Annotated in this window: 56 protein-coding genes (2 of these 56 only partly in view); 24 read left to right on the top strand and 32 right to left on the bottom strand. The window is 57.5% G+C overall.

All coding sequences use genetic code 11. From position 1 onward, the window contains the following. Positions 1 to 85, top strand: partial view of a hypothetical protein gene (locus AC2FD9_RS15340; protein WP_496837672.1) — the 3' portion only. Its footprint begins 455 nt before the window's first position; the window shows 85 of its 540 coding nt (coding positions 456-540); the start codon falls outside the window, past its left edge; its stop codon occupies positions 83 to 85. Positions 86 to 98: 13 nt separating this feature from the next. Here the strand turns inward: AC2FD9_RS15340 and AC2FD9_RS15335 are convergent, their stop codons facing one another. After that, complete coding sequence (locus tag AC2FD9_RS15335) at positions 99 to 1154, bottom strand: glycosyltransferase family 4 protein (RefSeq protein WP_496837670.1); 1056 nt, start codon at positions 1152 to 1154, stop codon at positions 99 to 101. 163 nt (positions 1155 to 1317) lie between these two features. Here AC2FD9_RS15335 and AC2FD9_RS15330 point away from each other — a divergent pair, with 163 nt between their 5' ends. Together AC2FD9_RS15330 and AC2FD9_RS15325 are read left to right on the top strand one after the other, a co-directional pair. Next, positions 1318 to 2097: a succinate dehydrogenase iron-sulfur subunit gene (locus AC2FD9_RS15330; RefSeq protein WP_058273522.1), complete on the top strand. Its 780-nt coding sequence runs from the start codon at positions 1318 to 1320 to the stop codon at positions 2095 to 2097. Between the two features lie 88 nt (positions 2098 to 2185). Continuing rightward, positions 2186 to 2434, top strand: coding sequence for a hypothetical protein (locus AC2FD9_RS15325; RefSeq protein ID WP_058278778.1), 249 nt, complete (start codon positions 2186 to 2188; stop codon positions 2432 to 2434). Between the two features lie 567 nt (positions 2435 to 3001). On the opposite strand, the gene deoD is transcribed toward AC2FD9_RS15325, so the two are convergent. The 3 genes from deoD to AC2FD9_RS15310 all read right to left on the bottom strand — a co-directional run bounded on the left by deoD (position 3002) and on the right by AC2FD9_RS15310 (position 6143). After that, the gene (gene deoD / locus AC2FD9_RS15320; protein ID WP_496837667.1) at positions 3002 to 3712 is read right to left on the bottom strand and encodes a purine-nucleoside phosphorylase; all 711 of its coding nucleotides are present in this window, start codon (positions 3710 to 3712) and stop codon (positions 3002 to 3004) included. 24 nt (positions 3713 to 3736) lie between these two features. Beyond that, on the bottom strand, positions 3737 to 4051 hold the full coding sequence (locus AC2FD9_RS15315) for an H-NS histone family protein (protein ID WP_058273520.1): 315 nt from the start codon (positions 4049 to 4051) through the stop codon (positions 3737 to 3739). A 124-nt stretch (positions 4052 to 4175) separates the two neighbouring features. Further along, complete coding sequence (locus AC2FD9_RS15310; RefSeq protein ID WP_496837665.1) at positions 4176 to 6143, bottom strand: methylmalonyl-CoA mutase family protein; 1968 nt, start codon at positions 6141 to 6143, stop codon at positions 4176 to 4178. A gap of 144 nt (positions 6144 to 6287) precedes the next feature. Between AC2FD9_RS15310 and AC2FD9_RS15305 the strand changes: the two genes are divergently transcribed. From AC2FD9_RS15305 to AC2FD9_RS15275, 7 genes are all read left to right on the top strand, one after another. Then, a complete protein-coding gene (locus AC2FD9_RS15305) occupies positions 6288 to 7676 on the top strand; it encodes a 1-acyl-sn-glycerol-3-phosphate acyltransferase (protein WP_496698784.1) in 1389 nt (462 codons plus the stop codon). A 113-nt stretch (positions 7677 to 7789) separates the two neighbouring features. Beyond that, positions 7790 to 9076, top strand: a complete 1287-nt coding sequence (gene ccrA, locus AC2FD9_RS15300) for a crotonyl-CoA carboxylase/reductase (protein WP_058273680.1) — start codon at positions 7790 to 7792, stop codon at positions 9074 to 9076. 208 nt (positions 9077 to 9284) lie between these two features. Beyond that, positions 9285 to 9503, top strand: coding sequence for a hypothetical protein (locus AC2FD9_RS15295; RefSeq protein WP_058278773.1), 219 nt, complete (start codon positions 9285 to 9287; stop codon positions 9501 to 9503). Beyond that, positions 9442 to 10161, top strand: coding sequence for a helix-turn-helix transcriptional regulator (locus AC2FD9_RS15290; RefSeq protein ID WP_282169795.1), 720 nt, complete (start codon positions 9442 to 9444; stop codon positions 10159 to 10161). The genes AC2FD9_RS15295 and AC2FD9_RS15290 overlap by 62 nt, the downstream gene beginning before the upstream one ends. An 84-nt stretch (positions 10162 to 10245) precedes the next feature. After that, a complete protein-coding gene (locus AC2FD9_RS15285; RefSeq protein ID WP_496722975.1) occupies positions 10246 to 10884 on the top strand; it encodes an acyl-homoserine-lactone synthase in 639 nt (212 codons plus the stop codon). Between the two features lie 60 nt (positions 10885 to 10944). Further along, positions 10945 to 12477, top strand: coding sequence for an ATP-dependent DNA helicase (locus AC2FD9_RS15280; RefSeq protein ID WP_058278772.1), 1533 nt, complete (start codon positions 10945 to 10947; stop codon positions 12475 to 12477). After that, positions 12474 to 13202: an SDR family oxidoreductase gene (locus AC2FD9_RS15275; RefSeq protein WP_496837661.1), complete on the top strand. Its 729-nt coding sequence runs from the start codon at positions 12474 to 12476 to the stop codon at positions 13200 to 13202. Before AC2FD9_RS15280 ends, AC2FD9_RS15275 begins: the two co-directional genes overlap by 4 nt. Positions 13203 to 13209: 7 nt before the next feature. On the opposite strand, the gene AC2FD9_RS15270 is transcribed toward AC2FD9_RS15275, so the two are convergent. The 13 genes from AC2FD9_RS15270 to trpS all read right to left on the bottom strand — a co-directional run bounded on the left by AC2FD9_RS15270 (position 13210) and on the right by trpS (position 24780). Then, on the bottom strand, positions 13210 to 13974 hold the full coding sequence (locus tag AC2FD9_RS15270) for a TIGR02186 family protein (RefSeq protein WP_282120127.1): 765 nt from the start codon (positions 13972 to 13974) through the stop codon (positions 13210 to 13212). Between the two features lie 2 nt (positions 13975 to 13976). Beyond that, complete coding sequence (locus tag AC2FD9_RS15265; protein WP_058273512.1) at positions 13977 to 14897, bottom strand: sulfite exporter TauE/SafE family protein; 921 nt, start codon at positions 14895 to 14897, stop codon at positions 13977 to 13979. A gap of 346 nt (positions 14898 to 15243) precedes the next feature. Further along, entirely contained in the window at positions 15244 to 16212 is a 969-nt protein-coding gene (locus tag AC2FD9_RS15260; protein WP_472722859.1) for an ABC transporter permease, read from the bottom strand. After that, positions 16212 to 17306 carry an ABC transporter permease gene (locus AC2FD9_RS15255; RefSeq protein ID WP_496837658.1) on the bottom strand — a complete coding sequence of 365 codons (1095 nt, stop codon included), beginning with the start codon at positions 17304 to 17306 and terminating at the stop codon, positions 16212 to 16214. Before AC2FD9_RS15255 ends, AC2FD9_RS15260 begins: the two co-directional genes overlap by 1 nt. Position 17307: 1 nt before the next feature. Next, positions 17308 to 18837 carry an ABC transporter ATP-binding protein gene (locus tag AC2FD9_RS15250; protein ID WP_496837656.1) on the bottom strand — a complete coding sequence of 510 codons (1530 nt, stop codon included), beginning with the start codon at positions 18835 to 18837 and terminating at the stop codon, positions 17308 to 17310. A gap of 89 nt (positions 18838 to 18926) precedes the next feature. Then, on the bottom strand, positions 18927 to 19925 hold the full coding sequence (locus tag AC2FD9_RS15245) for a BMP family lipoprotein (RefSeq protein ID WP_282120130.1): 999 nt from the start codon (positions 19923 to 19925) through the stop codon (positions 18927 to 18929). Between the two features lie 159 nt (positions 19926 to 20084). Further along, on the bottom strand, positions 20085 to 20498 hold the full coding sequence (locus tag AC2FD9_RS15240; RefSeq protein WP_282169790.1) for a GNAT family N-acetyltransferase: 414 nt from the start codon (positions 20496 to 20498) through the stop codon (positions 20085 to 20087). Beyond that, a complete protein-coding gene (gene tsaB / locus AC2FD9_RS15235) occupies positions 20498 to 21082 on the bottom strand; it encodes a tRNA (adenosine(37)-N6)-threonylcarbamoyltransferase complex dimerization subunit type 1 TsaB (protein ID WP_282169789.1) in 585 nt (194 codons plus the stop codon). Before tsaB ends, AC2FD9_RS15240 begins: the two co-directional genes overlap by 1 nt. Further along, entirely contained in the window at positions 21072 to 21635 is a 564-nt protein-coding gene (locus tag AC2FD9_RS15230) for a NifU family protein (protein ID WP_058273506.1), read from the bottom strand. The genes tsaB and AC2FD9_RS15230 overlap by 11 nt, the downstream gene beginning before the upstream one ends. Before the next feature lie 69 nt (positions 21636 to 21704). Beyond that, entirely contained in the window at positions 21705 to 22298 is a 594-nt protein-coding gene (locus tag AC2FD9_RS15225; protein WP_496837653.1) for a 2-hydroxychromene-2-carboxylate isomerase, read from the bottom strand. 9 nt (positions 22299 to 22307) lie between these two features. Further along, positions 22308 to 22763 (bottom strand): universal stress protein, encoded by a 456-nt coding sequence (locus AC2FD9_RS15220; RefSeq protein ID WP_058273504.1) that lies wholly within the window; start codon positions 22761 to 22763, stop codon positions 22308 to 22310. Positions 22764 to 22828: 65 nt separating this feature from the next. Further along, complete coding sequence (locus AC2FD9_RS15215; RefSeq protein WP_496837651.1) at positions 22829 to 23692, bottom strand: branched-chain amino acid aminotransferase; 864 nt, start codon at positions 23690 to 23692, stop codon at positions 22829 to 22831. A 59-nt stretch (positions 23693 to 23751) separates the two neighbouring features. Then, the gene (trpS, locus tag AC2FD9_RS15210) at positions 23752 to 24780 is read right to left on the bottom strand and encodes a tryptophan--tRNA ligase (RefSeq protein WP_496756390.1); all 1029 of its coding nucleotides are present in this window, start codon (positions 24778 to 24780) and stop codon (positions 23752 to 23754) included. 86 nt (positions 24781 to 24866) lie between these two features. Here trpS and AC2FD9_RS15205 point away from each other — a divergent pair, with 86 nt between their 5' ends. Then, positions 24867 to 25553, top strand: coding sequence for a rhomboid family intramembrane serine protease (locus tag AC2FD9_RS15205; RefSeq protein ID WP_282120136.1), 687 nt, complete (start codon positions 24867 to 24869; stop codon positions 25551 to 25553). On the opposite strand, the gene murJ is transcribed toward AC2FD9_RS15205, so the two are convergent. The 3 genes from murJ to AC2FD9_RS15190 are packed head-to-tail and all read right to left on the bottom strand — an operon-like array spanning position 25554 to position 31043. Then, complete coding sequence (murJ, locus tag AC2FD9_RS15200; protein WP_496837648.1) at positions 25554 to 27095, bottom strand: murein biosynthesis integral membrane protein MurJ; 1542 nt, start codon at positions 27093 to 27095, stop codon at positions 25554 to 25556. Next, positions 27092 to 29863: a [protein-PII] uridylyltransferase gene (locus AC2FD9_RS15195; protein ID WP_496837647.1), complete on the bottom strand. Its 2772-nt coding sequence runs from the start codon at positions 29861 to 29863 to the stop codon at positions 27092 to 27094. The genes murJ and AC2FD9_RS15195 overlap by 4 nt, the downstream gene beginning before the upstream one ends. Positions 29864 to 29870: 7 nt before the next feature. Beyond that, the gene (locus tag AC2FD9_RS15190; RefSeq protein ID WP_282120139.1) at positions 29871 to 31043 is read right to left on the bottom strand and encodes a penicillin-binding protein activator; all 1173 of its coding nucleotides are present in this window, start codon (positions 31041 to 31043) and stop codon (positions 29871 to 29873) included. Between the two features lie 88 nt (positions 31044 to 31131). Between AC2FD9_RS15190 and rsmI the strand changes: the two genes are divergently transcribed. The 3 genes from rsmI (at position 31132) to gshB (ending at position 33356) form a co-directional block, all read left to right on the top strand. Further along, on the top strand, positions 31132 to 31989 hold the full coding sequence (gene rsmI, locus AC2FD9_RS15185; RefSeq protein ID WP_058278756.1) for a 16S rRNA (cytidine(1402)-2'-O)-methyltransferase: 858 nt from the start codon (positions 31132 to 31134) through the stop codon (positions 31987 to 31989). 1 nt (position 31990) lies between these two features. Beyond that, a complete protein-coding gene (locus AC2FD9_RS15180; protein ID WP_058273496.1) occupies positions 31991 to 32362 on the top strand; it encodes a YraN family protein in 372 nt (123 codons plus the stop codon). Between the two features lie 61 nt (positions 32363 to 32423). Further along, entirely contained in the window at positions 32424 to 33356 is a 933-nt protein-coding gene (gene gshB, locus AC2FD9_RS15175) for a glutathione synthase (RefSeq protein WP_496837644.1), read from the top strand. On the opposite strand, the gene AC2FD9_RS15170 is transcribed toward gshB, so the two are convergent. Genes AC2FD9_RS15170 through cobU form a run of 4 tightly spaced genes read right to left on the bottom strand, consistent with a single transcriptional unit; the run spans position 33353 to position 37004 of the window. Then, positions 33353 to 34867: a YifB family Mg chelatase-like AAA ATPase gene (locus AC2FD9_RS15170; protein ID WP_496837642.1), complete on the bottom strand. Its 1515-nt coding sequence runs from the start codon at positions 34865 to 34867 to the stop codon at positions 33353 to 33355. The two genes, gshB and AC2FD9_RS15170, sit on opposite strands and share 4 nt — an antisense overlap. Positions 34868 to 34913: 46 nt before the next feature. Then, a complete protein-coding gene (locus AC2FD9_RS15165) occupies positions 34914 to 35798 on the bottom strand; it encodes a glutathione S-transferase (protein WP_496837640.1) in 885 nt (294 codons plus the stop codon). 58 nt (positions 35799 to 35856) lie between these two features. Beyond that, complete coding sequence (locus tag AC2FD9_RS15160; RefSeq protein WP_496756376.1) at positions 35857 to 36435, bottom strand: histidine phosphatase family protein; 579 nt, start codon at positions 36433 to 36435, stop codon at positions 35857 to 35859. After that, positions 36432 to 37004, bottom strand: coding sequence for a bifunctional adenosylcobinamide kinase/adenosylcobinamide-phosphate guanylyltransferase (gene cobU / locus AC2FD9_RS15155; protein ID WP_496698815.1), 573 nt, complete (start codon positions 37002 to 37004; stop codon positions 36432 to 36434). The genes AC2FD9_RS15160 and cobU overlap by 4 nt, the downstream gene beginning before the upstream one ends. Positions 37005 to 37053: 49 nt before the next feature. On the opposite strand from cobU, the gene AC2FD9_RS15150 reads away from it, so the two are divergent. The 6 genes from AC2FD9_RS15150 to AC2FD9_RS15125 all read left to right on the top strand — a co-directional run bounded on the left by AC2FD9_RS15150 (position 37054) and on the right by AC2FD9_RS15125 (position 43644). Further along, positions 37054 to 37932, top strand: a complete 879-nt coding sequence (locus AC2FD9_RS15150; protein WP_058273490.1) for an RNA polymerase factor sigma-32 — start codon at positions 37054 to 37056, stop codon at positions 37930 to 37932. Next, positions 37929 to 38744: a ChaN family lipoprotein gene (locus AC2FD9_RS15145; RefSeq protein WP_496837638.1), complete on the top strand. Its 816-nt coding sequence runs from the start codon at positions 37929 to 37931 to the stop codon at positions 38742 to 38744. The genes AC2FD9_RS15150 and AC2FD9_RS15145 overlap by 4 nt, the downstream gene beginning before the upstream one ends. A 62-nt stretch (positions 38745 to 38806) precedes the next feature. Then, positions 38807 to 40003 (top strand): bifunctional phosphopantothenoylcysteine decarboxylase/phosphopantothenate--cysteine ligase CoaBC, encoded by a 1197-nt coding sequence (gene coaBC, locus AC2FD9_RS15140; protein ID WP_496837637.1) that lies wholly within the window; start codon positions 38807 to 38809, stop codon positions 40001 to 40003. Positions 40004 to 40018: 15 nt separating this feature from the next. Beyond that, the gene (dut, locus tag AC2FD9_RS15135) at positions 40019 to 40474 is read left to right on the top strand and encodes a dUTP diphosphatase (RefSeq protein ID WP_496837636.1); all 456 of its coding nucleotides are present in this window, start codon (positions 40019 to 40021) and stop codon (positions 40472 to 40474) included. Further along, positions 40474 to 41523 carry a HesA/MoeB/ThiF family protein gene (locus tag AC2FD9_RS15130; RefSeq protein WP_496837635.1) on the top strand — a complete coding sequence of 350 codons (1050 nt, stop codon included), beginning with the start codon at positions 40474 to 40476 and terminating at the stop codon, positions 41521 to 41523. The genes dut and AC2FD9_RS15130 overlap by 1 nt, the downstream gene beginning before the upstream one ends. A 105-nt stretch (positions 41524 to 41628) precedes the next feature. Further along, the gene (locus tag AC2FD9_RS15125; RefSeq protein ID WP_496837633.1) at positions 41629 to 43644 is read left to right on the top strand and encodes a M3 family metallopeptidase; all 2016 of its coding nucleotides are present in this window, start codon (positions 41629 to 41631) and stop codon (positions 43642 to 43644) included. 5 nt (positions 43645 to 43649) lie between these two features. Here AC2FD9_RS15125 and AC2FD9_RS15120 read toward each other — a convergent pair whose 3' ends face one another. Genes AC2FD9_RS15120 through AC2FD9_RS15095 form a run of 6 tightly spaced genes read right to left on the bottom strand, consistent with a single transcriptional unit; the run spans position 43650 to position 50217 of the window. After that, positions 43650 to 44582, bottom strand: coding sequence for a 2-hydroxyacid dehydrogenase (locus AC2FD9_RS15120; protein WP_496837631.1), 933 nt, complete (start codon positions 44580 to 44582; stop codon positions 43650 to 43652). Positions 44583 to 44597: 15 nt separating this feature from the next. Then, positions 44598 to 45737 carry a rod shape-determining protein RodA gene (gene rodA / locus AC2FD9_RS15115; protein WP_058273483.1) on the bottom strand — a complete coding sequence of 380 codons (1140 nt, stop codon included), beginning with the start codon at positions 45735 to 45737 and terminating at the stop codon, positions 44598 to 44600. After that, the gene (gene mrdA, locus AC2FD9_RS15110; protein WP_496837629.1) at positions 45734 to 47683 is read right to left on the bottom strand and encodes a penicillin-binding protein 2; all 1950 of its coding nucleotides are present in this window, start codon (positions 47681 to 47683) and stop codon (positions 45734 to 45736) included. The genes rodA and mrdA overlap by 4 nt, the downstream gene beginning before the upstream one ends. Then, positions 47680 to 48216, bottom strand: coding sequence for a rod shape-determining protein MreD (locus tag AC2FD9_RS15105; RefSeq protein ID WP_282120150.1), 537 nt, complete (start codon positions 48214 to 48216; stop codon positions 47680 to 47682). The genes mrdA and AC2FD9_RS15105 overlap by 4 nt, the downstream gene beginning before the upstream one ends. Then, the gene (gene mreC, locus AC2FD9_RS15100) at positions 48209 to 49111 is read right to left on the bottom strand and encodes a rod shape-determining protein MreC (protein WP_108860807.1); all 903 of its coding nucleotides are present in this window, start codon (positions 49109 to 49111) and stop codon (positions 48209 to 48211) included. Before mreC ends, AC2FD9_RS15105 begins: the two co-directional genes overlap by 8 nt. 59 nt (positions 49112 to 49170) lie before the next feature. Continuing rightward, positions 49171 to 50217 carry a rod shape-determining protein gene (locus tag AC2FD9_RS15095; RefSeq protein WP_039523195.1) on the bottom strand — a complete coding sequence of 349 codons (1047 nt, stop codon included), beginning with the start codon at positions 50215 to 50217 and terminating at the stop codon, positions 49171 to 49173. Positions 50218 to 50372: 155 nt separating this feature from the next. Here AC2FD9_RS15095 and AC2FD9_RS15090 point away from each other — a divergent pair, with 155 nt between their 5' ends. The 3 genes from AC2FD9_RS15090 to AC2FD9_RS15080 all read left to right on the top strand — a co-directional run bounded on the left by AC2FD9_RS15090 (position 50373) and on the right by AC2FD9_RS15080 (position 52758). Further along, positions 50373 to 51161, top strand: a complete 789-nt coding sequence (locus tag AC2FD9_RS15090; RefSeq protein WP_496837627.1) for a 23S rRNA (adenine(2030)-N(6))-methyltransferase RlmJ — start codon at positions 50373 to 50375, stop codon at positions 51159 to 51161. Positions 51162 to 51342: 181 nt separating this feature from the next. Continuing rightward, positions 51343 to 52242: a sterol desaturase family protein gene (locus tag AC2FD9_RS15085; protein WP_496837625.1), complete on the top strand. Its 900-nt coding sequence runs from the start codon at positions 51343 to 51345 to the stop codon at positions 52240 to 52242. Positions 52243 to 52260: 18 nt separating this feature from the next. Further along, the gene (locus AC2FD9_RS15080) at positions 52261 to 52758 is read left to right on the top strand and encodes a DUF2141 domain-containing protein (protein ID WP_496837623.1); all 498 of its coding nucleotides are present in this window, start codon (positions 52261 to 52263) and stop codon (positions 52756 to 52758) included. 55 nt (positions 52759 to 52813) lie between these two features. Here AC2FD9_RS15080 and AC2FD9_RS15075 read toward each other — a convergent pair whose 3' ends face one another. Beyond that, positions 52814 to 54388: a 2-isopropylmalate synthase gene (locus AC2FD9_RS15075; protein ID WP_496837622.1), complete on the bottom strand. Its 1575-nt coding sequence runs from the start codon at positions 54386 to 54388 to the stop codon at positions 52814 to 52816. A 288-nt stretch (positions 54389 to 54676) separates the two neighbouring features. On the opposite strand from AC2FD9_RS15075, the gene AC2FD9_RS15070 reads away from it, so the two are divergent. After that, complete coding sequence (locus tag AC2FD9_RS15070; RefSeq protein WP_496837620.1) at positions 54677 to 55342, top strand: SDR family NAD(P)-dependent oxidoreductase; 666 nt, start codon at positions 54677 to 54679, stop codon at positions 55340 to 55342. Positions 55343 to 55347: 5 nt separating this feature from the next. Here the strand turns inward: AC2FD9_RS15070 and AC2FD9_RS15065 are convergent, their stop codons facing one another. Continuing rightward, positions 55348 to 55970, bottom strand: the end of a protein-coding gene (locus AC2FD9_RS15065; RefSeq protein WP_496698840.1) for an MORN repeat-containing protein. 835 nt of this gene lie beyond the right edge of the window; the window shows 623 of its 1458 coding nt (coding positions 836-1458); its start codon lies off the right edge, out of view; its stop codon occupies positions 55348 to 55350.

Raw genomic sequence — 55970 nt, 5'->3', positions numbered from 1 at the left:
CTTCAAGACCTTTACCAGAAAGACGCCCCAAGCGGTATTGGATGAAATTGCGGTTTTTGCCGCGCGTGTGCAGGTGACGCGTTAACGGACGACCGCATCTAGGCCAGTTCAGACAACGCGCGTTTCAGGTCGCCGGATATTCGGTGCGGTCTGCGTTCAACCGCAAAGTCGAGACAGGCCTGACGTTTTTCGGCCAGTTCCTCATCGGACATGCTGAGCACACGCATCATCATGCGGATTAAGCCTCTTGGGTTCTGCGCGGGATAGAGCAGATCATGACAGGCCTCTGGTGTGGTATGCTTGTGCGCATCAATGTCGGGGCCGATAATTGGCAAGCCAAAGGTCTGCGCCAGCATTGCCGTTCCCGAGGTAAAAGTGGTCGTCGACGGCAGCATGTATGCATGCACATTTGAGAACACTTGGGCTATTTCGGAATCAGGAATTCGATCAGGAATAACCGTAGTATTTCGGTTTGATCGCATGCGGCGCATCAGGCGGCGGCCGGACGGATACACCCGCCCGACGACTGATACCTGAAAGTCGTGCCCGCGATTGGTCATTTTTTTTGCGGCATCTTCCAACCGTTCCAATTCACGGCTGCCCCGCATTGTTCCAAAGCTTAAGAAATGGGTGCGCTCGCGCAGGGGAAGAGGGCGTTTCAACGTTTGCTCTGACGGCTCGTAAACACCAAGATAACTCGGATGCGGAATGAGGCGCAGTTTTTCCGGGTCAGTGCCATATTCATCAATCATATGCTGCCGGGCATGGGGCGTGTGAACGTGAATCAGGTCGACAATTTCCGCCAATTCCCGGCGGTTATTGCGGAAATAATCTGTCTTGCCACCTTCGGAATGCGCGAACTGATTGTGAATGGTCCAGATCACGCGCCCGCCATTGGCCTGGTATTGTCTCATGCCGTCACAGGTAGAACGAAAATCAGAAGCCTGCGCTTCCGTTTCCGGCTTGGGGAACAACCGGTCGTCCCAATGAATATGAATGATGCTTTGATCGGGTTGAAAATCAGCCCTTGCAAACGCGGACAAAGGAGCGCTTCTGGAAGCAATCAAGCAGAACTCTGGCTTACAGGCCGAATACAGCATGTTCTGGTAGGGGTTCTTATTGCCGTAAGGTATGTTGACAACATTAATCGGCATTCACTGTCCTGAACTCAACTCGTTTCTTCAGCGGCACGATCCTTGTGCGCCGCGGGGATTTTGTGGTGAACTTGCCCAATTTTCTTGGGTGTTTTCAAGGTTAAAAGGTTGGCTTTCCGGCCTGCCGAGTATATCTATACGCAGGATTTTAGCGAGGTCGGAAATGGTACAACTCACCCTGCCAAAGAACTCTCGGATTACCACAGGTAAAACTTGGCCAAAGCCTGAAGGAGCGGCCAATGTTCGTAAGTTTCAGATCTATCGCTGGAACCCGGATGACGGTCAAAATCCACGTGTAGACACCTATTTTGTCGATATGGACAGCTGCGGCCCGATGGTTCTGGACGCGCTGATCAAGATCAAGAATGAAATCGACCCGACGCTGACCTTCCGCCGGTCCTGCCGCGAAGGTATCTGCGGTTCCTGCGCGATGAATATCGACGGGATCAACACGCTGGCCTGTATCTACGGCATGGATGAAATCAAGGGTGACGTTAAGATTTATCCGCTGCCGCATATGCCGGTCGTCAAGGACTTGATCCCCGATTTGACCCATTTCTACGCGCAACATGCCAGCATCATGCCGTGGCTGGAAACCAAGACCAACCGCCCGGCGAAAGAGTGGAAGCAATCCATTGAGGATCGCAAGAAACTGGATGGGCTGTATGAATGCGTGATGTGCGCCAGCTGCTCAACCTCATGCCCCAGCTATTGGTGGAACGGGGATCGCTACCTTGGGCCCGCTGCGCTTTTGCATGCGTATCGCTGGATCATCGACAGCCGTGACGAAGCCACTGGTGAACGTTTGGATGAGTTGGAAGACCCGTTCAAGCTGTATCGCTGCCACACGATCATGAATTGCGCCAAGACCTGTCCGAAGGGTCTGAACCCGGCCAAGGCGATTGCTGAAATCAAAAAGATGATGGTTGACCGCGCAGTTTGAACACAGCCGAAAGAAATTATGAAACCCGGGATGGTAACTTCCCGGGTTTTTTCGTGTTCTGCGAGTATTGAAAATTCGGAGAACATCAATGACTCAAACACTTACTAAGGTTTTGTCTGTCGCCGCGATCACGGCTCTTTCGGCCTGTGGCGGATCGAGCAGCAATCGGGCGGATATTGTATTCAAGCAAGTGGAATGCGCCGGGCAGGCGGGGATTAGTGGTTCGTTTACGACGCAATATGAACTGCAGGGTGGCAAGCAGGCTGAAGTATTTGTTCCAGGTGATGGCGTAAGCGAGGCTCAGGCCGCTAAAGCGAATGCCTGCATGGCGGCGTAACAGGAATCAAGCCTAGGGCTGGCAGATGCAAATGCCAGCCTTAGTTGCGTTCAGGGCATACCGAAGCTGCAAAAAGATGCGGTGAATCTGTCGGCGCGTCTGTCTATTTTTCAATCAGGGAGGAGTGACCGAGTTAGAACAGGATCTCTCCGATGGAAGAAAAACAGAACACAAAATCAGAGGCTTTAAAAACGTTGGAACAAGCGTGGTCATATTACACTCCAGAACCTGTGAAACCCGTAAATGACCGCATCCCAGATTTGTTCGAATACGCTAACGCGGCCTGAACCGACAACTGTGGGCTTGCCACTAGTGGGAAAAATGGGCCATGCATTGGCATGCCCATATTGCTTCTTATTCTGGCAGGCGGAGTATTTGCCTATTTCCTGTGGCGCTCGCGCACCTCATCCTTGAGCCGGGACTGCCGCTGGCGGCAGCACCGTAAAGAAGGCGTTTGGGTGTGTGCATTCTGTGGCGCGCAGCAGCAGGGAGGCGACGCTCCAACTCAATGCCTGAAGGGTCAATAGCAGCATAAGCAGGGCGGCTTCCCACCCTGCATGTTTGCATTTACGCCGCCGGAAATGCCGCCTGTAGTGCGATTTCAACCATGTCGCCAAAACTGCTTTCGCGATCAGCTGAGGGCAAAGCTTCGCCGGTCAGCAAGTGGTCGGAAACGGTTAGAACAGCCAACGCCCGGCATTTGTGGCGCGCGGCCAGAATGTACAACTCAGCAGCTTCCATCTCGACCCCGAGAATACCGTGCCGCACCATCTGTTCGTTCAGATCTGGGCGTTCGTCATAGAAAACGTCCGACGAGTAGATGCCACCAACATGGGTTGGCGTGCCTTTGGCCGCTGCTGCCTGAGCCGCCGCCTGAAGCAGCCCCCAATCGGCGCAGGGTGCAAAGTTCAGCTCTTTCATGATGCCGCGCGACGGTGAGCTAAGCGTGGTTGAGGTCATCGCAAGGATCACATCGCGGACATTCACGCTGTCCTGCATTCCCCCGCAGGAGCCAATGCGGATCAGCGTTTTGGCCCCGTAGTCCCGGATCAATTCGTTGACGTAAATCGACAAGGACGGCATGCCCATACCGCTGCCCTGAATGGTGACAGGGTTGCCTTTCCAGCTTCCGCTAAAGCCCAGCATACCGCGAACGTCATTTACTTGCTTCACATCGTCCAAAAACGTTTCGGCCGCCCATTTTGCGCGATAAGGATCGCCAGGCAAAAGAACCGTTTCTGCGATGTCGCCTTTTTTGGCTCCAATATGAATGGTCATTTTGGGATCAGTTCCAATTAGATATTAGATTTCCAGATCCGAGATATCCGCCCCGGATTTCAATGCGTCATGAAGCCATTGCGGTTTTCGGCCGCGACCCGACCATGTTTGTTTTGGATCTGCAGGATTTCTGTATTTTGCTTTCGCAATTTTTCCGGAAGCCGGGTTGTCTTTTGCCAACTCTGACAATGAGAATCCAAATTCTGCTGCGGCTTTTTCAGCGGCTTTTAACGCTTCTTTCCGTTCGCGCTTTTCTGCGTCGATTAGTGCTTTTTCGACCTTTTCGCGCAATTCGAGTAGTTCTTTACGCGACATTTTTTCCAGATTTGTCCCCGACATTCACCCTCTCCCAGGAGTTAGTCATTACCGCTGTCCCCGATGGCACACCGTAATTCCAAAGAAATAAATTATCTATCCCCTTTTGTTCAGGGGATAGAAGAGGAATTGGCGAAATTGGCAGATATTACTCAGCAGCGAGGGTTTGCGGATCTACCAGGGTGACGATATCGCCCATGATTGCATTCAGCTCAAAATTCTTGGGCGTATAGATCTTTGCGACGCCCATCGCAGTGAGCTTTGCGGCATCGTCATCGGGGATGATGCCACCAACAATCACCGGAATATGATCCAGCCCGGCCTCGCGCAGTCGGTTCATGACGTCCTGCACAAGCGGAATGTGGCTGCCGGAAAGAATTGACAGACCGATGACATGTGCGTCGTCATCCACTGCGGCAGTTACGATTTCCTCTGGCGTCAGGCGGATACCTTCGTAACTGATTTCCATACCGCAATCACGTGCGCGGAATGCGATCTGTTCCGCACCGTTCGAATGACCGTCCAGGCCGGGTTTTCCGACCAGGAATTTCAGGCGACGGCCAAGCTTGTCGCTGACCGCATCCACTGCGGCCCGCAGATCTTCCAAGCCCTCTGTTTTGTTCGAGACCGAGCCCGAAACGCCCGTGGGCCCACGATAGGTACCGTAGACTTTGCGCATTTCTTCGGCCCACTCACCGGTGGTTACACCAGCCTTGGCAGCTGCGATTGAGGGCTCCATGACGTTGGTGCCGTTTTGCGCCGCTTCGCGTAGCGCGGCCAGAGCCGCCGCGACAGCTGTGTCATCGCGATCTTGCCGCCATTCATTCAGGCGCGCGATTTGTTCTTGTTCGACTGCGGGATCAACGACCATGATGCCGCCATCTTTGGTCTGCAGGGGCGAGGGTTCGCCTTCGATCCACTTGTTCACACCGACAACGACAGTTTCGTTCCGTTCAATGCGGTTCAGGCGTTCAGCGTTTGAATCAACAAGCCGTGACTTCATGTATTCGATCGACGCAACCGCACCGCCCATCGAGTCCAGATTGGCCAGTTCGGCGCGTGCGCCCTCTTTCAATTCTTCAACCTTCGCGTCCACGGCGGGGTTGCCATCGAACAGGTCACCATATTCCAGAAGGTCGGTCTCATAGGCCAGAATCTGTTGCATCCGCATGGACCACTGCTGATCCCAGGGGCGGGGCAAGCCCAGTGCCTCGTTCCATGCAGGCAGCTGAACTGCGCGGGCGCGGGCCTTTTTCGAAAGAGTCACGGCCAGCATCTCGATCAGGATGCGGTAGACGTTGTTTTCAGGCTGCTGCTCGGTCAAACCGAGCGAGTTGACCTGAACGCCATACCGGAATCGGCGGAATTTCGGGTTCTCTACGCCGTAGCGGTCGCGCAGGATTTCGTCCCAAAGATCGACGAAAGCGCGCATTTTGCACATTTCAGTGACAAAGCGGATACCTGCGTTAACAAAGAACGAAATCCGTCCGCAAAGTGCCGGGAAATCCTCGGCGGGGACACGAGGGCGCAGTTCGTCCAGAACGGCGATGGCGGTGGCCAGCGCATAAGACAGCTCTTGCTCCGGTGTCGCGCCGGCTTCTTGCAGGTGATAGGAACACACGTTCATCGGGTTCCATTTCGGCACGTTGGTATAACAGTACTCGGCCACGTCAGCGATCATCTTGAGCGACGGTTTGGGCGGGCAGACATAGGTGCCGCGGCTCAGGTATTCCTTGATCAGGTCGTTTTGTACCGTGCCCTGCAGTTTGGAGATATCTGCGCCTTGTTCCTCGGCCACAGCGATGTAAAGCGCAAGCAGCCAAGGCGCTGTCGCGTTGATCGTCATCGAAGTGTTCATCTGTTCCAACGGAATCTGGTCGAACAGAACCCGCATATCGCCTAGGTGGCCGACGGGTACGCCAACCTTGCCCACTTCGCCGCGCGCGAGCGTATGATCGCTGTCATAACCGGTCTGCGTGGGCAGATCGAAGGCCACCGACAGGCCCGTCTGGCCTTTTGCCAGGTTCCCGCGATACAAGGCGTTCGACGCTTTGGCGGTGGAATGACCGGCATAGGTTCGGATGAGCCAGGGGCGATCTTTCTGCGTCTGCGTCATAGCTGGACCTCACGTATCGGTTGGGCAAGAAAATTACGTTCCTGGCCTCTAAAGCGCAATTTTCGGGACATGTCAATTCGCTGCGTCGCGGCATATTAGGTTCTTCAGATTGTAGGACGCAGCGTTTGGTGGCAGGGTGCACGCATGACTCAGACCGTGGAACTTCCGCTTTGGCTTTTTTTGCTGATCCTGGTGTTTGCCGTGGTCACTTTAGCATCACATTTTCTGTTCCCGTCGGTGCGGTGGTTTTTCAGGCGTCGACTCGAACGAGCGGTGAAACGATTGAACACGCGCCTGAAGCGGCCGATCCAGCCGTTCAAGTTGGCACACCGTCACGATATGATTCAGCGCCTGATCTATGACCCGCAGGTTGGTCAGGCCGTTCAGGATCACGCACGCGAAACGGGTGTCCCCGATGCTGTGGCGTTCGAGCAAGCGCAGCGATACGCGCGTGAGATCGTTCCCTCGTTTTCAGCCGTTGCCTATTTCAGCATTGCGATCCGTCTGGCTCGTTTGCTGAGCAATGCGTTCTATCATGTGCAGCTTAGCTATCAGGACGAAGACGCTGTCGAAAACATCGACCCCGACGCCACGGTGGTTTTCGTCATGAATCATCGCAGCAATATGGACTATGTGCTCGTTACCTACCTCGCAGCGCAACATTCGGCCCTTTCTTATGCGGTGGGTGAATGGGCCCGTGTCTGGCCCCTTAGCCGTCTGATCCGTGCGATGGGGGCTTATTTTATCCGGCGAAAGTCCGGCAATGATCTCTATCGTCAGGTGTTGTCCTGTTATGTGCGCCACGCAACCGCGGCAGGAGTGACGCAGGCCATGTTCCCCGAAGGTGGGTTAAGTCTGACTGGTGCCCTGGGTCGTCCAAAGCTGGGTTTGCTCAAATATATTATTGACGGGACCTCGGAAGAGGGCCGCGATGTTGTATTCGTCCCCGTGGCGCTGAACTATGATCGTGTGCTCGAAGATACTGTTCTGACGCGTGCCGCATTAGGCAATGAACGACGGTTTCGCGCGCGGATCGGTGTAATCACCAGATGGATCCTCAAACAACTCTGGCGGCGCGTGATCGGGCGCTACAAACGATTTGGCCTAGCCTCGGTCCGATATGGTCAGCCCGTTTCCTTGCGGGCGTTTCGGGCAGATCATCAGCGCGATCTGATGACCGATTTGGCGCGTGACCTGATGACGCGACTCCGCGCTGCCATCCCGCTGGTCCCGGTACCCGCCGCGTGTTGGCTAATGCAAAAGCATAAAGAGATGTCGGAGGCCGATGCCGTTCAGGTGATTGTCGAGCTCATGCGTCGCAATGGAATGACGGACCAAGAGAACCAGACATCGGTTGAAGCCGCGATTGATCAGTTGGTCGAACGGCGAATTCTCAGGCGCAGTGACGGAAAAATATGCCTGTCCGGTCAAAGGGTTGATCTTCTGGAGTATTATGCAGCCTCGGTTCCGATGGGACCAGACGAGGGAAATGCTGCAGATGCGAAAGAAATTTCTGCATCCGCTGGGTCATAAAGTTACAAAACGGCACCGATTTCGGTTGCATTATTTCCTAAAGGCCAATATTCCATCGGTTAATGCACGCGATTCTGCATCGCGGCAAAGGTTTAGAACTGAAGGAGGCCAACATGGCTCTGGACACCGACAGCGGCATCGCGTCGTACGAGGCACCGGAAAAAGACCTCTATGAGATGGGTGAAATCCCTCCGATGGGTTTTGTGCCCAAGAAAATGTATGCATGGGCGATCCGCAAGGAGCGCCACGGCGACCCGGACACCGCGATGATTCAGGAAGTCGTAGACGTCCCCGTGCTGGACAGTCACGAAGTGCTGGTTCTGGTCATGGCTGCAGGCGTCAACTACAACGGCGTCTGGGCCTCGCTGGGCAAGCCGATCTCGCCTTTTGACGGCCATAAGGCACCTTATCACATTGCTGGTTCGGATGCGTCTGGCATCGTTTGGGCAGTTGGTTCAAAAGTCACCCGCTGGAAAGTCGGTGATGAAGTTGTCATCCACTGCAATCAGGATGACGGCGACGACGAGCATTGTAATGGTGGCGACCCGATGTATTCGGATAGCCAGCGGATTTGGGGCTATGAAACTCCGGACGGTTCGTTCGCGCAGTTCACAAATGTTCAGGCTCAACAGTTGATGCCGCGTCCCAAGCACCTGACTTGGGAAGAAAGCGCCTGCTATACGCTGACACTGGCAACCGCCTACCGGATGCTGTTCGGTCACGAGCCGCATGACTTGAAGCCGGGTCAGAACGTTCTGGTTTGGGGTGCGTCGGGTGGCCTGGGGTCTTATGCGATCCAGCTGATCAATACCGCAGGTGCAAACGCCATCGGTGTGATCTCGGACGAAAGCAAGCGCGACTTTGTGATGGGTCTGGGTGCCAAGGGCGTTCTGAACCGCAAGGACTTCAACTGCTGGGGTCAGCTGCCGACGGTCAACACACCCGAATATGCCGAGTGGTTCAAAGAGGCCCGCAAGTTCGGCAAAGCCATTTGGGACATCACCGGTAAAGGCAACAACGTCGACATGGTGTTCGAGCACCCCGGCGAAAGCACCTTCCCGGTTTCGACCTTCGTCGTTAAAAAAGGCGGTATGGTTGTAATCTGTGCAGGTACAACCGGCTATAACCTGACCTTTGACGTGCGCTACATGTGGATGCACCAGAAGCGTCTGCAGGGTTCGCACTTTGCTCACCTGAAACAGGCGGCCGCAGCAAACCAGCTGATGGTCGAGCGTCGATTGGATCCCTGCATGTCCGAAGTGTTCACCTGGAATGATCTGCCCGAGGCGCACATGAAGATGCTGCGGAACGAGCATAAGCCGGGCAACATGTCGGTGCTGGTTCAGGCTCCACAGACCGGGATGCGCACCTTGGAAGAGGTTCTGGCCGCACGCGACTAAGTTCGTCTCAGACAAAATCCAAAACACCCGCGAATCGGTTTTCCGGCTCGCGGGTGTTTCTCTTTTGGGCGGTGGTATCAGCCTTTTCAAAGGCTTAATCGAAAATGCCCCGCTGTTTTTGGGGAGTAGAAATCAGTGAATAGGCTAAAAAAACTTCCTCATGCTATGGTTGTGTTAACCCTTCGTTAACCGTTTCGGAGAGACGCTGATGGCGCAAAATGAGTGGATACTGGACGTACTGTCGGACCTCAGCGCCTTTGCTGTTGAAAACGGTTTGACCGCGCTTGCCGAGCAGTTGGATGACACCAAGCTGATCGCCGCAGCCGAAATCTCGTCCAGAAAGAATGAGGTTCGAGCACCCGCGGATGGCAACAAAACTCGATATGAGCCAGGTTCTGGAGGACTTGGAAAACACCAGCTCGCTTGACGAACTAAGCGAAGTCGCCATTCGCCTGCGGGACAGGCTGCAGATTGAAAACCTGATTTACCATTGGGTCGACGGGGCCGGTGATCAATACGGCTATACCACCTATCCCGACGTCTGGGCCGAACGGTACCGCGAGCGTAACTATCATAGAATCGATCCGGTCATACTGGGCAGTTTCCAACGGTTTCATCCGGTGGACTGGAAGACGCTGGATTGGTCGGGCAAGGTTGCCAAGACATTTTTGAAGGATGCATTAGAGCACGGCGTTGGCAATCAAGGTTATTCCATTCCGATCCGTGGGCCGAATGGTCAATTCGCCTTGTTTACTGTCAACCACACCTGTGATGATGAAACCTGGCAGAGATTCATCGAAACGCATGGGCGTGAGTTGATCCTGATCGCGCATTACTTCAACCGGAAGGCGCTGGAGTTTGAAAGTGACCGTCAGCCCGAATCTTCACGCGGATTGTCGCCGCGTGAAGTGGACGCCATGACCTTGCTCGCCCTGGGTTATAGCAGGGCACAGGTCGCTCATTCCTTGTCGATCTCGGAACACACGCTGAGGGTCTATATCGAAAGCGCACGCGCCAAGTTGGGTGCGCAAAACACAACTCATGCTATCGCAACGGCCTTGAGCCGAGGGTTAATAGTGGTTTAAGGCGCGCGCGCACTAAAAACCGGAAATTAACCACGACTTTGTACCCCCTTCGTTCTTGCACAGGACGACAAGGGGAAAAGAGTCATGTTGCGTTATGTCTATGCTGACGAATTGCACAAATATCCAAAACTGGCCGAGGGGATGTTTCGGGACCGCGCCGATCAATTCAAAACCCGGTTGGGCTGGGATGTTCATGTCAACGACAAGGGGGAAGAGCGGGATCAGTACGATGATCTGAACCCGATCTATGTTATTTGGGAAGAACCGGATGGCAGCCATGGTGGGTCCATGCGTGTTTTGCCGACGACCGGTTCGGTCATGGTGAACGAGGTGTTCGGACACCTGACGGGCGGCAAACCAATCAACAGCCCCTTGATCTGGGAAGTGACGCGCTTTTGCCTGTCGCGCACGGCAAGCCCGCACACGGCCGGGGCCATCATGCTTAGCGGTGGCGAGATGATGGAGGGGTTTGGTCTAACCCACATTGCGGGTGTTTTTGATGCGCGTATGATTCGCATCTATCGCCTGATCGGATCATCCCCGATCGTGCTGGGCACGGAAGGTAAGGGACGTGATCAAATCTCGGTCGGGATGTGGCCGTATTCGGCGGACGACTGCAACCGTGTGGCCAAGCGCGCAGGCATCCCGCGTGAATTGTCGCGGCTGTGGTTCAAGACGGCTTTCGGCGTTGGCAGGCAACACCCGTTTGCATTGTCAGCGTGACAGGATGAAAACCGAATTCCACATCTGGTGATAGCTGGCGCGGGCTTGTAGGGTCGCGCCATGTCTTTGCCCTCTGTGACCTACTCTGACGACCAGGCCGCCGCGTATGACAGCATCTCTGAGATGCTGAAGTCGGCAGGTGTTGACCTTGACGATGACGCGCTGCTGAAGCTTCCAGGATCGGGTAAGTCCGGTGTGATGGCCGTGATTGGCAAGGCGGGGTCCGGAAAAACCCTGCTGCTGGCCGAGCTTTACAAAGCCATTGCGGACACAGGCGTTCAGATCGTGTCCGGCGATTTCGAGAGCCGCAAAGCCCGTGAAAAACGCAGTCTGGCGATCTTGGCCCCGACGAACAAAGCGGCCAGCGTATTGCGTCTGCGCGGGGTGCCAGCCACCACGATCCACCGTATCCTTTATACGCCTGTCTACGACCCGGAATACGAGCGCATCGCCGAATGGCTGGCAGGCAATGACGAACGCCCCGAAATCGAAGGCCTGACCGACGAGGCGCTGGATCGCGCAGCGGCGTTTTACCAGAACAACAAATCCATTCCCGGAGCGTTGGCCGCGGCAGGGTTACGGGGCTCCGATTTTATAACCGGCTGGAAACGCCGGGACGAGCCGTTGGACATCGGGTTTGTGGACGAAGCCTCGATGCTGGATGACCGGCAATTCGAAGACTTGCAAGAAATCTTCCCAACACTTCTGCTGTTTGGTGACCCGGCACAGTTGGCGCCCGTCAATCAGTCGGGCAGCATGGTGTTCGAGGCATTGCCGGAACCGCGCAAACAAATCCTTCACCGAGTTCATCGGCAGGATGCGGATAACCCGATATTGGACCTTGCCCATGCGCTGTCGGACCCTCAGATGGGGTTCGAAGATTTTGAGCGCATGGTCGAGCAGACCGCCCGTCAGGACGACCGTGTGGTTTGGGGGCAGCGGGTCGAGGTCGATCTGATGGCCCGCAGTCCCGTTCTGGTCTGGCGCAATGCAACCCGCATTCGGCTAATTCAGGCTTTTCGGAATGTTCACGGCGCGCCGGATACCGAATTGTTGGAAGGTGAACCGCTAATCTGTGACGGTATTGAACTGCCCCTTAAACATCGCAAGAAACGGCTGGATCTTGAGGCGCGTGGCCTGATCAAGGGCGCTCAGGTCATCTATCTGGGCCCCGGCCGCAAACCGGGCTTTTCCAGGTTGCACGTGATGGGTGCCGAAGACCCTCAGGTCAGCGCCGCATCCATCGTCAAGATTGAAAAACCGGACGAGGAAGAGCCGTTTATTCCTTTTGCCGCCCGCATGGGCGCCACCTTTCTTCATGGCGCAGCGGTCACCATTCACAAGGCGCAAGGGTCGCAGTGGAACACTGTTCAAGTGTTTGCTCCGGATATCTATGCCGCTGCCCGTATGGGCCGTACTGAAGCTGGACAGCCGTTGTGGAAACGACTGGCCTATGTGGCTATCACACGCGCGCAGGAAAGGCTGATCTGGGTCGTGCGCAACCGGCTTGCCAAGCCGACCTATCCGCTGCGTGTGGACGACCTGCGCGCTGTCCCGGCGGCCTCGCTGACATTGGAGGCAGAAGAGACATGACTTCCATTATTGTGACCGGCGCAAGTTCGGGCATAGGGCGCGCCACGGCTGAATTATTTCTGACCCAAGGATGGACGGTTGGCCTTTTCGCGCGCAGTGCTGACAGGCTGAACCAAATGGCTGCAGAGCACGCAAACGCAATTCCATTGGTCGCGGATGTCACCGATGCACAAGCGGTCGAGGCCGCCTTTGGAGAGTTTCGGGGCAAAGCGGGCCATTTGGATGTTCTGTTTAACAACGCCGGAATTTTCGCGCCGGGGGGAACGATTGACGAGATCGCGTTGGACGATTGGTACCAAAGCGTCGACGTAAACCTAAACGGCATGTTCCTGTGTGCCCGTGAGGCGTTTCGGATCATGCGTCACCAATCGCCGCAAGGCGGGCGTATCATCAATAACGGCTCAATTGCCGCCCATGTGCCGCGCCCCAACTCGGTGCATTACTCGGCGACGAAACACGCCATTACGGGTCTGACGCGCAGTCTGTCTTTGGACGGGCGGGGCTTCAATATCGCTTGTGGGCAAATCGATATCGGCAATGCGCGAACACAGATGGTGCAGGGCCTGGTCGATGCTGCCATTGCAGAGGGGCAGCAGCCTGACCCAACAATGGCCGTCGAAGACGCAGCACGATCCGTCTTGCACATGGCGAACCTGCCGCTTGAAGCAAACGTTCAGTTTATGACCGTGATGGCCACGACCATGCCCTACATCGGACGCGGGTAACGGTCAGTTACTCGCGCAATAGGCGGAACGCGGTTGACGCACCCCAACCCGCCGCAATCGCGATCACCAATGACATCAAGCCGTACCAGACCGGTTGCTGGCGGGACATGTTGTACAAGAACCGCTCCAAACCCACTTTGCGCACGTCGATGGTGGTCTCAAATTGCGAAACGACCGAACCGCCACGGGTTAAGAAGATGCGTGCCACATAATCGCCTTCGGTCAGATCCGCAGGCATTTCGATCGAGGTACGGAACAGGGTTTGTTCATCAACGGCCACGGTGTCTTCGCGAATGGAATACAGACTTTCGTGCTCGCGAATACGAATAACAGCGTCCGCGAATTCCTGCGCGCCGCGGATGTTCATCGCAGCACCAACAGACCGGATGGCACGTTCGATTGATACGCTGTATCGCAGGTCTTCGGTATCCGACAGGATCTCATTCAAGGGCGCGCTGGTCGCAACCGCATAAAAACTGGGGGCTTCGTCTACGAGGACACTGTCAGTATTAACCCAGATTCCAAGCTTGCGCTCTTTACGCCGAACGGTGACAGGACTGGATGGACCAGACACTGCGACAATCACTTCCAGCGGTGGTCCTGACGGGATGGGAGCTTCGCGTTTGACCGCGCCAAAGACCAGGATTTCAGAGCCGTCGAAATTGGCGGTGATGGCCACGCGATCCTGGCTGAGGCCCAGAACGACTTCCTCATCAACAGCCAGGGCGGGGCTGGCACAAAGAGCCAGCGCAACAAGCAAGCGTTTCAGCATGATCAGTGCCCTCCGCCGGTGCCAAGCGAATAGAGCTCGGATGGTTCAAGCAGCAGATCCAGCGCCAGTTTTCCGCAAACCACAAGAACAAGGGCCGCGAGCAACACGCGCAACTGCTCGGCAGGCATGCGGGCGCCGATCACCGTGCCGATCTGTGCGCCGATGACGCCGCCAACCAGAAGCAAAACGGCAAGAACGACATCAACTGTAAAGTTGGTGGTAGCATGCAGCATGGTCGTAAAGGCGGTGACAAAGATGATCTGGAACAGGGATGTTCCGACAACAACCTTGGTGGGCATTCCCAACAAATAGATCATCGCAGGCACCATGATGAACCCGCCGCCAACGCCCATAATGGCCGACAGAACGCCAACGAACAGGCCAACCAGCGCAGGCGGAATGACCGAGATATACAGGCCCGAAGTCCGGAACCGCATTTTAAACGGCATCGCATGCACCCAGCCGCGTTGGCGACGCTTGGGGGGTGCGGACACGCCTTTCTTGGATTTACGGAGAGCATTCAGGCTTTCGATGAACATCAAACCGCCTACGACGCCAAGGAACACGACGTAGCACAACGTCACAAGCAGATCGACCTGCCCGAGGCTTTTGAGGTAGTTGAAAATCACCACCCCAAGTGCGGCACCCGTTAAGCCGCCCATCAATAGGACGGTCCCCATTCTCAGGTCGACGGTTTTTCGTCGGAAATGCGCCAGAACCCCAGAGAAGGAAGAGGCAACAATCTGGTTGGCTTCGGTTGCAACCGCAACGGCCGGCGGAATGCCGATAAAGAACAGCAGGGGCGTCATCAGGAAGCCGCCGCCGACACCGAACATACCCGAAAGAATGCCGACCATCCCCCCAAGCCCCAATAGAAGGAAGGCGTTGACAGAAACTTCGGCGATAGGAAGGTAAATTTGCATATCGAGCTACTGGATGAGGGTAGGCGGGTCACAGAGAGTGATCAGGGCCGCCTCAAGGCAAAGTGGTGTCGGTTTAATGCGACGCGCGGCGGCAGTGCCCCGTGGCCACATGGCGGAAGTCGGATCGCTGGGCGTCATGCCAGCAGCCTGAAACGGCTAAATGTCTGGTTTTCCTCAGTGTTGAGGCGTTCATGCGTTCCCAAAAACACGGTCCGGGTGGATTCCGAGTCGTGGGGTATGATTGGCGACACATGCATACCCCTTTAGAACGGTTGCGGCATGCAAAATCAACTCCGCATGCCGCTCTGCAGCGAACAGGACTGAACTGAGTCCGAAACTGGACTTATCAGCGCTCTTTCACGTAAGGCTCACCACCGGCGCGGGGCGGGACCGCCTTGCCGACAAAGCCAGCCAGAATGACCACGGTGAGGACGTAGGGCAGGGCATCCATTGCCTGCACAGGGATAACCACGCCGCCCAGATCGATGTTCTGGAAACGCAGTGCGATGGCTTGCAGCAATCCGAACAAAAGGCATGCTCCCATGGCATGCCAGGGCCGCCATTTTGCAAAGATCAGTGCAGCCAGCGCGATAAACCCGCGGCCTGCGGTCATGTCCTTGACGAAGCCGGCCTGCAGCGCAGTGGCCAGATAAGCCCCGGCAATGCCGCACAGCACACCACAAATGGCGACAGCAGCGTAGCGCAAGCCAACGACCGAGACACCAGCTGTGTCCACGGCAGCCGGGTTTTCACCCACGGCGCGGAGGCGCAAGCCGAACCGTGTGCGATACAGAATCCACCATGTTGCCGGAACCATCAGGAACGCGACATAGACCAGGACTGAATGGCCCGAGAGCAACTCGGAATAGATCGGCCCGATGATCGGCACCCCGCTCAGCGACTCGGCAAAGGGGAAGTTGATCGGTGTGAAACGACCGCCACCAAACAGTGAGGGCGTGCGCCCGCCCTGTTCGAACCAGCTTTGCGCGACAAGGACCGTCATACCTGCTGCAAGAAAGTTGATTGCGACCCCGGATATCAACTGGTTGCCCCGGAAGGTGATCGAAGCCAAACCGTGAAGTCCGGAAAGAACAAGAGAAGAGGCGATCCCCGCCAGCAGGCCCAACCAGACCGACCCGGTCACAGCCGCGACGGCTGCCGAGAAGAAGGCGGCCATCAGCATCTTGCCTTCCAGACCGATGTCGAAAATGCCTGCACGTTCGGAATAGAGCCCAGCCAGACAAGCCAGCAATAGCGGTGTGGCCAGACGGATGGTCGAATCCAGGACCTGGATGAAGGTAATGAAGAACTCCATCACTGCGCTCCCTTCCGCAGGCTCAGGAACAGCTTTTCAAGCGGCATCCGGACCATGTTGTCCAATGCTCCAGTGAACAGGATCACCAGAGCCTGAATGACTACGATCAGTTCGCGCGGGATCGACGTCCAGAAAGCCAATTCTGCACCGCCCTGATAGAGAAACCCGAACAGGATCGCCGCAAGGAATACGCCAAACGGGTGCGACCGGCCCATCAGGGCCACAGCGATGCCGATGAAACCTGCGCCTTCAGTTGCGTTCAAAACCAGGCGTTCGGCCTCGCCCATCACGTTGTTGATGGCCATCAGCCCCGCCAGCGCGCCCGAAATCAGCATCGCGATGATGGTGATCCGCACCGGGGAAATGCCTGCATAGACAGCGCCGGTTTCGGTCTTGCCGTAGGACCGGATTTCATAGCCCAATCTTGTCCGCCAGATCAGTGCCCAGACGACAAAACAGGCCAATACCGCGATGAAGAACGTGATATTAACAGGGGTCCCTTTGAACACTACGTTTTCGGCGGTTGAGAACATCGACTGAAATGTGGGTAGGTGAACGGCATCGGGGAAACGCGCCGACGAGGGGTCTTGCGCGCCCGGTGGTCGCATAAGATTGACCAACACGTAGTTCAGGAATGCCGCCGCAATAAAGTTGAACATGATCGTTGTGATCACGATGTGACTGCCACGCTTGGCTTGTAGATAGGCCGGAATGGCGGCCCATGCGGCGCCAAACAGCATCGAACCTGCGCAGGCCGCCAACAGCGCGATGCTCCAATGCGGCCATGGGATGTAAAGGCATACCATGGCAACGCCCAGCCCGCCCAGCATAGCCTGACCTTCGCCCCCGATGTTGAACAGTCGGGCGTGGAAGGCGACAGCCACAGCCAACCCGGTGAACATAAAGTTGGTGGCATAATACAGCGTATACCCCCAACCGTAGGTCGACCCGAGCGCACCGGTCACCATCAGTTTCACCGCTTCGACCGGGTTTTCACCGATGGCCAGAATGACCAAGGCGGACAAGATTGCGGCCAATATCAGACTGATCAGCGGGATCAGCACCACATCGGCCCATTTGGGCATCTTTTCCATGTTACGCGGCCTCTCCCGCAACACCGGCCATCAACAGGCCAAGTTCTTTTTCATCTGTTTCATGGGGCAGTCTTTCGCCCATGACATGTCCGTCAAACATCACAGCGATGCGATCCGATAGCGAGAAGATTTCTTCCAACTCGACCGAGACGAGCAGGATTGCTTTACCCTGATCGCGCAGCGCGACGATCTGCTTGTGAATGAACTCGATCGCGCCGATGTCGACGCCGCGGGTTGGTTGCCCCACCAATAGAAGATCCGGGTTCCGTTCAATTTCGCGCGCGACAACAATCTTTTGTTGGTTCCCGCCCGAGAAGCTTTTGGCTGTAAGCCATGCATCAGGTGGCCGGACGTCGAATTTTTCGATCTTGCGCTCGGTATCGGCGCGCAGGGCGGCGTTGTTCATGAAAAACCCGCTCTGATAGGCAGGATCACGGTGATAGCCAAAGGCCACGTTTTCCCAAGCGTGGAAGTCCATCACAAGACCTTCGCGCTGACGGTCTTCGGGAACATGCGCAATATGCTGGGCGCGACGGGCCTGACCGTCCGATCCCGGACCGCTAAGCGCCAGCGGGGCACCGTTCAGTTTGATCGAACCCTGACCCGGACGCATGCCGCCCAGAACTTCCAGAAGCTCCGATTGGCCATTTCCGGCCACGCCAGCGATACCGACGATTTCACCGGCCCGAACGGTCAGGTCGATACCCTTGACCCGTTCGACCCCGGCCGAATCGAAAACACTGAGCTTTTCAATTTCCAAAACGGGCTTACCGGGTTGCGCAGGTACTTTGTCGACCTGCAGCAGCACCTTGCGGCCCACCATCAGCTCGGCCAGTTCCTCGGGGCTGGTGTCGGCTGTTTTCACCGTCGCCGTCATCTGACCGCGCCGCATGACCGAAACCGTATCGGTGTTTTCCATGATTTCGCGCAGCTTGTGCGTGATCACGATGATCGTCTTCCCTTCGGCCCGCAGGCGGTCAAGGATGCGGAAAAGCTGGTCAGCCTCGGACGGGGTCAGAACCCCGGTGGGTTCGTCCAGAATCAGAATCTCGGCCTTGCGATACAGGGCTTTCAGGATCTCGACCCTTTGCTGCATTCCGACGCCAATCTCGTCGATGCGCTTGTCGGGATCGACGAACAGCTCGTATTCCTCTTCCAGCGCTTTCAATTCTTTGCGCGCTTTGGACAAGGACGGGGCCAGCAGCCCGCCGTCCTCGGCACCGAGAACGATGTTTTCCAGAACGGTGAAATTCTCAACCAGTTTGAAATGCTGGAAAACCATCCCGATCCCGGCAGCAATGGCCGCTTGGCTGTCAGGGATGTCGGTCTTGTTGCCGTTAATCCAGATTTCACCTTTATCGGCTTTGTAAAAGCCGTAGAGGATGCTCATCAGCGTGGATTTGCCCGCACCGTTTTCACCGATGATCCCATGGATCGTACCGGGGGCGACGCTGATAGAAATGTCTTTATTGGCCTGAACCGGCCCAAAGGCTTTGGATATCCCTTTGAGCTCAATGGCGGGGACGGTCATGTCTTGTCCTCAATTGCCGAAAGGGCCGCGGTGTCATACGCGGCAGAGTCGGGGGCAAGGCGGAGGTTGTACCCCCGCCTTGCGCGATATCAGAACTGCAGTGCCGGGCAGCTGTCGTTCTCATAATAGCTGACAACAGAGACGTTACCGTCGATGATGTCTTGACGCGCTTTGTCGACTGCGCCTTTCATCTCGTCCGAGACCAGAGGTGCGTTGTTGTCATCCATGGCGACGCCAACACCTTCTTCGGCCAGACCCATCTGGAATACGCCGGTTTCCAGGTCTTCGCCCGCAGACATCGCGTCATAAACGGCAACATCAACGCGTTTCAGCATCGAGGTCAGAACCTTACCCGGGTGCAGGTGGTTCTGGTTGCTGTCCACGCCGATCGACAGGATGCCTTCGTCTGCCGCGGTCTGCAGTACGCCAACACCGGTGCCGCCAGCGGCCGCATAGATCACATCAGCGCCCTGGCTGATTTGTGCTTTGGTCAGTTCCGAACCCTTCACCGGGTCGTTCCATGCTGCCGGGGTGGTACCGGTCATGTTGGCAACAACATTGATGTCAGGGTTTACAGCCTTGGCACCCTGCGCATAACCGCAGCCAAAGTGGCGGATCAGCGGGATATCCATGCCACCGATAAAGCCGACGGTGCCGGATTCCGATGCCATCGCGGCCATCATGCCAACCAGATATGACCCTTCATGTTCGGCAAAACCGATTTGGCGGATGTTGGGGATGTCCAGCCAGTTGACGTCAACCGCAACGAATTTGGTGTCTGGGTAATCGGCGGCCACGGCGGACAGCGGATCAGCCATGCCAAAACCCATCGTGATGATCGGGTTTGAGCCGGATTCAGCGAAACGGCGCAGAGCTTGCTCGCGCTGTGCTTCGGACTGGATCTCGATCTCGTTATACGAGCCGCCTGTTTCTTCGGCCCAACGCGATGCGCCATTGTGGGCGGCTTCGTTGAAGGATTTGTCAAACTTGCCACCAAGATCAAAGATCAGGGCAGGATCTGCCAGCGCAGCGCCAGCCGTAAGTGCGACTGCGGCGGTGGCACCCATCAAGGATTTCATCAGGGTCATTTTATACTCCCGTTTGTTATTATCGGTCGGGGCGAAGATAGCCCCGTTCACCCACTGTGAGCGAGCATAACTGTTGTGATGGCGGGAATTAAGGACGTTTGCAACCACCGTGGTCAACAGATTTTTGACCATTTGGTCGAAAAATTTTATCTGTGACGGTCAATCCAGCGCGGATTCCATCACGATAGCGTCGATTTTCTGATTGTTTTCGCGCAGGTAGTACCCCTTGCGCACTCCACAGGCGCGATAACCGCTGTGTTCATACAGCGCGATGGCCGGCAAGTTATCTGCAGCGACGTCCAGAACAGCGCGCGTTGCCCCCAAAGCCTTTGCTTTCGTGTGCCATTCATGCATGCAATTTCGGGCTAAGCCCTGTCGCTGAACGTCCGGATGCGTGGCGATCGTCAGCAATTCCGCCTCATCGCCGATCACCTGGAACAGCGCGAAAGATTGAGTATTTCCAACGGTATGGATGAATCGATTGTTCAGAAGATCCGAGAATTCGACCGCAGCCCACGACCGTGACCGGGTAAATGCCGCCGCGTGTGTTCTGGCAAGATCCTCGGGAGTCATCAGTCCAGCAAAACCGGGGGGGTGTCTTTGGAAGGGGCCGCATCCGCAGGCCGAACATAGAGTGGAGCTGGCTGCGCGGTGTTGGTCTGCCACTTTTGCCCGGCGATCCGGGCAATTGCACGGATTTGCGCATCCGGGTCGTCATTCAGGATCAGGGGGCCAAGTGATTCTGCCTCAATTTGAGGCATAAGCATCGGACTTTGGTCCGGCAACGCCACGTAAACCTGATCACGTGGGGCGCGGATCGCGGGCAGGGCGTCCATAGACATTTCGGCCAATGCGTCGAACCCTGACACGCCTACCGCTGGAACGCCAAGCCCTAAGGCTAGGCCCCGCGCCGCAGAAACCGAGATTCGGATGCCGGTAAAGTTTCCGGGTCCAACGCCGACACCGATCGCGGACAGGTCTTTCCACCCATATCCGGCATCTGCCAGAACCTCTTCCAGCAACGGCATCAGGCGTTCGGCTTGACCGCGCGACATGGCTTCGATGCGCGAAGTCACGATCCGGTTGCCGCACAACAAAGCGGCCGCGCAATGCGCGGCCGATGTATCAAACGCCAAAATAATGGGGTCAGACGGCAACAGGGCGAACCTCGGTCACTTCGGGGATGTAGTGACGCAGCAGGTTTTCGATACCCATCTTCAACGTCAGGGTCGAAGACGGGCAGCCCGCGCAAGCACCTTGCATGTGCAGGTAGACAACGCCCCGGTCAAACCCGTGGAACGTAATGTCGCCGCCATCCTGAGCAACCGCGGGACGGACCCGGCTATCCAGCAAGTCTTTGATTTGGTTCACGACTTCGGCATCTTCGCCAGTGTGCTCAGCATGGCCCGATGCGGCTGTCTCACCAGCCCCGATGACCGGTTGGCCGGATTGATAATGCTCCATCACCGCACCCAGAATCGCGGGTTTGATGTGATCCCATTGGACGTCATCGGACTTGGTGACGGTCACGAAGTCATTGCCGAGGAATACACCCGTTACTCCGCTGACCGCAAAAATCCGTTTTGCCAAAGGTGATTTTTCACCGGCTTCAGCCGATGGGAAATCCGCAGTGCCCGCTTCTAGCACGGTCTGGCCGGGCAGAAACTTCAAGGTTGCAGGGTTCGGCGTGGATTCGGTCTGGATGAACATGTCACGGCTCCGTTTCAGTTGCATCTGATATGCGGGTCCGAGCCGGATAAGTCAAGATTTGGAACGATTCTAAATGTTGGCCGCCAACCGGATTGCATCATCCAACCGATCGTCACCCCAGTATAGTTCGTCACCGACTAGAAAACTCGGCGCGCCAAACAGCCCCTTGGCCTGAGCGGTTTTAGTCTGCTTGATCAAAGCAGACTTGATCTCGGCGTCTTGGGTTCTGTCCAAAAGGTTTTCAGGCAGGCCAGCGGATTTCAGGCAATCAACCAGCACCGCATCGTCCGACACGTTCCGACCTTGTGCAAATTCGGCTGTATAGACCGCCCGAACGAAACGCGCCCTGTGGGTCTGATCTTCAATAGCCAGCGTGAGGCGCGCAGCCTTCAGGCCGTTTTGCGGAAACGGGTCCGGCTGCCGGAAGGGCAGGCCGCGCTGCGACGTCAAACGCTCCATATCGCGCCACATATAGCGCCCTTTGGCCGGGTAGATGTTGAACGGGGAATTGTTCCAGCCCTGCGTCGCGAAAATGGGCCCCAGAAGAAAGGGATGCCATTCTACGACGACGTCGTGCTGTGCCGCAGCCTGCTCGATTCGCATGGCGCTGAGGTAGGAATAGGTCGATGCGAATTCGAACCAGAACTGGATGCGGCGTTGCATAGGGTGGCCTCAGGTGATGGCTTCCAGCTTTTCCTTGCTAAGGTCGCCGGGCACAATTGTGATCGGAATCGGCAAGCTGCCCGAGTTTTTAGTCAGCTGCGTTACCAAAGGGCCAGGCCCTTTCTTTTCGATGCCAGCCCCCAGGACCAGAACGCCGATGTCCGGGTCTGACTGGACATGTTCGATGATCTGAGGGACAGGGTCGCCTTCGCGAATGGACAGCTCGGGATCGATCCCTTGTTTGTCGCGCATCCATTTGGCGAAAACTTCGTAATGCGCATGAATGCGTTCGCGTGCCTCTTCGCGCATGGTTTCGGCAACACCGATCCAGTGATTGAACTCATCGGGTGGGATGACGGACAGGATCGTTACCCCTCCACCGGTATGGGCTGCACGCATTGCAGCGAAACGCATCGCGTTAAGGCATTCACGGCTGTCATCCAGAATGACTAGAAACTTACGCATGGGTGTCCTCGTGTATTTAGGGGGATCATGCCCGACCAAATGCGGGCTGGCAACACGGCGTATGACTACCGAGTGCTTGCCGCCCAGTCCCAATAAAGCTCGCGCGCGCGACGTGCAATCGGTCCGACCTGATATTGGGTGTCTTCTAATGCGGTGACCGGCGTTATCTTGTTCATGTTACCGGTCATAAACACCTCGTCCGCCTTGTGAAAATCTTCAAAGCTGAGAACAGATTCGTGGACCGTCACGCCGTCAGCGCGCAGGTTTTTGATATGTCGCGCTCGGGTGATTCCGGCCAGAAAAGTTCCATTGGGCGTAGGTGTGAATACCTCGCCGTCCCGGACCATGAAGATGTTTGCGGTGGCGGTTTCCGCCACATGACCCAAGGCATCCGCTACCAGCGCGTTCGAGAACCCCTTGGACTTGGCCTCTTTCAGCATTCGGGCGTTGTTGGGATACAGGCATCCGGCTTTGGCATTCACAACGGCTGATTCCAGAACCGGTCGGCGGAACCGCGTGGTGGTCAGCGTGACCGAAGCTGTTTCCGGTGCCATTGGTATTTCTTCCAGACAGATGGCAAATCCGGTGCTGTCCTGCTGAGGCACAATGGCCGTGGCGTCCCCGTCGATGCCCCAATACATCGGCCGAATATAGACGGCGGAACCTTTGGCATAGCCATTCAGCCCTTCGCGGACGATTTCGACCATCCGTTCGGTCGTCACGGTCGGCGTCAGTAAAAGCGCCTCGGCCGAGCGGTTGACCCGTTCGCAATGGGCCACCAGATCCGGGGTCAGCCCGTCGAAGAAACGCGCGCCGTCAAAGACCGAAGACCCCAGCCAAGCGCCATGGTCTGCCGCACGCATGATCGGGGCGTCCCCGTTGTGCCACTGACCATCAAAATAGGTGCGGATATTTTTGCCGACTGCCATGACGCCCTCCTTTGCCCTTGGGGCAACCTAGGAAGGCGTCACAGGAAGGTCCAGCGCAATCAGCCTTGTTTTGCGCCAACCATACCCACGATGTCGTAGGTCTGTTGCAGGATCGGGGCCGCTATCGCCCGCGCCCTTTCCGCGCCGCGTGCGAGAATCCGGTCAATCTCGGCCTCTTCACCCATCAGACGCGCCATTTCGGTTGAGATCGGCGACAGTTTGGCGACCGCCAGCTCGGCCAGCATCGGTTTGAATTCACCGAATTGCTTGCCGCCGACTTCGGCCAGAACCTGTTCCGCCGTTTGATCGCTGAGCGCGGCGTAGATGTTGACCAGATTGCGCGCCTCGGGGCGTTCGGACAGACCGTCGGCTTCTGAAGGCAGGGCATCCGGGTCGGTCTTGGCCTTGCGGATCTTCTTGGCGATCTCGTCGGCATCGTCCGTCATGTTGATCCGGGTCATATCGGACGGGTCCGAAGACGACATCTTCCGCGAGCCGTCCCGCAGGTTCATCACGCGCGGCGCGGGTCCACCGATTACAGGCTCGGTCACCGGAAAGAAATCCACGCCATAATCATGGTTGAACTTGATCGCGATGTCGCGAGTCAGCTCCAGATGCTGTTTCTGGTCCTCGCCCACCGGCACATGTGTCGCATGGTAGGTCAGGATGTCCGCTGCCATCAGTGCCGGGTAAGCAAACAAACCCAGCGAGGCGTTCTGAGCATTCTTGCCCGCCTTGTCCTTGAACTGCGTCATCCGCTGCATCCAGCCCATCCGGGCGATACAATTGAAGATCCACGCCAGCTGCGTGTGCTCGGCCACCTGGCTTTGGTTGAACAGGATGGACTTTTCAGGGTCCAGACCGGCGGCGATGAAACCGGCGCAAACCTCGCGGGTCTTTTCGCGCAGACGGGCAGGGTCTTGCCAGACGGTGATCGCGTGCAGGTCGACCATGCAATAAATGGTCTCGAAATCTTCGCCCTGCATATCCACAAAACGCTTGAGCGCACCCAGGTAGTTGCCAAGGTGCAGGTTTCCCGAAGGCTGGATGCCGGAAAACACGCGCGGCGTGAACTTGGTTTCGGTCATCGAAGGGAACTCCCGTCTGGAAAAATCAGCCCCCGTCGCTTACCCATGAGGTCAAGGGACGTCAACAGCCGCGAAAGGCCAGCCCAATGAGCAGTGAGCATTATACACCCGCCGTAAACCCTCTGCCGCCCGTTGTGGTGGCGTTGGTCCTGTTCATCATGGGGATCGAATTGGCGTTTACACTGGGTGCACGCGGTCTTGTGGGTGGGCCATCAGCGGTAGGTTGGCGGTTGGATGCCCTGCAGAGTTACACCTTTTCCCCGGATATCTTTCACTGGATGATCGAGAATGGCCGTTGGCCGTTTGAACATGTGATCCGTTTCGTGACCTATCCGTTCGTATCGGGCAGTTTTACCCAGGCGGTTTTTGTCAGCGTCTTCGTTCTGGCCATGGGCAAAATGGTAGCCGAAGTGTTCGGCGGTTTTCAAATGCTGATCATTTTCGTTTTGTCCGGTATCGGTGGCGCGTTGGTCTATGGGTTGTTGCTAAATCCCGCCTATCCGCTGGTCGGAGGGTTCCCGCCGGTTTACGGTCTGATCGGCGCGTTCACATGGCTGCTGTGGCGCAAGTTGTCACTGGTCGGCGAAAACCAGTCCCGGGCCTTCAGCCTGATCGCGGTTTTGATGGGCATCCAGCTGGTGTTCGGACTTTTGTTTGGCGGCACGTCCGATTGGGTTGCCGATCTGGGCGGATTTGCCACCGGATTTGGTCTATCGTTTTTCCTGGCACCGGGCGGATGGGCGCGGATCGTGGGACGTATTCGCCGCGACTGATCAGGACCGACGCAGCGCTTTTCTGAATTCGGACAGCTCGAACGCTTTGAAGAGGTGACCGAGTAAGAAATAGGCGGCAGCTGCAACTATGATTAGGACAAGCAGCGCCAGATAACGCCATCCGGGTACTTGGAAGGTCCAACCAAAAATATGAAGGGCGGCGAAAAGCACAACGCCCATACCCAGCGATGCCGCGACGACGCGCCAGGCACGTCGTTTGAACCGGTCGTCAAACCGTGCTTCATCGCCGAAACGGCGCGCTCCAATCGCCAACAAGGCAACCATCGCCCAACCGGCAGCCGAAGCCGCGATCGCCGGTGCGATCCACCCCACCAATGGGTAAAGACCAAAGGCCAGCCCGGCATTGATCACCATCGCAACTACGGCATAGCGAAACGGAGAGCGGGTGTCTTCGCGCGCGAAGAACAAGGGCTGCAGCAGCTTTTGCAGCATGAAAGCGGGCAGGCCGACGCCATAGATAGCTACGGCCAAGGCAGTGGCAGCCGAGTCCTCGGGGCTGAATTGGCCGCGTTCGAACAGGACCGACACCAGAGGTATTGGAATGATCAGAAAGGCAACTGTGGACGGCAGGGTCAGCAGCAGTGTGAACTCTCCGGCGCGGGAATAGGCATTGCGCGCCCCGTCCTTGTCCCCGGCCCGTAAGCGGCGCGACAGATCTGGGAGCAGGACGATCCCCACCGCAATACCGACCACGCCCAATGGCAATTGATACAGCCGATCCGCTGCGAACAGCCAACTGACAGCCTTTTCGGTTTTGGACGCGACCAACTGGCCAACCACGAGATTGACCTGCGTGACGCCCATCGCCAAAGCGGCGGGCACTGCAATGCGAACCATGCGTCGCATTTCCGGGCTGAGCTTGGGCAGGCCGGGACGGATGCGAATACCTGCTCGTTCTGTCGCCACCCAAACCAGCGCCAGTTGCGCAACCCCTGCCAGCGGAATGACCGTGATCAGCCACCAGATTACGTCGCCGCCAGACAGCGCGCCTGCGATCAAAGCAGTACAGGCAAAGATATTGAGTAAGACAGGCGCGGCAGCGGCAGCGGCGAACCGACCAGTGGCATTCAGAACGCCGGAAAACAGCGCGGCCAGCGACATGAACAGGATATAGGGAAAAACGACGTGACCGTAGTCGACAGCCATGTCGAAGCGTTCATCGCCATAGAACCCTTCGGCGGTCAGCCAAACAAGTCCAGGCATGAATACCATCGCCAATCCAACCAGTGCCAAAACAGCCGCCGCCAGCAGGTTGAAGGCATCCTGTGCAAATCCTTCGGCGTCTTCTTCGCCCTCCAGTCGTTTCGAGAACATTGGCACAAAGGCGGCGTTGAAGGCACCTTCGGCAAAGAAACGGCGAAACATGTTGGGCAGGCGGAAAGCGGCAACAAAGGCGTCCATCACCGGACCGGGCCCGATATAGGCGGTTAGCAGAATCTCTCGGAGAAATCCCAAAATTCGACTGGCCAGAGTCCAGAATCCGACCGTGAACAGGCCTGAAAACAACCGGATTTGTTTCATGAGATCGCGCGCTCCGCACCTTCAGTGATGGCTTTGCGCAGCTTGGTCTCAAGACCGCGTTGTTTGCTTTCGGAATGGTATTTCAGGCCGAACATGTCCTTGACGTAAAACGTATCGACAACCTGTTCGCCATAGGTCGCGATCACGGCGTTGGCGATATAGACATTGGCCGCCGCCAGCGTTCTGGCCAGGTCATACAACAGGCCCGGGCGGTCGCGGGTATCAACCTCGATGATGGTGTAGATCTCGGACCCGTCATTATCGAAGATGATATGGGTCGGCACATTGAAGGCGCGTTCGCGTTTCTTGATCTTGTCGCGCGATTTCAGAGCGTCACGCGCCACGACTTCGCCCTTGAGCGTCTTTTGGATCATCTGTGTCAGTCGCGGTAATCGGCTGGCCTCAAAAGGGTGGCCCTCGGCATCCTGAATCCAGAACGCATCAGTGACGTACCCGTCCTTGGTGGTATAGCTACGGGCGTCGACCACGTTGGCCCCAACCAACGCAAGCGCCCCGGCGATGCGGGCGAAAATCCCCGGATGGTCTGCCATGGCAAAACACGCGCGGGTGGCGTCGCGATCGTCATCCGGATGCAGGTGAATTTCCATCGCGCCGGGGTCGCCGCTGTGTTCCAGAGCGCGTAGCATTTTCGCGAACTCAATATGTGTAGACAGGTTCAGGCCCTGCCAATAGGGCGCATAGTGTCGTCCTGTTTCGGCCTTCAGGTCAGCCTTCGACCAATCGTCAAGCGCCGAACGCAGCGCCTTTTTGGCTTCGGCGCCACGGTTGGCCCGGTTCAGGTCTTCCATACCGGTTTCAAGCGCCCGTTTGGTTTCAGCGTGCAAGGCGCGCAGCAGGGTGGCCTTCCAGTTGTTCCAGGTGTTGGGCCCAACGCCGCGAATGTCACACACGGTCAGAACCGTGAGCAGATCCAACCGTTTGACCGTCTTAACCGCCTTGGCAAAATCGCGCACTGTGCGCGGGTCCGAGATGTCGCGTTTCTGCGCCATGTCCGACATCAAAAGATGATATCGTACCAACCATTCCACGGTTTCAGAGTCTGATTTGTTCAGACCCAACCGTGGAGCAACCTTGCGCGCGATCTGAGCGCCCAGAATGGAATGGTCCTCGGGTCGCCCTTTGGCGATATCGTGCAGCAGCAACGCTACGTAGAGGACCTTGCGATTAACCCCGCGTTTCAGGATCGATGAGGCCAGCGGTAGTGACTCGACCAATTCACCGCGTTCAATCTGGGCCAGGTTGACGATGGTCTGGATCGTGTGCTCGTCCACTGTATAGCTGTGATACATGTTGAACTGCATCATCGCCACGATGTGTTCGAACTCTGGCAAAAACGCCGACAATACTCCCAATTCGTTCATGCGGCGCAGGGCGCGTTCCGGGTTGCCGTGTTTCAGCATGAGGTCCAGAAAAATGCGCTGCGCCTCTTTGTTTTGGCGCATGTCGTCGTCGATGAGGCTTAGGTTGGCTGTTACCAGCCGCATCGCATCCGGGTGGATCAGCATGCCAGTGCGAAGACCTTCCTCGAACAGACGCAGAAGGTTCAGCTTGTCGGACAGAAACTTCTTGGCGTCCGCTACATCCAAGCGACCGTGAACGACCTTGTACCCTGCTTTGACACGCGGTCGACGCCTAAAGATGCGTTCCAGTAGGGCGGCACCTTTCACGTGTGACGCTTCGAGTTTGGTCAGGAATATCCGGGTCAGTTCACCAACGCGCGTTGCCTCGCGGAAATAGCGTTGCATGAACACTTCAACAGCCCGTCGCCCGGCCCTGTCTTCATAACCCATACGGTCGGCAACCTCGACCTGCAGGTCGAAGGTCAGCTGTTCTGTTGCGCGCCCGGTCACTAGATGCAGATGTGAACGCACGGCCCACAGAAACTCTTCGGCCTCTACAAAGGTGCTGAATTCCTCGGGTTCAAACAGGCCCAGAGGGACCAGTTCAGCCACGTCCTGAACGCCATAGATGTACTTTGCAATCCAGTAGAGTGATTGAAGATCGCGCAGCCCACCCTTGCCCTCTTTTACATTGGGCTCGACCATGTAACGCTCACCCTGCTTGTGGTGGCGCTCGTCCCGTTCCTGCAGCTTGGCCTCGATGAATTGACGCTCGCTGCCCTTGAACAGCTCGGTTTTCAGACGGTCATCAAGTTCTTCGGCAAGGGCCGCGTCCCCAGCCAGATAGCGTTGCTCGAGCATGGCGGTGCGGATGGTGAAATCCTCGGTGCCCAGTCGCAGGCAATCCTTGATTGTTCGGGATGAATGGCCAACCTTCAGGCGTAGATCCCAAAGCATGTAGAGCATGGACTCGATGACGCTCTCGGCCCAGGCGGTGATCTTGTAGGGCGTCAAAAAAAGCAGATCGACGTCCGAAGCCGGGGCCATTTCGCCGCGGCCATATCCACCAACAGCAAGAACCGCAATCTTTTCGCCCTGCGTCGGGGTTGCCAGCGGATGTAGATAGGTGCTGGCCACTTGCATCGCTGTGCAGACCAACCCGTCGGTTAAATAGGTGTAGGACCGGGTCAAAGGTCTGGCGTCAAAGGGGCGTTTAGCGAAGGCATCCGCAATGGTCTTGCGCCCAGCTTTTTGGGCATCGCGCAGGATGCGCACGGTTTCATTCCGCCGCGCGGCATTGTCTTGAATATTTTCAAAGGCTTCCGACAGTTGCACCAGGATGGCGGTACTGTCGAAAATTTCATCGGCCGGGCAGATCAGCTCACCCTTGGGGGTGAGCGTCAGCATCGGCTGATCAGAAACCGGCGCCAGAGAAGCTTTGAGGGGCGGAGTCAATCACTACTACCTGTTTGTTCTGGATCGTGGCAACGGCCAGACCGCGTTCATTCGTGCCGTCTGATCGCAGGCGGAAGATACCGCCAACGCCCTGGAAACCGGCATTTTGTGTCAGGGCAGATGCGGTCAGCGCGTCGGATTTTCCCTGGCTCACCAAAGCCGCAATCGCTGCAATGCCATCATAGGCCAGACCGCTGATCGGGTGCGGAGCCTCACCATAGGTGCTGTTATACCGCTGACGGTACGCCTGCGCCTTTGCCGGGTCGGGCAGGGCGAACCAGCCCCCTTGAACACCCGGCAGTTCCAGCGTCTGTGCCGGTATGTCCCAGCGCGTCAGGCCGAGGAACTGGGTGGTGGCCGACGACACACCAGCTTCTGGCAACAGCTGCGAATACAGCGGCAGTGCGCCAGCTGTCGTTGCCGTCAGAAACACCGAATCCGCACCAGCAGCATCCACGGTTGCCTTGATCGTTGGAACCGAATTGATGACGCCTTGCTGGGACCGGTCATAGCCAACCGTACCCGCGTTCGCTACACGGCTGCTGGCAAGCGCGGTTGCAATCGCTGATTGACCAAGCTGCCCGGCTGCATCATTGCTGTGGACGATGACCATGCTGGTCTTGCCTTGTGAACCGGCAAAGTTGACCAAACGGTTCGCAGTGTTTTGAAAGGTCGGACCCAGAACAAAGACGTTGCCACCAGCAATGCTGGTATTGTTCGAGAAGGACAGCACGTTGACCTTGTTGTTCAGTACGGAGAGACCTGCCGAGTTTGCTGCCTGCGCGTAAACCGGGCCAATGATGATCTTCGCCCCATCCGCGACGGCCTGTTGCGCCACTGTCGCAGCCGTGTTCGAGCTGCCGCGCGTGTCATAAACGCGCAGATCAATCTTAACATTCTGCAGATCAGCCATGGCCAGGCGCGCCGCGTTCTCAAGGCTCCGCGCCAGTTCGGCGTCGCCGGAATTTCCCGATCCCGCCGGAACCAAAAGTGCGACCGGAACGGGTTTGGACGTGTTGATTGACGGGCCTCCGCCAAGGCCGCCGGGCTCACATGCCGCGAGGAATGCGGCGGTTGCCAGGATCGCGGCGGATTTCGCCAGCTTGCGAACGGGCTTGCAAACGGTAAACATCTAAATGAAAACTCCCTGTCCCGGCGGCTTGGGGTACCACCAATCTGTTATGCCGCGATAATAAACGTCACGCTGTGAGGGTCCAGCTTTGAATTTTCAAAAAGTAAGATTGGGCGCGGGCCTGTATTTTGTTGCCACTCCGATCGGTGCGGCGCGCGATATAACGCTCAGAGCGCTGGATGTGCTGGCCTCGGCTGACGTCATTGCTGCCGAAGACACGCGCAGCTTGCGCCGGTTGATGGAGATTCACGGCGTACCGCTGGATGGGCGACGAATCCTAGCCTATCACGATCACAGCGGCGTCGGCGCGCGCGGCAAAATCCTTGATGCGTTGCAGGACGGGAAGTCTGTCGCTTATGCATCTGAGGCCGGAATGCCGCTGATCGCCGATCCGGGATACGATTTGGGGAAGCAGGCCGCCGAAGCGGGTCATACGGTGACCTGCGCACCGGGACCGTCAGCGGCGCTAATGGCGCTGACACTGGCCGGGCTGCCGACGGATGCATTCTTTTTTGCGGGCTTCTTGCCGAACGCGACCGGCGCGCGCCGGTCGCGGATCGAAGTATTGCGGGACGTGCCGGGCACACTGGTGTTTTACGAATCTCCGAAACGCGTAGCGGCGTGTTTGTCGGATCTTGCAACCGTGCTAGGCAATGACCGTCAGGCCGCAATGTGCCGCGAACTGACAAAGAAATTCGAAGAGGTTCGTCGCGGGACGTTGGAAGAACTGGCGGCCAACCTGCATGGGCAGACAGTCAAAGGTGAAATTGTTCTGCTCGTGGACCGCGGACATTCAGAAACTGTTAACGAATCCGACGTAGAAGAGGCGTTGAAACGAGCCTTGGAAACCCATTCAGTTCGCGACGCGGCCGATCTGGTATCAGAGATGTACAAGCTGCCGCGCCGCCCGATCTATCAGAAGGCTCTGAAATTGGGAAAGGGATGACATGGCTGCACGATCCGTTCGAAGTTCGGTGTCCTATCATGCCGGGCAGGCGGCGGAGCAGCAGGTTGCGTCAAATTATGAACAACGCGGCTATTTCATCCTGAATCGCCGCTGGCGCGGCGCCGGTGGGGAGATCGATCTTATTGCGCGCGACGCTCACGGGATTGTCTTTGTCGAAGTGAAAAAAAGTGTCAGTTTCGATGCCGCTGCCGCCCGGATCAATCGGCGCCAAATGGATAGGATCTGCGCATCGGCGGCCCAATTCCTGGAAACCGAACCAAACGGGCAATTGACCAATGTGCGGTTTGACGCGGCTTTGGTGGATGCCTCGGGCGCCGTTCAAATTATCGAAAACGCCTTCGGTTTAGCCTGATCCCCATTGAACCCCCGACGTGGCTGGGCCATGTATCTGGCGTGAAACTGAGGGACACGCCATGAAAATCGCCTTTCAGATGGACCCAATCGGGGCCGTGGATATCAATGCCGACAGCTCATTCCGTCTGGCCGAAGAGGCGCAGGCGCGCGGACATACGCTGTTTTTCTACAGCCCGGATCAGCTGGCCTATCAAGAGGGGCGGATCACCGCGCGCGGTCAGGACATGAAAGTTCAACGGGTGGCGGGCAATCCGGCGGAACTTGGCCCCGAACGTGAAGTGGACCTGGCAGAGTTCGACGTGATCTGGCTGCGTCAGGACCCGCCGTTTGACATGCATTACATCACATCGACCCACTTGCTGGACCGTCTAAAGGGGCAAGTATTGGTTGTGAATGATCCGTTCTGGGTGCGGAACTACCCCGAAAAACTACTGGTTCTGGATTTCCCGGACCTGACGCCGCCCACAACGATTGCGCGGGATCTGCAGACCATCAAGGCGTTCAAGGAAAAGCACGGCGACGTCATCCTCAAACCGCTTTATGGCAATGGCGGTGCCGGAGTTTTCCGGTTGGACGCGAATGATCGCAACCTGACGTCTTTGCATGAGCTGTTCACCGGGTTCTCGCGCGAGCCTTTGATTGTTCAGAAATTCCTGCCGGATGTCAGCAATGGCGACAAACGTGTGATTCTGGTTGATGGTGAAGCCGTAGGTGCGATCAACCGCGTACCGGCCGCGGGCGAAACACGTTCGAACATGCATGTAGGCGGTCGTCCCGAAAAGATTGGCCTGTCCGAGCGCGACCTGGAAATTTGTGCCGCGATCGGACCGCTGCTGAAGGAAAAAGGCCAGATATTTGTCGGCATCGACGTGATCGGCGATTACCTGACGGAAATCAATGTGACCTCGCCAACAGGCATTCAAGAGCTAGAGCGGTTCAACGGCGTGAACGTCGCCGAAAAAATTTGGCAGGCGATTGAAGCCAAGCTTTAAGATGCCGCCTTGGCGCTGATACGAAAGCTCAGCGCCTCGGCTATATGAAGGCGCCGGACATCCGGCGCCCCGTCCAGATCAGCGATAGTACGCGCTACACGCAGGATGCGGTGAAAGGCGCGGGCAGACAGGCCAAATCGCTCGGCTGCCTTCAGCAACAGGTCTTTGCCTTCAGCATCCGGGGCAGCGATTTCATCCAGCAATTTACCCTCGACATCGGCGTTCTGACGGGTGGACGGTGTATCGCAAAACCGCTCTGCCTGAATCGACCGGGCTTGTTCGACGCGCGCGGCAACGGTGGCGGAACTGTCACCCGAGGGTGGTAGGTCCAGATCGGTGAATCTGACCGGGGGCACCTCAATCCGCAAATCAAACCGGTCCATCAACGGCCCGGAGATTCGGCTCAGGTAATCCTCTCCGCAAACAGGTGCGCGGGAACAAGCGCGCCCGGGATCGGTGAGGTAGCCGCATTTGCAAGGGTTGGCCGCCGCGACCAGCATGAACCGGCAGGGGTATTTCACATGGGCATTTGCACGCGCGACCATGACCTCTCCAGTTTCAATAGGCTGGCGTAGTGTCTCTAGAACCGTGCGTGGGAATTCCGGGAACTCGTCCATGAACAGAACGCCGTTGTGGGCCAGTGAAATCTCGCCCGGCTTTGCCCCCCTGCCGCCACCAACGATCGCAGCCATGGACGCCGTGTGATGAGGTTCGCGAAACGGGCGGCTGCGGCTGATCCCACCTTCGTCCAATAGCCCGCACAACGACTGAATCATCGAAGTTTCTAACGCCTCGGTCGGTGTCAGCGGCGGTAAAATCCCGGGCAGGCGTGCAGCCAGCATGGATTTGCCGGAACCGGGTGTGCCGGTCATGATCAGATGGTGCCGACCTGCTGCGGCGATTTCCAGGGCGCGCTTTGCACGTTCTTGCCCTTTGACGTCGCGCAGGTCACGCGCGCTGGGCTCAAGTGTGACTTCGCCGGGCTGTGCGGCGGATAGCGGAGACTGGCCAGAGAAATGCCGCACCAGGTCCCCAAGCGACCCAGCGCCGATCACCTGTGTTGCATCAACCCAAGCAGCCTCGGCACTAGAGGCACGGGGGCAGAGCAAGGCCCGATCCTCAGCCGCCGCAGTCATTGCAGCGGGTAGGGCACCGACCACAGGCACTAGTGAGCCATCCAAAGATAACTCGCCCAGCGAAACCGAACCTTCGGCGGCGTCCCGCGGAATGATCTCTAACGCGGACAGCAATGCAACAGCTATAGGCAGGTCGAAATGGCTGCCTTCTTTGGGTAGGTCGGCAGGCGACAGGTTGATAGTGATCCGTTTTGACGGCAACGCGATGGCCATCGAGCTCAGCGCGCTGCGGACGCGGTCCCGCGCCTCCGACACGGCTTTGTCGGGCAGCCCGACGATGGAAAATGCGGGCAGGCCCGGTGAGACGGCGCACTGCACCTCGACCGGGCGGGCATCGACCCCTTGAAAAGCAACAGTGTGGGCGCGGGCAACCATGAATGACCTTTTTTGGTTAACAGGTCGTTGCTGCCACGGCTGCGGTTTAAGAATCGTTAACGGCGCGGGTCATCTCGGTGAATTTTGGCCAGGCACCGGGATCAGCGACTGTTTTGTCACGGCAAAACTGGTTGCAGAACCCCCAACGCTGGCCGTTCAGTTCAAGAACTGCGGTGATGGCTTTGCCGGAATAGGGGCAGGCGTCGTTGATTGACATATTTCCGTTCACGGCTTTTGCCTGAGAAGAACCGGCAATTGGCCAAGGTTCGGATGGCAGGTCCACGGGGTATGGAAAAGGGTCGTAGTTGACCGTCAGCCCCATCGCACGCCACTGGCGGACAGAAGCATCCGACAGCAAATTAAGGCAGTATTCGCGATTGGCCTCAGCGACTGGCAAGCCATAGCCAATAATCCGTGCCGCGACCGGCGTATAGAACACGTCCGCAAGGGAATAGTGGCCGAACAAAGGACCGGAGTCCGCGCCTGACACATCACGGGCATGGGCCCACAAGGTTTCGATCCTTGCAAGATCGGCGCGTGTTTCGGTCGACGGAGCGAACCCCTGCCAGCACTGCTTGAGCTGCATTGGACACTGCCCGCGCAATGCGCCAAACCCAGCTACCATTTCAGCACATAGCCACCGCGCGGTGGCGCGCGCGGCGGGGTCTTTGGGCCAAAGCCCCGTTTCGGGATGTAGCTCGGCAAGGGTTTCCGCCATCGCCAGGCTTTCCCCAACCACGGTGCCGTCGGGCAATCGCAGGGCCGGGACAAGGCGGGCCGGCGCGAGGGGTTGCATATCCTCGGCCATGGTGCCGGAATAGAGGCCGATCATGTGGGAACGATAGGGCAGGCCGAACTTTTCCAGCATCAGCCACCCGCGCATGGACCAGCTGGAAAACAGGCGGTCTCCGATAAACAAATCAAAAGTCATGCGGCTAGGATGGCGTGGCCGATCCATTCCGTAAATCAGTGATTTGTGCGCGGTTGCATCACGGAAGATGATTGATCCGTCCGACAGACCAGCGATCGCCGTGATGCGTGATTTCGGTAACCGAAAGGTTGTCGATGCGATGGCCAAAAGCCTCTTGCGCGTCAACGTCGAGCGCCCTTTGGACCTGGGTTAGGATCACGCCAAAATGCGCCACGACCACCAGATCGCATCCTGTGTGTTGTTGGATCAATTGGTCAACGGCTGCGTCGACGCGTTCGCGGACCTCGTTCCAGCTTTCCCCGTTTAGGGGGCGCACATCGCCGGGGTTGTCCCAATATGCAAAGGCAAGTTCGGGGTCTTCAGCCTCAATCTCTTTGAAGGCGCGCAGCTCCCAAGTGCCGAAATTGATTTCGCGCAGCGCAGACTGATGTTGCAGCCGCCGCCGTGTGCCTTGAATGGCCGATGCAGTATCGGCGGCTCGGCTCAGGTCAGAGGAAACAAAGATAGCGTCCGCAGGCAGGTGGTCATGCAACCGGGCAACGGCGGCACGATCGCTGAGGTCAGCAGGCAGGTCGGACCAGCCAACCATCGTTTTGGCGTGGGTCGGGCCGTGACGCACGAGATGCAGACGTGTCAATCCAGTCGCCCCTTCAATACCAACGGCAGGCCAGCCGTGACTTGCACCACCAGATCGGCTTCGGCGGCCAATGCGATGTTCAGCCGTCCCTGCGCTTCGCGAAACCGGCGGGACAGCGCGTTGTCAGGGACGATCCCTTGTCCAACCTCGTTCGAGACGATGACGACCTGTGCGGAACACAGGCGTAGCGATTGTAAAAGCGCGCTTTGCGTCTGTTCCAGATCGTTTTCTGCAAGCAGGTGATTGGTCAGCCACATGGTGGCACAGTCGATCAGACAGACAGAGTTCGGGGGCAAATCCGCCAATGTCGGGCCAAGGTCAAACGGTGCCTCGATCGTCTTCCAGCCTTCGCCCCGTTGGGAAACATGGCGCTGGACCTTATCTTGCATCTCGTCATCAAACACTTGTGATGTTGCAAGATAAACCCTCTTTTTTCCTGATGAAACAACAAGATGTTCGGCAAAAGCCGACTTGCCCGAGGCCGCGCCGCCCAACACAAAGGTTAAATCCGGACTCACGATAATTACCTTCCATGTGATCCACCCGGTTTTGTTTTGCGTATCGTTCATAGGTCGGCAAAGCAACCCCGGCCCGCGCCTGTGAAAAGGGGAGATTTCAATGGCACTGGACAATGCGAACGACTTCTCGATGTCCCGGAGGGCAATGAAAGCCGAGCTTCTGGACGCGGAAACCGAATTAAAGTTGGCATATGCGTGGCGGGACGACCGCGATGAACAGGCCCTTCACCGATTGATCACGGCCTATATGCGGCTGGCCATTTCGATGGCGGCCAAGTTCAAACGCTATGGGGCGCCGATGAATGATCTGATCCAGGAAGCCGGGTTAGGCTTGATGAAAGCCGCCGACAAGTTCGACCCCGACCGGGGCGTGCGGTTTTCGACTTATGCGGTCTGGTGGATCAAGGCGAGCATTCAGGACTATGTGATGCGCAACTGGTCAATGGTGCGCACCGGGTCCACGTCTTCGCAAAAATCCCTGTTCTTCAACATGCGACGTGTGCAGGCCCGGCTAGAGCGTGAGGCCGCGTCCGATGGCATGGATCTTGACCGTCATCAATTGCATCAGATGATTGCCGCAGAGATCGGCGTTCCGTTGCGGGACGTGGAAATGATGGAAGGTCGTTTGTCCGGCTCCGATTTCTCGTTAAATGCCGTTCAATCGGCAGATGAAGACGGCCGGGAATGGATCGACGCGCTGGAAGATGAGCGCGAACAAGCCGCTGAAGCTGTCGAAAACAGTCACGATACCCAGCAATTGCGTGAATGGCTGGTGACGGCAATGCAGGCTTTGAATGATCGCGAGAGGTTCATTGTCCGCGAACGCAAGTTGCGCGAACCCGCCCGAACGCTGGAAAGCCTTGGGCAGGAACTTAGCCTGTCCAAAGAACGCGTGCGTCAGCTTGAGGCTGCGGCTTTTGTGAAAATGCGCAAGAACCTTGAAGCCCAATCGCGTGAGGTGCAACACTTCATCGCATGAAACATCTTGCGATTCTGCTTTGTGCACTGGTGGTTATGGCCAACCCTGGCCATGCCGATGAGCTGATACCCGACGACGTTGTGTCTGCGATGACGTCTGCGGACGTCGTCATATTAGGCGAAATTCACGACAACCCGCAGCACCACATCATTCAGGCCGAGGCGTTGAAGGCCATCAATCCCTCGGCGGTTGTCTGGGAAATGGTGACTGAAGAAGGTGCTCAGAGATTGGCGGACAAGGCCATTTCCGATCCGGAAGAGCTTGCCAGAATACTGAAGTGGCTCGAATCCGGCTGGCCGCCGCTTAGCATGTACTACCCGGTCTTTCAGGCCTCAGACGCGCCGGTTTACGGTGCCATGGTTCCGCGCGCGGCGGCGCGCGCGGCAATGGAACGTGGCGCTGCGACGGCTCTGGGTGCTGATGCTGCCCGTTATGGATTGTCGGTGCCACTGCCGAAGGATGAGCAGGTCGAGCGTGAGGCTGATCAACTCGCTGCCCATTGCAACGCAATACCAGAGACTGCGCTGCCGCAACTGGTCGCAATCCAGAGGTTGCGGGACGCGGTTCTGACAAGGGCCATATTGCGCGCTGTGGATGATACCGGTGGACCGGTTGCGGTGATCACTGGCAATGGTCATGCCCGTATGGACAGAGGGATTCCAACCTTTCTGTCCCGGCTACGCCCCGGTTTGAAAGTTTTCGTGCTGGGTCAGTCCGAGAATGGCGTCATTGACGGTGAGTTCGACGTTGTGATCGACAGCCCCAGCATCGAACGTGAAGACCCTTGTCTGGCGTTTGAGACACAGAATTAACCGCTGGAACTGTCCGTTGGCCTTGCCTAATGTCGGGCCGACCGGGACGGGAAGGGCAAAATATGCTGGCATCGAAACGCATTCTTCTAATCATCGGCGCTGGAATCGCGGCCTATAAGTCGCTGGATCTGATCCGGCGGCTGAAAGAGCGTGGTGCCTCTGTAACACCGGTTCTGACAGGCGCGGCCGAAGAGTTCGTGACCCCGTTGTCGGTGTCGGCGCTGGCCGGAGAGAAGGTTTATCGCGATCTGTTCGACCTGACGGATGAGGCCGAGATGGGCCATATTCAGCTGTCTAGGTCCGCCGATCTGATCGTGGTCGCACCGGCAACGGCGGACATGATGGGAAAGATGGCGGCTGGGCTAGCCAACGATCTGGCCTCGACCCTGCTGATGGCGACAGATACCCCGGTTTTGTGCGCACCGGCGATGAATGTCCGCATGTGGGACCATCCGTCAACACAGCGCAATCTCAGGCAACTGCAGGCAGATGGTATTCGGTTCGTTGGCCCAAATGAAGGCGACATGGCTTGTGGAGAGTACGGCCCAGGCCGGATGTCGGAGCCGCTTGAGATTGTGGCCGCGGTCGAGGCGCAACTTGGCAACGGTCCCCTGAAGGGCAAGCGCATTCTGGTCACCTCCGGCCCGACACATGAACCGATCGACCCTGTGCGCTACATCGCCAACCGGTCCTCGGGCGCGCAGGGCACCGCGGTGGCACGGGCGTTGTCTGCGCTGGGCGCTGATGTGGTTTTTGTTACCGGCCCTGCCGATGTTTCACCGCCCGAAGGGGTGCAGGTTATCCGCGTGGAAACCGCGCAGCAGATGTCTGACGCGGTCGACGCTGCACTGCCGGTAGATGCGGGTGTGTTTGCTGCTGCGGTTGCGGATTGGCGCATGGCGGCGGCTTCAGACAAGAAGCTGAAGAAAAGCCGCGATGGTCTTCCGTTGCTGGAGTTTGCTGAGAACCCCGACATCCTCAAACGCGTGTCCAGGCTGGATGCGGGGCGGCCGACGTTGGTGGTTGGCTTTGCCGCAGAAACTGACAACGTGCTTGAACACGCCACTGCGAAACGCGCGCGCAAGGGCTGTGATTGGATCGTCGCCAATGATGTCAGCCCTGCGACGGGCATCATGGGGGGATCGGAAAACGCGGTCACCCTGATCTCGGACGAAGGGGCCGAAGAATGGCCGCGCATGGACAAGGATGCAGTGGCGCAACGTCTGGCGCAAAAGATCGCCGACGCTCTGACAAGCTGAACAAGAGGTGCAGTGATGGTAGCAATTCGTGTGATCCGCGAAGACGGGGCCGATCCGGCCATCGCTTTGCCGGCTTATGAAACGACTGGCGCGGCGGGAGCGGATGTCAGGGCGAATCTGCCGAATGGAAATTCGATCATGTTGGAACCGGGGCAGCGCGCTTTGATTCCCACGGGGCTTCGGATCGAGATTCCAAACGGTTACGAGGTGCAGGTACGACCCCGATCTGGACTTGCGCTGAAATACGGGATTACCCTGCCTAATACGCCCGGCACGATCGACAGTGACTATCGCGGCCCGCTGGGGGTGATCCTGCTGAACGCCGGTCAGGAAAGTTTTGAGATTGCGCATGGCGAACGCATCGCGCAACTGGTCGTCGCCCCAGTCGTGCAGGCTGCGTTTGAACCCGTTGAGGTGCTCAGTGACACAGATCGCGGCGCAGGCGGTTTTGGCTCGACTGGACGCGGCTAATGCTTCTGGTTCTGATCCTTACCGGTGCTTTGTGGGGCATTGGGTACGTGGCGGGGGTGTCCCGAACTGCTCGCTCTGTGTCGGTCAGCGTTTTGCTGATCGGAGTACTTGTTATCCAACTGACGTTGCCGGGTGGGCACCCGCTGCGCGAGGCAACCGGCGGGTCTGCAGCCTTGTGGTTGATCCTAGGTGGTGCCGCGGTTTTGGTGTTGAGTTATGGCAAGGTGCTCAAAACGCTGCGCAACCGTGCCGCGCCACAGCCAGCCGAGGAAACCGCGATGCAGTCTGACAAGTTCTCTGAGACCGAGCTGGAGCGGTATGCCCGCCATATCGTCCTGCGCGAACTGGGCGGGCCGGGGCAGAAAAAGATGAAACAGGCCCGTGTGCTGGTTATCGGCGCGGGCGGTCTTGGTGCGCCGGCGTTGCAGTACCTTGCGGCGGCTGGCGTGGGCACCATCGGTGTGATCGACGACGATATTGTTGAAAACGCCAATCTGCAACGGCAAGTGATCCATCGCGATGCCGACATTGGCATGCCCAAGGTTTTCTCGGCCCAGCAAGCCATGCAGGCGCAAAACCCTAACGTGATTGTTCTGCCCTACCATCGTCGTCTGACTGATGAGATTGCAGCAGACCTGTTCGCTGATTTCGACCTGATCCTCGACGGTACCGACAATTTTGACACGCGCTACTTGGCCAATCGTACTGCGGTCGCACTGGGAAAACCGCTTATTTCAGGTGCTCTGTCGCAATGGGAAGGTCAGCTGAGCGTCTTTGACCCCGCCAATGATGCGCCTTGTTATCAGTGTATCTTCCCCGAGGCACCGGCCTCCGGTCTGGCCCCTTCCTGTGCCGAAGCGGGGGTTATTGGTCCGTTGCCCGGCGTTGTGGGGTCGATGATGGCCGTTGAGGCGATCAAGGTGATCACTGGGGCCGGGCAGGCTCTGCGCGCCGAAATGCTGATCTATGACGCGCTCTATGGCGAAAGCCGCAAGATCACCCTGGCCCGACGCTCTGATTGCCCCATTTGCGGAGAAGTCGACGCGTAAGCCTACTGTCGTGCTAGATTGGCTATAGATTTCGGCTGTATCGCGGGCACCCCCTCTGGACCATTTCGGCCCGCCTCCCTAGCTTGACCAGCAAAGGAGATCCGCATGACCAACCCGATCCTGTCCGCCTGGACCACTCCATTTGAAATCGCGCCATTTGCCGAGATTTCGGATGATGATTTTGCGCCTGCATTGGACAAGGCGATGGCCGCCCATAACGCGCAGATCGACGCGATTGCCAACAATTCCGACCCAGCCAGTTTTGCAAATACAATCGAGGCACTTGAGGCGGCCGGAGAGCAGATGGACAAGGTGCTGTCTGTCTTTTTCACCGTTTCGGGTGCCGACAGCAACCCGGCACGGCAAGAGCTGCAACGCGCGTTTTCGCCCAAACTCTCGGCGCACTTTTCGGGGATTTCGTCTAACAAAGCTCTGTTCCAGCGGGTGGCGGATCTGTGGGCGCGCAAGGATCAACTGGACCTGACCGATGAACAGGCCCGCGTTCTGATGCTGACCCATCGCGGTTTTGTGCGCGCTGGTTCGGCTTTGGAAGGCGATGATGACACCCGCATGCAAAAGATCAAGTCGCGCCTTGCCACGCTGGGGACGTCCTTCACCCAGAACCTTTTGGCGGACGAGCGCGAATGGTTCATGAACTTGACCGAGAATGATCTGGAAGGATTGCCGGGTTTCGTCGTGGATGCAGCCCGCGCTGCCGGGGAAGAGAAGGGTGCTGATGGTCCTGTCGTCACTCTGTCGCGGTCGTTGATTGTACCGTTCCTACAATTCTCACCGCGCCGCGATCTGCGTGAGAAGGCGTATCGGGCTTGGACCGCGCGTGGTGCCAATGGTGGTGAAACGGACAACCGCGAGATTGCGGCCGAGATCCTGAACTTGCGCGAAGAACGTGCCAAGCTATTGGGATATTCCAGTTTCGCGGACTACAAACTGGAAACCGAAATGGCCCGAACGCCGAACCGCGTTCGCGATCTGCTGATGCAGGTTTGGGGGCCGGCAAAGGCAAGGGCTGACGCCGACGCCGAAACCTTGACCGCGATGATGCAGGAAGATGGCGTCAATGGTCCGTTAGAGGCGTGGGACTGGCGCTACTACGCCGAAAAGCGCCGCAAGGCTGAACATGATTTGGATGAAGCTGCGCTGAAGCCGTACTTGCAGCTAGATCGTATGATCGAGGCCGCCTTTTCCTGCGCCAACCGGCTGTTCGGGCTGGAGTTTGCCCCGCTGGATGTACCGCTTTATCACTCCGATTGCCGGGCTTGGGACGTAACACGCGACGGGCAGCATATCGCTGTTTTCATCGGTGACTACTTCGCGCGGGGTTCCAAACGATCGGGCGCATGGTGCAGCGCCATGCGGAGCCAGGCAAAGTTCCCCGAGGTACAGGCCCCCGTCGTGATCAACGTTTGCAACTTCGCCAAGGGCGACCCGGCGCTGCTGTCTTATGACGATGCGCGCACGCTTTTCCACGAGTTCGGTCACGCATTGCACCAGATGTTGTCCAACGTGACCTATGAAAGCATCTCTGGCACCAGCGTCGCGCGTGACTTCGTAGAGCTTCCCAGCCAGCTTTATGAACACTGGCTGGAGGTGCCCGAAGTACTGGCCGAATTTGCAACCCATGCCGAAACTGGTGAACCGATGCCGCAAGATATGCTTGAGAAAGTTCTGAAGGCCGCGAATTTTGATCAGGGGTTCCAGACCGTGGAATACGTAGCCTCAGCCTTGGTCGATCTGGCGTTCCACCAAGGCGAAGCGCCAGCTGATCCGATGGCGAAACAGGCCGAGGTTCTTGATGGTATCGATATGCCGCATGCCATCGGTATGCGCCACGCGACACCGCATTTTGCTCATGTCTTCGCTGGCGATGGCTATAGCTCGGGCTATTACAGCTACATGTGGTCCGAGGTCATGGATGCCGACGCATTCGCGGCCTTCGAAGAAGCCGGGGGAGCCTTTGACACAGAGCGCGCCAAAGCACTGGAGGACAATATCCTGTCTACCGGCGGCTCGCGCGAAGCTGAGGAGCTGTATCTGGCGTTCCGCGGGCGTTTGCCAGGGGTCGAGGCGCTGTTGAAAGGTCGCGGGCTTATCGCGACCTGACCGGATCAGTAGCCCAGATTGCGGTCGACGAGGTGGAGGAAGGGTTTGCCTACCTCACCTCGGATAATATTTTGGCAGATCACTTGGGCCGCAGTTGTCGGACGGGTTTCCGACGCGATATGCGGCGTGACGGTCACATTGGCATGCGCCCAATACGGGTGTTCCGGCGGCAGGGGTTCCACGCGGAATACGTCTAACGTGGCGTGGGCAATGTGTCCTGAATCCAGTGCGGCCAGCAGTGCGTTGTCATCGATCAATGGACCGCGACCGGGATTGATGATCCGAGCGCCTTTGGGCAACAAGGCCAAAGTGTCCGCATTCAGTGCGTTTTCCGTTGCGGGGGTGTCGGGCAGCAACAGGACAACGATCTCGGCACTGGACAACGCGGCGCGCAGACCTTCAACGCCATGCAGGCACGTTACCCCGGGGATGTCCTTTGCGGTTCTGCTCCAACCGGTCACTTTGAAATTCAGCGCGGCAAGCGCTGTTGCTGCGGCTTCTCCCAACGCACCAAGGCCCAGCACGCACACATTCCGTTCGCTGGCAAGCGGTGGGGCATCGGGCGTCCACACGCCGTCCTGCACGGTGATATAGCGGTCCATGCCCAGGTGATAGCGCAGCACGTGGCCGACGACCCACTCGGTCATGCCATGCATCAGCCCGTGGTCCACCATCCGGGCCAATGGCACGGTCAGCGTTTCGTTGCCCGCGATTTTTTCAACACCTGCCCAAAGACTCAGAACCGCCTTCAAACGTGCATAGGGTGAAAAATCCAGCAACCCGCTTGTCGGTGCATAGACAACATAGTCGACTTGATCAGGCGCAAACTCGGTTGCCAGACGGAAATCCAGACCGGTATAGGACAACCCTTTTGTAAGCAGAGGTTCATATTCCGGCCATTGTTCAGGGCGCGCGGAAAACAGGATGTTGACGGGCATGAAGGGCCTTTCAATTCAGCGAGGGCGGTGAATATGCGCGCTTTGAACAATGCCGAAGGCAGCCATCAGAACCAGCATGGCGGACCCGCCGTAGCTGACCATCGGCAGGGGCACGCCCACAACCGGCGCAAGGCCCATGACCATGGACATATTGACCGCAAAGAACAGGAAGAAGTTGAGCGCAACCCCCAAGGTGACCAAGGATGAGAACCGGTCCTTTGTCGCCAAAGCCGTAACCATGCAGAAGATAATAATCAGGGCGTAAAGGGTCAGCAAAGTGATGCCTCCGACAAACCCGAATTCCTCGGCCAACGTGGTAAAGATGAAGTCCGTGTGCTTTTCGGGCAGAAAGTTCAGGCGCGACTGCGTCCCTTGCATAAACCCGCGCCCGTTCCAGCCGCCTGACCCCAGCGCAATTTTCGACTGGGTAATGTGATAGCCTGCACCCAGCGGATCGGTGGAGGGATCAAGGAAAGTGTCTATTCGGCGGAACTGATAATCCTTGAGCAACTGCCACTCGGTGCCCCGACTGTTGAACACGGTCGCAATCAAGCCGACCACTGCCGCGATAACGGCGGCGAAATAAGCCCAGTGCACACCAGCCAGGAACATCAGTCCCCCGCCCGCCGCTAACAACAGGATCGAGGTGCCCAGATCGGGTTGTTTCAGAACCATAGCCGTAGGGATCAGGATCAGGATGACCGGAATAAGCACCCAGAGCGGTCGCGATGTCTTATGAGACGGCAACCAATCGTAGTAGGCGGCCAGAACCATGACCAGCGCAATCTTCATGACTTCGGAAGGCTGGAGCCTCATGAAGCCAAGGTCGATCCAACGCTGCGCACCCATGCCGATGGTGCCGAAGAGTTCCACAAAAATTAGCAGAACGATCGAGCCGAGATAGGCCAAGACGGACATGTTGCGCCAGAACCAGATCGGTACCAACGCGATGATGAACATAACGGTCAGTCCCAGTCCGAACCGCTCAATCTGGGGTTCGGCCCAGGGCATCCAGGACCCGCCCGCGACCGAGTACAGCATCAGGAATCCGGCGCTGGCGACGCTGATCAGCAACAAAGTCAGCGGCCAGTTCATGTAGAGGAACTTGCGAAACCCTGTTGGCGTGGATTTGACGGCGTACTCAAGATAGCTCATGCGCGGTCCTTTTCATCAGGTCGCGCTTTGGGGCGGCGGTCGCCCTCAAGCCGTTTTTGTTGTTCCTTGATGCGGTCACGATCTGCAACCGGATAAGCCTCGAGCGGCGGGGTGCCGTTGTACAGAGCCTGCAGCATGATATCCCGCGCGACCGGGGCCGCTGCCTTGGATCCGCCACCGCCGTGTTCCACCACCACTGCCACGGCGTATTTCGGATTGTCGTACGGCGCATAGCTGACGAACAGCGCGTGGTCGCGCCGTTCCCACGGCAGGTCTTCGTTGCGGATTACGCCAGCCGCGCGTTCGGCCTTGGTGATGTTGCGCACCTGGCTGGTCCCTGTCTTACCGGCCATGCGGAATTCATCATTGATGATGCGGCTGCGATAGGCGGTGCCAGCCCTGTCGTTTGAGACCGAGAACATCGCTTTGCGCACCTGATTCAGGTTGTACGGATTGACGTCCAGCGGCTCACCTGCTCCTGACGGTTCCTCGACGCCATTGACGGACCGCACCAAACGCGGCTTCACGGCCCGGCCTGTGGCAATCCTTGCCGTCATGACCGCAAGCTGTAGGGGCGAGGCCAGCATGAACCCTTGCCCGATCGAGGCATTCGCCGTGTCGCCTACCAGCCAGCCTTCACCATGGACCCGCTCTTTCCATTCCTGATTGGGGGCCAAACCGGCAGCGACAGCTGACATCGGGATGTCGTGCTTGACGCCCAGTCCGAACTTGCGCGCCATTTCAGAGATTTTGTCGATGCCGGTACGCACCGCGACATCGTAATAGTAGACGTCGCAGCTGCGCTTTAGCGACAAATTGAGATCCACTGTCCCATGCCCGCCACGTTTCCAGCAGTGGAAGCGGCGGCTACCGACCTTCAGGTGCCCAGGGCAATAGACGGTGTTGCCGGGGCCAACAACTCCGGCCTCAAGCGCGGCAAGAGCGGTGATCATCTTGAAGGTCGAACCCGGCGGGTAGGTGCCCTGAACCGTCTTGTTGGCCAGCGGGCGGTAGTTATTTTCAGTCAATGCCCGGTAATCCGCGACCGATATCCCGCGCACGAACAGGTTCGGGTCGAAACTGGGGGCAGAACTGATGGCCCGGATATCCCCGGTTTCGCAGTCGATGACGACTGCAGCCGCGCTTTCACCGGCCAGGCGCGCCTGGGCGTATTGCTGCAGGTCCGCATCAACGGACAATTGCAGATCGGCCCCTGCCTCGCCTTCTTGCCGGTCAAGCTCGCGCATGATGCGGCCTGTGGCGTTGACCTCGACACGTTTTGCGCCAGCTTTTCCGCGCAGGCTGATTTCCTGTTTGGACTCCAGACCGACCTTGCCGATCTGGAACCGGGGGATACGCAGCACCGGTTCGGGATCTTCGATCAGGCTGAGATCATAGTCACTGACCGGCCCGACGTAACCAACGACATGAGCGAAATCCTCGTAGCGGGGATACTGACGGGCCATGCCCACCTCAGGCGTAACGCCGGGCAGGGCGGGCGCATTGACAGCGACCTTGGAGATATCCTCCCACGTGACCTGATCGGCCAGTGTGACTGGCAGGAACGGGGCAGAACGGCGCATCTCGGTCTTGGCGCGATTAATCTCTTCCTGAGTCAGCGGGATAAGCTCTGAAAGTTTGGCGATGACTTTGTCGACGTCGCCCGCATCTTCGCGGACCATAACAATACGATAGGACTGCGTGTTTTGTCCGATGATCTGGCCGTTGCGGTCATAGATGCGCCCGCGCGTTGGCGGGATCAGGCGAATGTTGATCCGGTTTTCTTCGGCCAGCAGACGGTACTCGTCAGCCTGATCCACTTGCATAAAGCGCATTCGCGCTGCCAGGCCGCCGATAAACGCAGTCTGCAACCCACCCAGGATCAACGCGCGGCGCGGCAGGCGTTTATAGGCCAATCCTTGCGCTTTGGGATTGCGTTGTTTCATGCCCTGGCCCCTCTTGTGCCGGGGTCCGACACTGACACGCGCCGAACGCCAAGCACATTCTGGCTGAGAAGTACGACGAGAGGATAAACCGCAATTGTCAGAACCACTTGTATCACCACAGGACCCAAAGCTGCTTGCTGTACCGATAGAATAGCAAGAATGACACGGTTCAATATGAAAATTCCCGCGATCACCACAGCGGCCGTTGTCCATTCAGCCATAAACCCGGCGTCGCGCATTCCGGGCGCGGCCGAGCGCAGATACGACGATCCCAAAACCACAAGTGCTGCCAGCAGGCCCGGAGGTCGTTGCAGCAGCAAATCGGCCATCAGCATCACCGCAGCAACCAGAAAAATGGGAACGTATTCCGGTCGGCGAAGAACCCAGGCGAACGTTAAAGCAATAAGCATGTCCGGAAACGGCCACCGGTCCGGCTGTGTATCCAAAGGCAGAAGATGCAGGAACATAATCAGTAACGCCAGAAACACGTACAAACAGCGTTTGAGCCAAAGATGAGAGGTTTGCCTATCCATCGCCGACCTCCGGTGGGGTCAGGGCAGCCTCGGGTTGCCGTGGACCCACGATGCCGCCAGGATCCGAGATCACCGGGGCCAAGTGGAAGCGCAGAACGCGAAGGAACTCTAGCCGTTCGAAATCGGCGGACAGACGCACCCGCAAACGCCCGCCTGGGTCTTCGGTAATCTGCCCGATCAGCAACCCTCCGGGGAACACGCCGCCATCACCCGAGGTTACAACACGGTCGCCGGGACGTACCAGTTCGCGGTTTTCCAGAAACTCCACCGACGGGGATTGCGTGTTGTCGCCGGTGATCAGAGCGGTTTGGCCAGACGGTTGAATCGTGGCAGGAATTGCACTGGATGCATCTGTCATCAGGATGACACGCGCGGTGTCGGGGCCAACGCCCGAGATACGCCCGACGACGCCAATCCCGTCCATGGTGGCCCAGCCGTCCCTGATCCCATCCCTTTCACCCACGTTCAGCAGGACCGACTGGCGGAAGGGCGAGCCGCTATCGGCCATGACCACCCCGGTGATATAGGTCAGGCGCGGATCAAGACGCACGTTGTTCAGGTCCAGAAGCCGGGCATTTTCCTGCTCCAGCTGCAACGCGGCCTCTTTCCAGGCGCGCATGATGCGCAATTCGCTGCGCAATTCCTGGTTCTGATCACTCAGCCGTTGGTAACTTTGGAAATCGCGCACCAGATTGACGGCGGCGGTGACAGGAACCATGGCCCATTCCATCGACGGCACAACACTGTCCACGACCTGTGCGCGAAACCGTTCCACGCGCGGGCTGTCGATCCGCCAGATCAGAAAGATGCCTAGCAGACACAACACAACAATCCCCAGCAACAGGCGGCGCAAGGGGGTTGTGTATTCATCGCGCTGTGATCGGTCTTTTGCCACAGGACTCCTTCCCGTGCTGCTCGTGCCGAATTTACCCAATGTAGTAAAGGGTGCGCGCCTTAGCTTTCGTAGTCAATCGCGTGGCGCAGTTGTTTTTCGTATTCCAGCGCCTTGCCGGTGCCCAAAGCCACACAATTAAGGCTTTCGTCGGCTATCGACACGGCCAAGCCGGTCTGTTCGCGCAGGGCAAGGTCCAGATCGCCCAACAGTGCACCGCCGCCGGTCAGCATCACGCCCCGGTCCACAATGTCCGCCGCCAGATCAGGCGGAGTGGTTTCCAGTGCGGTCATTACCGCCTCGCAAATCTGCTGGACGGGTTCGGACAGCGCCTCGGCCACTTGGGCCTGGCTGATTTCAATTTCCTTGGGCACACCATTCAGCAGGTCGCGTCCGCGAATGTGCATCGACTGGCCGCGGCCGTCGTCGGGCATGCGCGCAGTGCCGATGGTGGTCTTGATCCGCTCGGCCGTGGATTCACCGACCAGCAGGTTCTGCTGGCGGCGCAAGTACGAGATGATCGCCTCATCCATACGGTCACCGCCGACGCGGACCGAGCGGGCATATACGATGTCACCCAGCGACAGAACAGCAACCTCGGTGGTACCCCCGCCGATATCGACAACCATGTTGCCGGTCGGGTCGGTGATGGGCATGCCCGCTCCAATCGCGGCAGCAATAGGTTCGGCAATCAGACCGGCGCGGCGGGCGCCTGCGGACAGAACCGACTGGCGGATCGCGCGTTTTTCAACAGGGGTCGCGCCATGGGGAACGCAGACGATGATCTTGGGCTTCGAGAAAGTTGAACGCTTGTGCACTTTGCGGATGAAGTGCTTGATCATTTCCTCGGCAGTATCAAAGTCGGCAATCACGCCCTCGCGCATGGGGCGGATGGCTTCGATCGAACCGGGGGTCCGGCCCAACATCAGCTTGGCGTCTTCGCCAACGGCCAGAACCTTTTTCACGCCGTCCTTGACGTGATAAGCTACCACGGAGGGTTCAGAAAGGATAACACCGCGGCCCTTGACGTAAACCAGCGTGTTCGCTGTCCCAAGGTCGATAGCCATGTCCGCTGTGAACAGGCCGCCCAGATTGCCAAAGATCCCCATATTTTTCCCTGATCCTGTATGTCAGTTTTCTACTGCCCGCGACTCGACGGTTCCGGGACGGATGACTTATAGGGTGCCAACTCGCCCGGTAAAAGGGCTGATTCCGCGACAATCAGCACCTTTCCGCCTTAATTGCAGGGACTTTAGAAGGCATCATGCTCTCATATCAACATATTTACCACGCAGGTAACCTTGCGGACGTCCATAAGCACGCAATTTTGGCAGAAACGCTGGCCTATCTGACCCAAAAGGACAAACCGCTAAGCTACATCGAAACCCATTCGGGGCGGGGGCTGTACCAGTTGGACTCGGATCAGGCGGTTCAGACCGGTGAAGCAGCAGCGGGAATTGAACGTGCGTTGACCGAAGGCTGGTTTGACGCCGATCATCCCCTGAGCAGGGCCATTGCCGTTGTGCACGATCGGTATGGCAAAACGGCGTATCCGGGGTCGCCGCTGATCGCAGCGAGCCTGTTGCGCCCGCAGGACAAGATGCACTTTGCTGAATTGCATCCGCAGGAATATCGGGCGCTGAGCGACGCCATGATCACGACAGGGGCCCGGACCTATAGGCAGGACGGCTTTGAGCTGGCCCAATCTCTGCTGCCCCCGACACCGCGCCGTGGCGTTTTGCTGATTGATCCAAGCTATGAGATCAAATCTGATTATGACCGAATGCCCGGTATAATCGCCTCGTTGAACCGGAAATGGAACGTTGGTGTCATTGCACTGTGGTATCCGATACTGGCCAATGGGCGGCATCAGGGCATGCGCGACGCTTTGGAGAAACGGGATTTCCCCAAAGTTTTGCATCACGAGGTGCGCTTTCCGGCCGCACGCGAAGGGCACGGTATGGTTGGTTCGGGAATGTTTGTCGTGAACGCGCCTTATGGTCTGAAGGAGTCCGCCAGAACGCTAGACGGCTTGTTCGGCAAACTTCGTTGAAGAAAAACCGGTGATTACACGGGATTTTGCCTGAGAGTGAACTGCTCAGGAGCAAATTCTGATGCCACAGCAATGCCTTTGCCGGAAGGTCCCGCTTTTCTGGTGCCGGGATCTTGATTTTTAATATTGGCTCCATAAGTTAGTTGTCACATATGACAATTAACGGAATCGGATTACTTCGATGGACTTTCTAAGCCGCCATATCAGTGACTTTCACCTGAGTTACTGGGAAACCTTGATCGACGACTGGTTCTTTGTCTTCGCAATGGGCTTTCTGGCCTTCGAATTGGTCCGCTATGCAGTCGTCAAAAAACTGAACTGGCAGATGATGGGGGATACCGTCACCAACTTTATCACGCTGGTTTTCTTCATCGGTATCAGCTTTGTACTATTGGCCGGGTTTTACATCGGTGCATATGTCTGGGCTTCGCAATTCGCCGTGTTCGACATTCCGACGACGTGGGCCTCGTTCATCATTGTGCTGATACTTGCAGACCTTGCCTACTACTGGGAGCATCGGATTCTGCACCGGATCAACTTCCTCTGGGCAACGCATTCGGTTCACCATAGCTCTCCCTTCTTCAATATATCAGTGGCTTATCGCCATGGTCCGCTGGATGGCTTCTGGCCGTTGTTTTTCCACTTGCCGCTTGTGCTTTTGGGGTTCAACCCATTCATGGTGCTGGTCGCGGAACTGCTGGTGCAGCTGTATCAGACGGCCCTGCATACCGAAGTTATCAAAAAGCTGTGGCGCCCGATTGAATACATCTTCAACACGCCGTCGCATCACCGCGTTCACCATGGATCAAACCCGAAATACCTGGACAAGAACTATGCTGGGATTCTGATCATCTGGGACCGCATGTTCGGAACGTTCGAGGACGAAAAGGAAGAGGTGGTCTATGGCCTCGTCAAACCGATCGACTCGATCAATCCCTTCGTCGCCTTCCTTCACGGCTTTGCCCGCCTGTTCAAGGATGTCCGGAACATGCCGGGGTTCGGCAACAAGCTGGGTGTTTTATTCGGACCTCCGGGCTGGCAGCCAAAGAACGGTCGCAAACAGAGTAAACCCGCTAAGTAAGGCGTAGGAGCGCAAAAGATGCCAAGCAACACACAACGCATCGTGGCGGCCATCGTTACGGCAGGTCTGTTTGTCGGAGGCGCCTGGGTCGCCTCGGGGTTCACCACAGATATTGACCAAGCAGCGGCTTCCACCACAGGGACTTCGCAAGACAAAGGTCTGACCGTCAATCTTCATGGTGCGCGCAGCACCAAGGGCAACGTGATTGTCATGGCCTTTGATCAGGCGACAGCCTTCGACAACATGGATTACACCAAAGCTGTTGGTTATCTTGAGGCACCAGCGTCCGAGGACCCGCTCCGCTTCGACTTTCACGACCTCGACAGCGGGTATTTTGCTGTTATCGCGTTTCACGACGAAAACGGGGATTATGATCTGAACTATGACGCGAACTACATGCCAACCGAAGGGTATGCAGTATCGGGGCTGAACGATCTCAACGACACGCCGGTGTATGACTACTCGTTGATCGGGACAGAAAAGCCAGCAGATCTGACCTTGTTCTATTGGCCGTAATGCGGCTGGAGATAATAGAGAAGGGGCGGTCGACAATCGTCCGCCCCTTTTTTGTTCAAGTGAGATCTTTGTAGCTGATTTCCCGGGTATCTGCGCCCGGACCGGCCTTTTGTCGGCGCACGATCAGGCGGTTCAGCGCGTGGATATACGCCTTGGCCGAGGCCACGACTGTATCGGTATTGGCGGATTGGCCGGTTGCGATCATGCCGTCCTCTTCCAGACGCACCGATACCGTGGCCTGCGCGTCCGTACCTTCGGTCACGGCGTGCACCTGATAAAGCTGCAGATGCGCCGTATTCGGATGCACAACTCGAATGGCGCGGAAGGCAGCGTCGACCGGGCCGTCGCCTTGGTCGGTGGCGATGATTTCCTTGCCGCCTACTTCCATCTCGATGGTGGCTTCGGCCTTGCCGACGGTTCCGCAGGTAACCTTCATCGAAACCAGTTGCAGGTGATCGTTGCCGTCGTCATCATCCAGCGTCATCAACGCGATCAGATCGTCGTCGAACACTTCTTTCTTACGATCGGCCAGTTCCTTGAACCGAACGAATATGTCCTTGAGCTGGTTGTCGCCAACCTCATAACCCAGCGTGTTCAGCTTATCACGCAGCGCCGCGCGGCCCGAGTGTTTGCCCAGCGGCAAGGATGTCCCGGACAGACCGATATCCTCGGGGCGCATGATTTCAAAGTTTTCGCGGTTCTTCAGCATGCCGTCCTGGTGGATACCGCTTTCATGCGCGAAGGCGTTCTTGCCGACGATGGCTTTGTTGAACTGCACGTTGAAGCCCGACACCGTCGCGACCCGGCGCGAGATATGCATGATCTTGGTCGTGTCGATGCCGGTGTTCCAAGGCATGATGTCATTGCGTGTGCGCAGTGCCATCACCACCTCTTCCAGCGCGGTGTTACCGGCACGTTCGCCAAGGCCGTTGATGGTACATTCAATCTGACGTGCACCACCTGCAACAGCAGCCAGCGAGTTTGCGGTCGCCAGGCCAAGGTCGTTGTGGCAGTGGGTCGCGAAGACCACCTCATCCGCGCCCGGAACCGTTTCGATCAGACGTTTGATCAGGTCAGCAGACTCCATCGGTGCCGTGTAGCCGACCGTGTCAGGAATGTTGATCGTTGTCGCACCGGCCTTGATCGCAATCTCGATCACGCGGCAGAGGTAATCCCACTCGGTCCGCGTAGCATCCATCGGCGACCACTGCACGTTTTCGCAGAGATTGCGCGCATGGCTGACCGTTTCGTGGATTTTGTCGGCCATTTCGTCCTGTGTCAGGTTCGGGATGGCACGGTGCAGCGGTGAGGTGCCGATGAAGGTGTGGATGCGGCTTTTACCTGCATGTTTCACCGCCTCCCAACAGCGGTCGATATCGGCGAAATTGGCACGGGCCAGGCCGCAGATACGGCTGTTCTTTGACCGGTCGGCAATTTCAGATACGGCCTTGAAGTCACCTTCGGAGGCAATTGGGAACCCCGCTTCGATGATATCGACGCCCATGTCGTCCAACAGCTCGGCAATCTCCAGCTTTTCCGAATGGGTCATAGTTGCGCCGGGGCTTTGCTCGCCGTCGCGCAGGGTTGTGTCAAAGATCAAGACGCGGTCTTGGTCGGTCACGTTGGTCATGGGATTCTCTTTCTTCTTCTGTCCTAAAGCCTATGGCGCGCGGGCGTCCTCCTCTGAGCGGGCGCGCCGGATGGCACGCTCAGAGGCGGATTAGGATCAGTAGGCCACGCAGAGACGCACCGCGAAGGGCGGTGTCGGCAATCAGGATATCTGCGCGGTTGATCATGGGGTTGAGGTTATACATCGCGCGGCGGGAATGAAAAGAACGAATTTACCTCCGGCCTATGAAGAGATTTCTTTTTTCCCACATGTGTTGATCACGCATTGCCGACGGCTAGTTCAACCCGCATGGAAACAGCACTTATCATCGGCGCCTCGGGTGGGATCGGAGGTGCAATCGCCGACAGGCTTCGGCAACAGTCGGTCGACGTCACCACATTGTCCCGGTCACAGGACGGATTTGATTTGACCGACCCCGAGATCGTAGATCGGACGTTGGCGGGCGTTTCCGGTCCGTTCGACCTGATCCTGGTCGCGGCTGGCGCTCTTGAGGTTAATGGTGCCACCCCCGAGAAAACCATCAGACTGATATCCGCGCCGGCGATGATGGATCAGTTCGCGCTGAACGCGGTCGGACCAGCGTTGGTTCTTGCACATGCTGCGCGCTTGCTGCCGCGCGACCGGCGCGCCGTCTTTGGCGTGTTGTCTGCGCGAGTGGGGTCGATTGGTGACAACCGGCTTGGTGGATGGATCAGTTATCGGGCGTCCAAGGCGGCGCTGAACCAGATTGTCCGCACATCCGCGATCGAGCTTGCCCGGAGCCATAAACAGGCGATCTGCGTCGCCTTGCACCCCGGTACGGTCACGACAGCATTCACCCGGAAATATGTTGGGCGGCACCCTGCGGTTGCACCTGATGAGGCCGCCCGGAACCTGCTATCCGTATCAGCCGCGTTAAATGCGGCTGATACGGGTGGGTTTTTTGACTGGGCGGGAAAGCCAGTGCCCTGGTAGCTTGATTACCCGTCAGAGGCGGATGTATCAGGCTCGGTTTCGGTATCCGTCGCGTCGGGCGCGCTCACGTTCTCACTGGGCAGGACGCCGTTTTCCCAAACGCCGGTTTCTTCCAGGCCATTGGCATAACGCATCGTGCCATTGCCGTGGCGTTTGTTATCCAGAAAGGTGCCTTCGTACACGTCGCCGGTGGCATAGGTTGCCACACCCTGACCACTGATTTTGCCTTCGGCCCAGCCGCCGGTATAGCTGAATCCGCGTGGGGTTTTTATAGTTCCCTCGCCGTGACGCTGACCGTCTTGGAAATCACCTTCATAGGATGTTCCGTCAGGAAAAGTTGCCTTGCCTTTACCCTGACGCGCGCCATCTACCCAGTCGCCTTCGTACCGATACCCGTTAGCGAATGTCAGAACGCCCGTGCCATGGCTCAGACCGTTCTTGAACTGTCCTTGGTAAACAACACCGTTGGGATACGTGGCCTTACCGTTGCCCTCAAAGATGCCAGCCGTCCATTCGCCGTCATAGACGGTGCCATCCGGATAGGTCTGAACGCCTTTGCCATGCGGCAAATCTGCGCTGAAATCACCGGTATAGGTCGCGCCATCAGGATAGGTGACCTCACCCAGTC

Source organism: Ruegeria sp. YTSC230, from assembly GCF_059609665.1.
Note: the sequence above shows the minus strand (reverse complement) of the source record. Positions and strands in the feature narration are given on the sequence as shown.

Bases quoted from the DNA above. Each gene is read 5' to 3' on its own strand.
- AC2FD9_RS15215 (WP_496837651.1), bottom strand. From the start codon at position 23,692: ATGGCAGTCGGCAAAAATATCCGCACCTATTTTGATGGTCAGTGGCAC.
- AC2FD9_RS15315 (WP_058273520.1), bottom strand. From the start codon at position 4,051: ATGTCGGGGACAAATCTGGAAAAAATGTCGCGTAAAGAACTACTCGAA.
- AC2FD9_RS15225 (WP_496837653.1), bottom strand. From the start codon at position 22,298: ATGCAACGCCGCATCCAGTTCTGGTTCGAATTCGCATCGACCTATTCC.
- AC2FD9_RS15180 (WP_058273496.1), top strand. From the start codon at position 31,991: ATGGCTGCACGATCCGTTCGAAGTTCGGTGTCCTATCATGCCGGGCAG.
- AC2FD9_RS15285 (WP_496722975.1), top strand. From the start codon at position 10,246: ATGTTGCGTTATGTCTATGCTGACGAATTGCACAAATATCCAAAACTG.
- AC2FD9_RS15145 (WP_496837638.1), top strand. From the start codon at position 37,929: ATGAAACATCTTGCGATTCTGCTTTGTGCACTGGTGGTTATGGCCAAC.
- coaBC (WP_496837637.1), top strand. From the start codon at position 38,807: ATGCTGGCATCGAAACGCATTCTTCTAATCATCGGCGCTGGAATCGCG.
- AC2FD9_RS15105 (WP_282120150.1), bottom strand. From the start codon at position 48,216: ATGGATAGGCAAACCTCTCATCTTTGGCTCAAACGCTGTTTGTACGTG.
- AC2FD9_RS15290 (WP_282169795.1), top strand. From the start codon at position 9,442: ATGGCAACAAAACTCGATATGAGCCAGGTTCTGGAGGACTTGGAAAAC.
- AC2FD9_RS15310 (WP_496837665.1), bottom strand. From the start codon at position 6,143: ATGACGCAGACGCAGAAAGATCGCCCCTGGCTCATCCGAACCTATGCC.
- AC2FD9_RS15095 (WP_039523195.1), bottom strand. From the start codon at position 50,217: ATGGGGATCTTTGGCAATCTGGGCGGCCTGTTCACAGCGGACATGGCT.
- AC2FD9_RS15085 (WP_496837625.1), top strand. From the start codon at position 51,343: ATGGACTTTCTAAGCCGCCATATCAGTGACTTTCACCTGAGTTACTGG.
- AC2FD9_RS15090 (WP_496837627.1), top strand. From the start codon at position 50,373: ATGCTCTCATATCAACATATTTACCACGCAGGTAACCTTGCGGACGTC.
- AC2FD9_RS15080 (WP_496837623.1), top strand. From the start codon at position 52,261: ATGCCAAGCAACACACAACGCATCGTGGCGGCCATCGTTACGGCAGGT.
- AC2FD9_RS15325 (WP_058278778.1), top strand. From the start codon at position 2,186: ATGACTCAAACACTTACTAAGGTTTTGTCTGTCGCCGCGATCACGGCT.
- AC2FD9_RS15220 (WP_058273504.1), bottom strand. From the start codon at position 22,763: ATGCGTAAGTTTCTAGTCATTCTGGATGACAGCCGTGAATGCCTTAAC.
- deoD (WP_496837667.1), bottom strand. From the start codon at position 3,712: ATGACCATTCATATTGGAGCCAAAAAAGGCGACATCGCAGAAACGGTT.
- AC2FD9_RS15255 (WP_496837658.1), bottom strand. From the start codon at position 17,306: ATGGAAAAGATGCCCAAATGGGCCGATGTGGTGCTGATCCCGCTGATC.
- AC2FD9_RS15230 (WP_058273506.1), bottom strand. From the start codon at position 21,635: ATGTTCATCCAGACCGAATCCACGCCGAACCCTGCAACCTTGAAGTTT.
- AC2FD9_RS15125 (WP_496837633.1), top strand. From the start codon at position 41,629: ATGACCAACCCGATCCTGTCCGCCTGGACCACTCCATTTGAAATCGCG.
- AC2FD9_RS15335 (WP_496837670.1), bottom strand. From the start codon at position 1,154: ATGCCGATTAATGTTGTCAACATACCTTACGGCAATAAGAACCCCTAC.
- dut (WP_496837636.1), top strand. From the start codon at position 40,019: ATGGTAGCAATTCGTGTGATCCGCGAAGACGGGGCCGATCCGGCCATC.
- AC2FD9_RS15195 (WP_496837647.1), bottom strand. From the start codon at position 29,863: ATGCTGACGCTCACCCCCAAGGGTGAGCTGATCTGCCCGGCCGATGAA.
- AC2FD9_RS15265 (WP_058273512.1), bottom strand. From the start codon at position 14,897: ATGCAAATTTACCTTCCTATCGCCGAAGTTTCTGTCAACGCCTTCCTT.
- murJ (WP_496837648.1), bottom strand. From the start codon at position 27,095: ATGAAACAAATCCGGTTGTTTTCAGGCCTGTTCACGGTCGGATTCTGG.
- AC2FD9_RS15270 (WP_282120127.1), bottom strand. From the start codon at position 13,974: ATGCTGAAACGCTTGCTTGTTGCGCTGGCTCTTTGTGCCAGCCCCGCC.
- AC2FD9_RS15170 (WP_496837642.1), bottom strand. From the start codon at position 34,867: ATGGTTGCCCGCGCCCACACTGTTGCTTTTCAAGGGGTCGATGCCCGC.
- AC2FD9_RS15130 (WP_496837635.1), top strand. From the start codon at position 40,474: ATGCTTCTGGTTCTGATCCTTACCGGTGCTTTGTGGGGCATTGGGTAC.
- AC2FD9_RS15190 (WP_282120139.1), bottom strand. From the start codon at position 31,043: ATGTTTACCGTTTGCAAGCCCGTTCGCAAGCTGGCGAAATCCGCCGCG.
- cobU (WP_496698815.1), bottom strand. From the start codon at position 37,004: ATGAACGATACGCAAAACAAAACCGGGTGGATCACATGGAAGGTAATT.
- trpS (WP_496756390.1), bottom strand. From the start codon at position 24,780: ATGACCGAAACCAAGTTCACGCCGCGCGTGTTTTCCGGCATCCAGCCT.
- AC2FD9_RS15280 (WP_058278772.1), top strand. From the start codon at position 10,945: ATGTCTTTGCCCTCTGTGACCTACTCTGACGACCAGGCCGCCGCGTAT.
- AC2FD9_RS15295 (WP_058278773.1), top strand. From the start codon at position 9,285: ATGGCGCAAAATGAGTGGATACTGGACGTACTGTCGGACCTCAGCGCC.
- AC2FD9_RS15305 (WP_496698784.1), top strand. From the start codon at position 6,288: ATGACTCAGACCGTGGAACTTCCGCTTTGGCTTTTTTTGCTGATCCTG.
- AC2FD9_RS15075 (WP_496837622.1), bottom strand. From the start codon at position 54,388: ATGACCAACGTGACCGACCAAGACCGCGTCTTGATCTTTGACACAACC.
- AC2FD9_RS15120 (WP_496837631.1), bottom strand. From the start codon at position 44,582: ATGCCCGTCAACATCCTGTTTTCCGCGCGCCCTGAACAATGGCCGGAA.
- AC2FD9_RS15165 (WP_496837640.1), bottom strand. From the start codon at position 35,798: ATGACTTTTGATTTGTTTATCGGAGACCGCCTGTTTTCCAGCTGGTCC.
- AC2FD9_RS15240 (WP_282169790.1), bottom strand. From the start codon at position 20,498: ATGACTCCCGAGGATCTTGCCAGAACACACGCGGCGGCATTTACCCGG.
- mrdA (WP_496837629.1), bottom strand. From the start codon at position 47,683: ATGAAACAACGCAATCCCAAAGCGCAAGGATTGGCCTATAAACGCCTG.
- AC2FD9_RS15245 (WP_282120130.1), bottom strand. From the start codon at position 19,925: ATGACCCTGATGAAATCCTTGATGGGTGCCACCGCCGCAGTCGCACTT.
- rodA (WP_058273483.1), bottom strand. From the start codon at position 45,737: ATGAGCTATCTTGAGTACGCCGTCAAATCCACGCCAACAGGGTTTCGC.
- AC2FD9_RS15205 (WP_282120136.1), top strand. From the start codon at position 24,867: ATGAGCAGTGAGCATTATACACCCGCCGTAAACCCTCTGCCGCCCGTT.
- ccrA (WP_058273680.1), top strand. From the start codon at position 7,790: ATGGCTCTGGACACCGACAGCGGCATCGCGTCGTACGAGGCACCGGAA.
- AC2FD9_RS15070 (WP_496837620.1), top strand. From the start codon at position 54,677: ATGGAAACAGCACTTATCATCGGCGCCTCGGGTGGGATCGGAGGTGCA.
- AC2FD9_RS15275 (WP_496837661.1), top strand. From the start codon at position 12,474: ATGACTTCCATTATTGTGACCGGCGCAAGTTCGGGCATAGGGCGCGCC.
- AC2FD9_RS15330 (WP_058273522.1), top strand. From the start codon at position 1,318: ATGGTACAACTCACCCTGCCAAAGAACTCTCGGATTACCACAGGTAAA.
- AC2FD9_RS15250 (WP_496837656.1), bottom strand. From the start codon at position 18,837: ATGACCGTCCCCGCCATTGAGCTCAAAGGGATATCCAAAGCCTTTGGG.
- AC2FD9_RS15260 (WP_472722859.1), bottom strand. From the start codon at position 16,212: ATGGAGTTCTTCATTACCTTCATCCAGGTCCTGGATTCGACCATCCGT.
- gshB (WP_496837644.1), top strand. From the start codon at position 32,424: ATGAAAATCGCCTTTCAGATGGACCCAATCGGGGCCGTGGATATCAAT.
- AC2FD9_RS15150 (WP_058273490.1), top strand. From the start codon at position 37,054: ATGGCACTGGACAATGCGAACGACTTCTCGATGTCCCGGAGGGCAATG.